Below are 57,227 nucleotides of genomic sequence, written 5' to 3' on the forward strand. Positions count from 1 at the left end.
GGCGAGGGCGGCGCGCGCCGGATCGGCATCGGGCGCGGTGTCGTCGAGCCAGCCCGCGCGGACGGCCTCGGCCGTCTCCTGTTCGACCTCCGCGCCCCTGTACGCGGCGCCGTCACCCGTGCGGACCGTGACCGAGTCCGGGTGGTGGTCGATCTCCTCGACGCGGCGGCCGGTCAGCCCGCGGCCGGGTGGCCGCTGGAAAATCAGCCCTTCTTGATCTCCCAGAAACGGAAGACCGTCGAGGCGTCGAGCGTCCACTCGAGGCCCGTGACGTTGCCGTGGGCGACGGCGTACTGCTTGCCCTGCCACAGCGGCAGGACGGGGATGTCCTCGGAGACGAGGTCCTGGAGCTGCGCGAAATTCGCCTCGGTCGCCGCGCGGTCCGCCATGGCCGAGGTGTCCGGGATGATCTTGCCGGTGATCTGCTTGTTCTCGTAGTTGTTGCCCAGGACGTTGTCGGGGCCGAAGAACGGCGCGGTGAAGTTGTCGGGGTCCGGGTAGTCCGGGATCCAGCCCTTCACATAGACGCCGTACTTGCCGGCCTTGACGTCCTTCTCGTACTGCTCGAACTCGACGGACTTGACGGTGGCCTCGAACAGCCCGCTGTCGTTGAGCTGCTTGGCGATCGCCTTCAGCTCCTGGTCGGTGGCGGGGCCGTAGCGGCTCGGCGTGGACCAGAGGGTGAGCTCCACCTTGTCCGTGATGCCCGCCGACCGCAGCGCCTTGCGGGCCTTGGCGGGCTGGGGGGTGCCGCCGTAGCGGTCGAAGAAGGCCGTGCTGTGGGTGCCGATACCGGCCGGGACGATCGAGTACAGCGGGGTCGCGGTGGCCTGGTAGACGTCGCGGACGAGGGCGTCCCGGTCGACGAGATACGCGAAGGCCTGGCGCACCGCAGGCTTGCCCGCGATCGGGTCCTTCATGTTGAAGACCAGGTGCTGGACCTCGGCGCTGGAACCCTCGACGACCTGGATCTGCTCGTCGTCGGCGGTGAGGGAGCCCTGGAGCGTGGCGATGTCCGGGGCGGTGAGTCCTCGGTACGCGACGTCGACGTCACCCTGCTTGAGGGCGGTGCCGAGCTGCTTCTGGTCGCCGTGGAAGAGGGTGAGCTTCACGCCGCCGTTCTTCACCTCGGCGGTGCCCTTGTACTCGGGGTTGACCGAGAAGACCGCCTCCGTGTCACTGAACGAGTCGAGCTTGTACGGGCCCGAGCCGACCGCCTTGCCGTCGGTGCGCAGCGAGCCGGCCTCGTACTCACGGTGGTCGACGATGGAGCCCGCACCCGAGGCGATCTTGCTGGGGAACGTGGCGTCGGGCACCTTCAGATGGAAGACGACGGTCAGCTCGTCGGGGGTCTCGATGCGGTCGATGGTGGACAGCAGCGGGACCGGGCCGGAATCGCTGTCGATCTTCAGCGCGCGCTCGAAGGAGAACTTGACGTCCTCCGACGTCAGCGCGTTGCCGTTGCTGAACTTCAGGCCCTCGCGCAGCGTGCAGCGGTAGACGGTGCTGCGCCCGCCGTCGAAGCCGCACTTCTCGGCGGCCTCGGGCTGCGGGTCCAACCCGCCCTTGGGGAAGCTCATCAGGGACTGGAAGACATTGTTGAACAGCAGCCACGAGCCGGGGTCGTAGCCGTCCGCCGGGTCTGTGGCCAGGACCTCGTCGGACATGCCGACGACCACCTTTGCGGCGTCACCCGACTCCCCGTCGCCCTTGTCCGCCCCACAGCCCGCCAGCAGAGCGGCGGAAAGCCCCGCGGCGAGTGGGACCGTCCATGTCTTGACTCTTGCCTTCACAGAACCTTGCCTCTTGCTCTCATGACAGGCCGCGACGTTCACGGCCGGGTACTGAAGGTCAGGCGGTGCCGCGGATCAGGCGGTACCGCGGGCCAGCTCCCACAACTGCAGGTCGGAGGAGGAGTTGAGGGTCCACTCGACGCCGGTGATGTCCGACCGGGCGGCGACGTACTGCTTGCCCTGCCACAGCGGCAGCACCGGCACATCGGTGGCGACGATGTCCTGCAGCTTGTTGAAGGGCTCGGACGCGGCGCTGCGGTCCGCCTGGCGTCGGGACTCGGGGATGAGCACGTTGCGGGCGACGGTGCTCACGTAGGGGGTGTTGAGGAAGTTGTCCTTGTCCAGGAACGGGGCGATGTAGTTGTCCGGGTCCGGGAAGTCCGGGAACCAGCCGAGGCCGTAGACGGCGTAGTCGCCGCGCTTCTGGGCGGGACGGTACTTCGACCACTCGGTGCCCTGGACGGTGACGTCGAAGAGCTTGGTGGCGTTGAGCTGGTCGCGCAACGCCGCGAACTCCTTGGCCGTACCGGGGCCGTAGTGGTCGGTGGTGTAGTGCAGGGTGAGCTTGACCGGGGTGTCGATCCCGGCGCCGCGGAGGATGCCGGCGGCCTTGCTGCGGTCCGGCTCGCCGTACTTGTCGAAGAACGAGTTGGTGTGCGCGGCGATGCTCGACGGGATCAGCGAGTAGAGCGGCTCGGCGGTCGCGCCGTACACCTTGCTCGCGATCTGGCCGCGGTCGATGACGGCCGCCATGGCCTGGCGGACCGCCTTGTCCTTCACGGACGGGTCCTTGGTGTTGAAGGCCAGGTAGCGGATCTCCAGGCCGGGCATCTCGCTGAGCTCGATGCCCTCCTTGGGGCTCTCCGTGAGGTCCTTGATCTGCTCGGGCGACATGGCGCGGGCCATCATGTCGATCGCGCCGGACTCCAGGGCCGAGCCCATGGTCTCGGCGTCCGGGAAGGAGCGCAGCTCGACCTTGCTGTTGCGCAGCTTCAGGTCGCCCTTGTAGTGGGGGTTCTTGGTGAACACGGCCTTGACGAGCTTGTCGCCTTCGGTCTCGGCCTTCAGGGTGTAGGGGCCGGAGCCGCTGGCCTCGAAGCCCTCGCGCAGCTTCTTGCCGTCGTACGCGTCGCGGCTGACGATGCCGGCCACGGGCGTCGAGAGCTTGTACGGGAACGTGGCGTCGGGCGTGGTGAGGTGGAAGACGAGCTCCTTGTCGTCCTTGACCTCGATGGTGTCGATGTTGGCCAGCAGACCGGCCGCACCGTTGTCCGACTTGATGTTCAGGACACGCTCGATGGAGAACTTCACGTCCTCGGCGGTCACGGGCTTGCCGTCGGAGAACTGCAGGCCGTCCCGGAGCGTGCAGCGGTAGCTCTCGCTCTCGGTGTCCGTGAAGGTGCAGCGGGACGCGGCCTCGGGCACGGGCTCGCCGCCGCCGCGCGGGACGTGCATCAGCGTCTGCTGGGTCTGGCGGAGGACGTTCCAGGCGCCGGTGTCGTACGCGTAGGCCGGGTCGAAGGGGGCAGGGGCGTCACTGTTGGCGACGAACTGGTCCGTGGTGCCCACGACAATGGCGTCGCCGCCGTCGGACCCACTGCCCGAAGTACCACAGGCGGCGAGTACGGGGGCGAGCAGGCCCGCCAGGGCCGGCAGCACCAGTGTCTTGCGGTTCATCGTGGACGTTTCTCCCTCATCCCTCACTGGGATACAGCGGTGTACGGGACACTCCGCCGCGGCCGCCCGGTCGGGGCGGTGCGATCGGACCGGGATTGCGAGCGATCGGGTCTGCGCCCCATGACGATGCGGTTGGCGTCCGGGGCACAAGGGGATGCGGCGAAGTTCTCACGTCGAGATTAGTGGGAGACGCCACGAGTCCTGGACCGGGCCCGAGTTGGGGCGTCATCGCACGGTGATCAGGAATGACGGCATATCGATACCCATGCGGCCGGATGATTCGTACACCGCCCCATCAATCCGGACACAAGGTCACGCCCGAAACGCCCCAGACCGGGCCCGGGCCGCATGAATCGCGAATTCGGACGTCACTTCGAGTGACGAACGTCACGCCCGAGCGGGGTTACGGAAAATACACGGCCCGATGCCCAGAGTTTCCGACAGATTTGAAGGACACACTGGGTGTGCGCCTTAGTTCATTCGGGTGATGAAGGTGTGCAGGAAGGACAGGTCGACTTCCTCGAGCGAGCCCACGACCACGCGGCCGTCACCGGGAGCGATCGGGGCGACGGACGGGACGGCGACGACCATGCAGCCGGCGGCCTCGGCCGAGGCGACACCGGTGGCGGTGTCCTCGATGACGGCGCAGCGCGGGGGCTCGGCGCCCAGGCCGCGGGCGGCGAACAGATACGGGTCCGGGTGCGGCTTGGTACGGGCCACCTCGTCGCCCGCGACCGTGAGCGCGAACCGGTCACGGCCCAGGGAGGCCAGCACGCGGTCGATGATGCGCCGGTGCGAGGCGGAGACCAGGGCGGTGGGGATGTTGTGCTCGGCAAGCTCGGCGAGCAGCCGCTCGGCGCCCGGCATCAGCGGCACACCGCGGGCGATCCGGTCCTCGAAGCGTTCGTTGAGGAGCACGGTGAGCTCCGCGAGGCTGATGTCCGCGCCGGTCGCCTTGATGAGATAGCCCGCGCTACGGGTCATCGGACCGCCGACCACCACGTCCCGCCATGCCTCGTCCAGGTCGTGCCCGAGGTCGGCGAAGACCTCCACCTCGGCGTCCCACCAGAACCCCTCGGTGTCCACCAGGGTGCCGTCCATGTCGAGGAAGACGGCTTGCAGGGCGGAGCCGCCCGCCGTACGGGCCAAGGACGCGGGGACCGTGCTGGTCATCGGCACACCTCCGGAAGGGACGAGAAGGCCGGTCGCCCTCCCGGTGAGGGAGGACGACCGGCCTGCACTGGACCGACCATTGTACGACTCACGCGGCCGAAATGCGCGAATCGCTTGTCCCACGTGTTGCCTACCGCGCGTTGCCGAATTTTCCGGGGCCGCCGTCCGGACCCCCGGCCCCCCGGGGCCGGTCCCGGGACCGGCCCCCGGCAGCGTGCTACCGGGCGTTGAAGTACTTCGCCTCGGGGTGGTGGATCACGATCGCGTCCGTGGACTGCTCGGGGTGGAGCTGGAACTCCTCGGAGAGCTTGACGCCGATCCGCTCGGGTTCGAGCAGCTCCGCGATCTTCGCGCGGTCCTCCAGATCCGGGCACGCACCGTAACCGAGGGAGAAGCGGGCTCCGCGGTACTTGAGCGCGAACATGTCCTCGATGTCCGCCGGGTCCTCGCCGCCGAAGCCGAGCTCGCTACGGACGCGGGCGTGCCAGTACTCGGCGAGCGCCTCGGCCAACTGGACGGACAGGCCGTGCAGTTCGAGGTAGTCGCGGTACGAGTCGGACTCGAAGAGCTTGGCCGTGGCCTCGCCGATCTTCGAGCCGACGGTGACGACCTGGAGGCCGACCACGTCGGTCTCGCCGGACTCCTCCGGGCGGAAGAAGTCGGCGAGGCACAGGCGCCGGCCGCGGCGCTGGCGCGGGAAGGTGAAGCGGGTGCGCTCGGAGCCGTCCTCGTTGAGGAGGATCAGGTCGTCGCCCTTGGACACGCAGGGGAAGTAGCCGTAGACGACGGCGGCCTCCAGCATGTTCCGGGTGTGCAGCTGGTCCAGCCAGCCGCGCAGCCGCGGGCGGCCCTCGGTCTCGGCGAGCTCCTCGTACGTCGGGCCGTCACCGGTGCGGGCCTGCTTGAGTCCCCACTGGCCCTTGAAGAGAGCGCCTTCGTCGAGCCAGGAGGCGTACTCCTTGAGCTGGATGCCCTTGACGACACGGGTGCCCCAGAAGGGCGGCTCGGGGACGCGGTTGTCGGTGGCGACGTCGGAACGTGCCGCGCCTTCCTCGACACGGTCCTCCGCGACGGCACTGGTCGTGGCCCGGACCCGGCGCTGCTTGAGCTCGGGGAGAACGGCGCCGGGGATGCCGCGCTTGACCGCGATCAGGGCGTCCATCAGGCGCAGGCCCTCGAACGCGTCGCGGGCGTAGCGCACCTCGCCCTCGTAGATCTCGTACAGGTCCTGTTCGACGTACGCACGCGTCAGCGCGGCCCCGCCGAGGATCACCGGGTACTCGGCCGCCAGCTTGCGCTGGTTCAGCTCCTCCAGGTTCTCCTTCATGATCACGGTGGACTTGACGAGGAGGCCGGACATGCCGATGACGTCCGCACGGTGCTCCTCGGCGGCCTCCAGGATCGCCGAGACGGGCTGCTTGATGCCCAGGTTGACCACGTTGTAGCCGTTGTTGGACAGGATGATGTCCACCAGGTTCTTGCCGATGTCGTGGACGTCGCCGCGGACGGTCGCGAGCACGATGGTGCCCTTGCCTTCCGCGTCCGACTTCTCCATGTGCGGCTCCAGATAGGCCACTGCGGACTTCATCACCTCGGCGGACTGGAGGACGAACGGCAGCTGCATCTGGCCGGAGCCGAACAGCTCGCCGACGACCTTCATGCCGTCCAGCAGGGTCTCGTTGACGATGTCGAGGGCGGGGCGGTCCTTGAGGGCCTCGTCGAGGTCGGCCTCCAGACCGTTCTTCTCGCCGTCGATGATGCGGCGCTTGAGACGCTCCTCCAGCGGCAGCGCGAGCAGCTCCTCGGCCTTGCCGGCCTTCATCGACTTGGTGTCCACGCCCTCGAAGAGCGCCATCAGCTTCTGCAGCGGGTCGTAGCCCTCGGAGCGCCGGTCGTAGATCAGATCGAGCGCCGTGGAGACCTGCTCCTCGTCGAAGCGGGCGATGGGAAGGATCTTGCTGGCGTGCACGATCGCCGAGTCCAGCCCGGCCTTGACGCACTCGTCCAGGAAGACCGAGTTGAGCAGGATGCGGGCGGCGGGGTTGAGGCCGAAGGAGATGTTCGACAGACCAAGAGTGGTCTGCACATCCGGGTGGCGGCGCTTGAGCTCGCGGATCGCCTCGATCGTCGCGATGCCGTCCTTGCGGGACTCCTCCTGCCCGGTGCAGATCGTGAACGTGAGCGCGTCGATCAGAATGTCCGACTCGCGGATGCCCCAGTTCGCCGTGAGGTCCGCGATCAGCCGCTCGGCGATCTCGACCTTCTTCGCGACCGTACGGGCCTGGCCCTCCTCGTCGATGGTGAGCGCGATCAACGCCGCACCGTGCTCCTGCGCCAGCCGGGTGACCTTCGCGAACCGCGACTGGGGACCGTCACCGTCCTCGTAGTTCACCGAGTTGATCACCGCGCGGCCACCCAGCTTCTCCAGCCCGGCCCGGATGACCTCCACCTCCGTGGAGTCCAGCACGATCGGCAGCGTCGAGGCGGTGGCGAACCGGCCCGCCAGCTCCTCCATGTCAGCGACACCGTCCCGGCCGACATAGTCGACACACAGGTCGAGCATGTGCGCGCCCTCACGGATCTGGTCCCGCGCCATCTCCACGCAGTCGTCCCACCGGCCGTCCAGCATCGCCTCACGGAACTTCTTCGACCCGTTCGCATTCGTCCGCTCACCGATCGCCAGGTACGACGTGTCCTGCCGGAACGGAACCGTCTGATACAGCGACGCGGCCCCCGGCTCCGGGCGCGGCTCACGCACGGTCGGAGCAAGGCCACGGACCCGTTCCACCACCTGCCGCAGATGCTCCGGCGTCGTACCACAGCAGCCACCCACCAGGGAGAGCCCGTACTCGCGCACGAACGTCTCCTGCGCGTCGGCGAGCTCGGGGGCGGTCAGCGGGTAGTGCGCCCCGTCCTTGCCCAGGACCGGCAGACCGGCATTCGGCATGCAGGACAGCGGGATACGGGAGTGGCGGGCGAGATAGCGCAGATGCTCGCTCATCTCGGCCGGGCCGGTCGCACAGTTCAGACCGATCATGTCGATGCCCAGCGGCTCCAGCGCCGTCAGCGCCGCACCGATCTCCGAGCCCAGCAGCATCGTGCCCGTGGTCTCGACGGTGACCGACACGATCAGCGGCAGGTCGCAGCCGATGGCCTCAAGAGCCCGGCGGGCACCGAGAACGGCGGCCTTGGTCTGGAGGAGGTCCTGGGTGGTCTCGACGAGGAGCGCGTCCGCGCCGCCCGCGATCATCCCCTCCGCGTTCTGCTGGTACGCGTCACGCAGCAGGGTGTACGGGGCATGGCCCAGCGTGGGCAGCTTCGTACCGGGCCCCATCGAGCCCAGCACCCACCGCTGCTGCCCCGAGGAGACCGTGTACTCGTCGGCGGCCTCACGGGCGATCCGGGCACCCGCCTCGGACAGCTCGTACACCCGCTCGGCGACGTCGTACTCCCCCAGGGCCGCGAAGTTCGCACCGAAGGTGTTCGTCTCGACGCAGTCGACGCCCACCGCGAAGTACGCCTCGTGCACCGAGCGCACGATGTCGGGGCGGGTCACGTTGAGGATCTCGTTGCAGCCCTCGAGGTGCTGGAAGTCGTCGAGGGTGGGGTCCTGTGCCTGGAGCATCGTGCCCATCGCCCCGTCGGCCACCACCACACGGGTGGCCAGGGCCTCGCGGAGGGCGGCGGCCCGGGTCCTGCTGTCGGCGGAAATCCGGCTGTCGGCGGAAGGGGTCGGCAACGAGGCCATGGAAGTGCTCCCTGGGATGCGACGGCTGTCGGCTTTGCGGCTCCCCTGCGGAAGGCGCACCCGGCCAGAGTAGCCGGGCGTACTGAGGTGCGGCGTCCCGTCCCAGCCGGTGGACGGCATGCTGTCTCCGGCGACTGGGTGATGACTCGATGATGTCTCGATCCGCTCGGTCTTGACACACTGTCCTGGCGGTAACAGGGATTCGACATGGGCCGATAATGTTCAGCATTGTCGAACGATGGTGAGAAGGGGCCGGCGATGGCGAAGAACATCCAGTCGCTTGAACGAGCGGCGGCGATGCTGCGACTGCTCGCGGGCGGTGAGCGCCGGCTCGGGCTGTCCGACATCGCTTCTTCGCTGGGCCTCGCCAAGGGGACGGCGCACGGCATTCTGCGCACACTGCAGGCGGAGGGCTTCGTCGAGCAGGACGCGGCGTCCGGCCGCTATCAGCTGGGGGCGGAGCTGCTGCGGCTCGGCAACAGCTATCTGGACGTGCACGAGCTGCGGGCCCGCGCCCTGGTCTGGACGGACGATCTGGCCCGCTCCAGCGGCGAGACCGTCCACCTGGGAGTGCTGCACCAGTACGGCGTGCTCATCGTCCACCACGTGTTCCGGCCGGACGACAGCCGACAGGTGCTGGAGATCGGGGCGATGCAGCCGCTGCACTCCACGGCGCTGGGGAAGGTGCTGTCGGCGTACGACCCGGTGGCGCACAGCGAGGCCCTGGAGCTCGACCGGAAGGCGTTCACCGCACGGACCGTCACCGACCTCAAGGGCTTCGAGGGGGTGCTCGACCTGACGCGGGCGCGGGGCTGGGCGGACGATGTCGAGGAGACCTGGGAGGGCGTCGCCGCGGTGGCCGCGCCCATTCACGACCGGCGCCGCATGCCGGTGGGCGCGGTGGCGATCACGGGCGCGGTGGAGCGGGTCTGCGACGGCCAGGAACTGCGCTCGGAGTTGGTGGCGGCGGTACGGGACTGCGCGCGCGCCGTCTCCCGCGACCTGGGTGCCGGGCGGTTCTGAACACCGGCGCCGGTCACGTCTCCAGCCTCAGCCGCACGTCCGACCGACGGACGTGCGGCTGACCTGCACCCATGCGGTGCCACCCCTGTCACGCCAGGCGATTCGAGCCGTTCAGGCGCATCATCGATAACGATCGGGTTATCGGCCACACAACCCTTGACGTCATGTTTACCAGGGGGCAAAACTGCCGTTCACCGGTCGGCATTGCCGAACACCTAACGGCAATAAGCGCTACAGTGTGGCAACGCCAAGGCCGGTATCGCTCTCACCCCCGAGGGCGCGGACCGCGGAGGGACCCGTCGGTTCGCCTTCCCCTGGACGAAGGACAAAGGAGTCGCGGGTGTCCAGCTCCGACATCTTCATCGGCGAGATCATTGGTACCGCCGTTCTCATCCTGCTCGGCGCCGGCGTTGTCGCCGCCGTCGTACTCAAGCGCTCCAAGGCGCAGGGCGCCGGCTGGGTCGCCATCGCCTTCGGGTGGGGCTTCGCGGTCATGACTGCGGTCTACATCGCGGGCCCCCTGTCCGGTGCGCACCTCAACCCGGCGGTCACGCTGGGTATCGCGATCACCAGCGGAGACTGGAGCACCGTTCCGGTCTACGTCGCGGGCCAGCTGATCGGCGCCATGCTCGGTGCCTTCCTGGCCTGGGTCGCGTACTACGGCCAGTTCAAGGCCCATCTGACGGATCCGGAGATCCTCGCCCAGCCTCCGCACGAGGAGGGCCTGGTCACCGAGCCCGCCGCCCCGAAGGCGGGCCCTGTGCTGGGCATCTTCTCCACCGGCCCGGAGGTTCGTAACGTCTGGCAGAACCTGGCCACCGAGATCATCGGTACGGTCGTGCTCGTCCTGGCCGTACTCACCATGGGCCTCAACGACAGCGGCAAGGGCCTCGGCACGCTCGGCGGACTGATCGTCGCCCTCGTCGTCGCCAGTATCGGCTTCTCGCTCGGCGGCCCCACCGGCTACGCCATCAACCCCGCCCGTGACCTCGGCCCGCGCATCGTGCACGCCCTGCTCCCGATGCCCAACAAGGGCGGCTCCGACTGGGGGTACTCCTGGATCCCCGTCGTGGGACCGCTGATCGGTGGCGCTATCGCCGCGGGTATCTACCAGATCGCGTTCGCCTGAGCCGTACGAGCCGTACGTCCTTCCCTCAGACTTACAGGAGCACACTGTGACCGACGCACACACCGCCGGCCCGTTCATCGCGGCCATCGACCAGGGCACCACCTCCTCCCGCTGCATCGTCTTCGACAAGGACGGCCGGATCGTCTCGGTCGACCAGAAGGAGCACGAGCAGATCTTCCCGAAGCCGGGCTGGGTGGAGCACAACGCCGCCGAGATCTGGACCAACGTCCAGGAAGTCGTCGCCGGCGCCCTCGAGAAGGGCGGCATCGCCGCCGCAGACGTCAAGGCCATCGGCATCACCAACCAGCGCGAGACCACGCTGCTGTGGGACAAGAACACCGGTGAGCCCGTCCACAACGCCCTCGTCTGGCAGGACACCCGCACCGACGCGCTCTGCAGGGAACTCGGCCGCAACGTAGGCCAGGACCGTTTCCGCCGCGAGACCGGTCTTCCGCTCGCGAGCTACTTCTCCGGCCCCAAGGTCCGCTGGCTGCTGGACAACGTCCCGGGCCTGCGCGAGCGCGCCGAGCGCGGCGAGATCCTCTTCGGGACCATGGACTCCTGGGTCATCTGGAACCTCACGGGCGGAGTCGACGGCGGTCACCACGTCACCGACGTCACCAACGCCTCCCGGACCATGCTGATGAACCTCCACACCATGGAGTGGGACGAGAAGATCGCCCAGTCCATGGAGGTCCCCATGGCCGTGCTGCCGGAGATCCGCTCCTCCGCCGAGGTGTACGGGCACGTCAAGGGCGGCGTCCTGGACGGCATCCCGGTCGCCTCCGCGCTCGGCGACCAGCAGGCCGCGCTGTTCGGCCAGACGTGTTTCGCCGAGGGCGAGGCGAAGTCCACGTACGGCACCGGCACCTTCCTGCTGATGAACACCGGCAACAAGATCATCAACTCTTACTCGGGCCTGATCACCACCGTCGGCTACAAGATCGGCGACCAGGAGCCGGTGTACTCCCTGGAGGGCTCCATCGCCGTCACCGGCGCGCTCGTCCAGTGGATGCGCGACCAGATGGGCCTGATCAACTCCGCCGCCGAGATCGAGACCCTCGCCTCGAGCGTCGAGGACAACGGCGGCGCCTACTTCGTCCCGGCCTTCTCCGGTCTCTTCGCCCCGTACTGGCGCTCCGACGCCCGCGGTGTGATCGCCGGACTCACCCGGTACGTGACCAAGGCGCACATCGCCCGCGCCGTTCTCGAGGCCACCGCCTGGCAGACCCGCGAGATCACCGACGCCATGACCAAGGACTCGGGTGTCGAACTGACCGCGCTCAAGGTCGACGGCGGAATGACCTCCAACAACCTGCTGATGCAGACCCTCGCGGACGTCCTGGACGCCCCCGTGGTGCGTCCGATGGTCGCCGAGACGACCTGCCTCGGCGCTGCCTACGCCGCCGGCCTGGCCGTCGGCTTCTGGCCGGACACCGACGCGCTCCGCGCCAACTGGCGCCGGGCCGCCGAATGGACCCCCCGTATGGACGCGGCCGAGCGCGACCGCGAATACAAGCTCTGGCTCAAGGCCGTCGAACGGACCATGGGCTGGATCGAGCACGAGAGCTGACGAGGAGCTATCGAAGATGACCACCCTGCAGAGCGTCCCCGCCCTGGGGACGCGCCCGGCCTCCGGTTCCCTGCCGAGCCGCGCCGAGACCCGGGAGCAGTTTGCCAAGGCGACATACGACCTCCTGGTGATCGGCGGCGGCATCCTGGGCATATCCACTGCCTGGCATGCCGCGCAGGCCGGGCTGCGGGTGGCGCTGGTGGACGCCGGCGACTTCGCCGGCGCCACCTCCTCCGCCTCCTCCAAGCTGCTCCACGGCGGTCTGCGCTATCTGCAGACCGGCGCGGTGAAGCTGGTCGCGGAGAACCACTTCGAGCGCCGTGCGGTCTCCCGTCAGGTGGCCCCCCACCTGTCCAACCCGCTCACCTTCTACCTGCCGGTCTACAAGGGCGGCCCGCACGGCGCCGCCAAGCTCGGCGCGGGCGTCTTCGCCTACTCGGCGCTCTCCGCGTTCGGTGACGGCGTCGGCCACGTCATCTCCGCCGCGAAGGCGCAGCGTGATGTGCCCGAGCTGCGTACGGAGAACCTCAAGGCCGTGGCCGTGTACGGCGACGACCAGATGAACGACGCCCGGATGGCGCTGATGACGGTCCGCGCGGCCGTCGACGCGGGTGCGGTCGTCCTCAACCACGCCGAGGTCACCGGGCTCCGCTTCACCCGGGGCCGGGTCACGGGCGCCGAGCTCAAGGACCGTACGGACGGTGCCGAGTTCGGCGTCACCGCCCGCCTGGTGCTGAACGCGACCGGTCCCTGGGTGGACCACCTGCGGAAGATGGAGGACCCGAACGCGGCGCCCTCCATCCGCCTCTCCAAGGGCGCGCACCTGGTGCTGAAGCGCACCTCGCCGTGGCGGGCGGCCCTCGCCACCCCGATCGACAAGTACCGCATCACCTTCGCCCTCCCCTGGGAGGACATGCTGCTGCTCGGTACGACCGACGAGGAGTACGAGGGCGATCCGGCGGATGTCGCGGTCAACGAGAAGGACGTGGCCCAGATACTCGACGAGGCCGCGTTCTCCATCCGTGACCAGCAGCTGTCCCGCGACCTGATCACCTACTCGTTCGCGGGTCTGCGGGTGCTGCCGGGCGGCCCCGGCGACACCTCGAAGGCCAAGCGCGAGACGGTCGTCACCGAGGGCCGCGGCGGCATGCTGTCGGTGGCCGGCGGCAAGTGGACGACCTTCCGCCACATCGGCCGTACGGTGATGAACAAGCTGGCCGAGCTGCCGGGCCGGCCGCTCGCCGACGACATGGAGCCGATCGCGCAGCTGCCGAAGAAGCTCCCGCTGCCCGGCATCGCCAACCCGCGCGCCGTCGCCCACCGCCTGCTGGTGGACGGCCCGGCGCCCGGCCCGCGCATGGCCGCCGACACCGCGCGCCACCTGGCCACGCACTACGGCTCGCTGTCCTTCGACATCGCGCGCCTGGCGAACGACAACCCGGGACTGGCCGAGCGCATCCACCCGGACGCACCCGAGATCTGGGCACAGGTCGTGTACGCGCGCGACCACGAGTGGGCCGAGACGGCGGACGACGTGCTGCGCCGCCGTACGACGCTGACGATACGGGGGCTCGCGACGGACGAGATCCGTGGCAAGGTCGAGAACCTGCTGGGCGAGAAGGCCTGACGGCAGGGCGTTTCTCCGTCGACGAGGGCGGCTCCTTGGGGAGCCGCCCTCGTTGTACGCTCAGACATCGGATGACTCGAGGGATGAGCGCGAGGGGGAACGTCATGGCTGTCACCGACGAGGCCATCGAGAAGATCAAGGGAATGATCGTCTCGGGTGCGTTGCAGCCCGGCGACCGGCTCCCCAAGGAGAGCGAACTCGCCGCCGAGCTGGGCCTGTCCCGGAACTCGCTGCGCGAGGCGGTGCGCGCGCTGTCGCTGATCCGCATTCTCGACGTACGGCAGGGCGACGGTACGTACGTCACGAGTCTGGACCCCCAGCTGCTGCTGGAGGCGCTGAGCTTCGTCGTGGACTTCCACCGGGACGACACGGTCCTGGAGTTCCTGGCCGTACGCCGCATCCTGGAGCCGGCCGCGACGGCGATGGCGGCGTCCCGGATCGGCGAGGCGGAGCTGGATGTGCTGAGTTCCCAGCTGGACGCGCTGGGGCCGGAGCCCTCGGTGGAGGAACTGGTCGCCGCGGACCTGGAGTTCCACCGGGGCATCGTCCAGTCATCCGGCAACTCCGTGCTCTGCTCACTGCTCGACGGCCTCTCCGGGCCGACCACGCGGGCCCGTGTGTGGCGCGGTCTCACCCAGGAGAACGCGGTCAGCCGCACGCTCCATGAGCACCGCGCGATCCTGGCGGCGCTCAGGGACCGGGACGCGGAGGCGGCGCGTTCGTGGGCGACGGTGCACATCGCGAGCGTGGAGCAGTGGCTGAGGTCGACGCTCTAGTGCTTTCCGGACGTTCTGGCGTCTGAGGCGCCAGGCGCCACGGGACGTCGGCGTAGTCCTCGGTGCCGACTACAGCGTTTTGAAGTCTCGCTGACCGCCGCTTGACGTGCTCGCACCCGTAACCCTTCTCGGCTCTGGAGGCCGGCAGAGGAGGCCGTGTACACGGGTCCGGGTTCGGACCCCGTGTACACGAAAAGCCCGAGGCTAGTCCTGCTTCTCGCCGCTCGCGAAGCGCGAGATGACCAGCGCGGCGATGATGATCGCGCCGTTGAGGAACTGGTTCCACAGCGCCGGCACCCCGCCCAGCGTCATCACGTTGACGACCAGCTGGAGCGTCAGCACACCCGTCAGCGCACCGAAGAGCGTCCCGCGGCCCCCCTTGAGGCTGATCCCGCCGATCACGGCCGCCGCGAAGACCTGGAAGATCCACCCGTTGCCCTGGGTGGCCGCCACCGACCCGTAATGGCCGGTGTACAGGATGCCCGCGAACGCCGCCAGCAGCCCGCCGATCGCGAGGACGGTCCAGGTGATGCGGTCGACGCGGATGCCGGCGGCCCGCGCCGCCTCCGCGTTCCCGCCGATCGCGTACAGCGCACGCCCGTGGCGCAGATACGCCAGGGCCACGCCGCCGATCGCGAAGAGCGCCAGGCAGATCCAGACGGCGGCGGGCGCGCCCAGCCAGTCGGTCTTGCCGAGGTAGCGGAAGGACTCCGGCACATCGGTGATCGACTTGCCCTCGGTGATGCCGATATGGAGTCCCCGCAGCATGGTCAGCATCCCGAGCGTGGCAATGAAGCCGTTGACCCGCAGTTTGAGCATCAGGAAGCCGTTGATCGCGCCGATGGCGAGCCCGGCCAGCAGGCAGACGGGAATGGCCGTCCAGACCGGGAGGAGTTCGAGGCCGGCGAAGCGGCCGCCCTCGGCCGGCAGGACCAGCCACATGGCGATGACCGGGGCGATGCCGATCGTCGACTCCAGTGACAGGTCCATCCGGCCGCAGATGAGGATGAGCGCCTGGCCGAGCACCAGCAGGCTCAGCTCGGACGACTGCTGGACGACGCTGATGAGGTTGTTGGAGGTGAGGAAGACCGGCGAGACGATGAAGCCGATCACCATCAGCACCAGGATCACCGGCACGAGCGAGAAGTCGCTCCACCGGATCAGCCGCAGCCGGTTCAGCGGCCTCTCGGCCGTGAGGTCCTCGGCCGCCACGGGCCGTATCGTGTCGGTCATTCCCGCTCCTCCCCCAAGGCCCCCACACCTTCCATGGCGGCGACCAGTTCGCGGTCGGTCCACCCGGTCCCGAAGCCGGCGACGATCCGTCCGTGGAAGAGGGCGAGCACCCGGTCGCACACCCGCAGATCGTCCAGCTCGTCCGAGATGATGACGGCCGCGCTGCCTTCGTCGGCCACCCTGCGGACCACGCCGAGCAGCGCGTCCTTCGACTTGACGTCCACCCCCGCGGTGGGCCGGACGGCGACCAGCGCGCTGGGCCTGCGGGCAAGGGCGCGGGCGACGACGACCTTCTGCTGGTTGCCTCCCGAGAGCCCGGACACGTTCTGCTGGGGGCCCTGGGTCTTGATGTCGAGTGATCTGATCACGGACTGGGCGAATTCCCTTGTACGAGAGGGCAGTACGGTCCCCCACGGGCCGAGCTGGTCGGCGACCGTGAGCGTGGCGTTCTCGGCGACGCTGCGGTCGGGGACGAGGCCCTGGATGTGCCGGTCCTCGGGGATGTAGCCGATCCCGGCGTCGAGTGCGTGCGGCACGCTGCCCGGGCGGACGGTTCTGCCGCGTACGGTGATCCGTCCCGCGGTCGCCTTGCGCAGCCCCGCCAGGGTCTCGCCGAGTGCCGTGTTGCCGCTGGCGGCGGCGCCCGCGAGCCCGAGCACCTCGCCCGCCCGCACCTCCAGGTCCAGCGGCTCGAACCGGCCGTCCAGGGCGAGCCCTTCGGTGCGCAGGACCGGTTCGGCGTCCCGTACGGTGTGCGCCGGGGCGTGCCAGGCGGAGGTGCCGCTGGTGGCCTCGCCGGTCATGGCGGCGACCAGGTCGTCCTTGGCGAGCTCGGCGACGGGCGCGGTGAGGACATGGCGGGCGTCGCGACAGACGGTGACGGCGGTGCACAGTTCGTACACCTCCTGCAGATGGTGGGAGATGAAGAGGAACGCCACTCCCTGGCCCTGCAGTTCGCGGAGTTTCGCGAACAGCCGCTGGATGCCCCGTGCGTCGAGCTGTGCGGTCGGCTCGTCGAGGATGATGAGCCTCGCGCCGAAGGACAGTGCCCGCGCGATCTCGACGAACTGCCGCTGCTCGACGGCGAGGTCCTTCACCCGTGCGGTGGGGTCGACGTTCACCCCGTACTCGGCGAGCAGCTCCGCGGCTCGCTGCCGGAGTCTGCGCCAGCTGATCGTGCGACGGCCGGCCTCGAAGCGGCCCAGGAAGAGGTTCTCGGCGACGGTCAGATCGGGGACCACCATGGACTTCTGGTAGACGCAGGCGACCTTGGACTGCCAGGCCGCCGTGTCGCCGAAGGCGGGGGCCGGCTCGCCGCCGAAGGTGACGGTGCCCGCGTCCGGTCGGTGCAGTCCGGTGAGGACGCTGACGAGCGTGGACTTGCCGGCGCCGTTGCGCCCGACGAGTGCGTGGGACTCGCCGGGCGCGACGGTGAGCCGCACCCCGTCGAGCGCGACGGTCGGGCCGAAGCGCTTGACGATGCCTTCCGCGTGCACTGCCGCCGTCGCCATGGCTACTTCTCCAGCTGGTTGGCCCAGAGCTTCGGGTCGTCCACGTTCTCCTTGGTCACGAGCGGCGCCGGGAGCTGGTCCTCGAAGCCGTTCGGGATCTTGATGATGGTGGAGTCGTGGTCGGTCGCGCCCTCCTTGAAGGTCTTCCCCTCCAGGGCGGCCTTGGCGTAGTGCAGCGCGTACTCGGCGTAGAGGTCGGCGGGCTGGGAGACGGTCGCGTCGATCTTCCCCTCCCGGATGGCGGCCAGTTCCTCGGGGATGCCGTCGTTGGAGACGATCGTGATGTGACCGGGCGTCCCGGGCGCCTTGAGCAGCTTCTTCTGCTCGAGGAGGGCGAGGGTGGGCTGCAGGAAGACGCCGCCGGCCTGCATGTAGATGCCGTTGATGTCCGGGTGGGCGGCGAGCGTGGACTGGAGCTTGGCCGATGCGACGTCACCCTTCCAGTCGGTGGCCAGCTCGAAGACCTGGATGCCGGGGAAGTTCTTGTCCATGCAGGACTTGAACGCCTCTGAGCGGTCCCGGCCGTTGATGGACGACAGGTCGCCCTGGAACTCGACGACCTTGCCCTTGCCCTTCAGCTGCTCGCCGAGGTACTGGCAGGCCTTCTCGCCGTACGCGCGGTTGTCGGCCCGTACGACCATGTAGACGCGGCCCTTGTCGGGGCGGGTGTCGACGGAGACGACCGGGATCTTCTTCTCCTCCAGGGTCTGCAGGGTCTCGGCTATCGCGCCGGTGTCCTGCGGGGCCATGACGACGGCCCTGGCTCCCTGGTCGGTGAAGACCTGAACGTTGGAGACCAGCTTTCCGATGTCGTTCTGCGAGTTGGTCAGCGAGAGCGCGTCGACCTCGCCGTCCTTGACGCCCTTCTCGATGTACTGCTGGTACGAGTTCCAGAAGTCGCTGTCGCTGCGCGGCAGATCGATACCCACCTTGCCGGCGGCGCCCGACCCGCCGCTCTGGTCCCGGTTGCAGCCCGCGAGGGCCGTGACGGCCAGAAGTACGGCGCAGGCCGCGGCACTTGTCGTACGCACTCTCATGGTCCCGTCCTTCTACGGTCTACTGGTGTTGGCGTTGTCGGTTCAGGTGGCGGGGCGCAGGCGCAGTCCCTGCATTCCGCCGTCGACCGCGAGTGCCGTGCCCGTGACGGCGGCCGCGGCGGGACTGGCGAGATAGACGACGGCGGCCGCGACCTCGGCGGCGGCGACGAGACGTCCGGTGGGCTGACGGGCTTCGAGTGCGGCCCGCTCGGCCGCGGGGTCGGCGGCCTGGTCGAGGAGTCGGCCGATCCACGGGGTGTCGGCCGTGCCCGGGTTGACGCAGTTGACGCGGATGCCCTCGCGGACGTGGTCGGCGGCCATGGCGAGGGTGAGGGAGAGGACGGCTCCCTTGGAGGCGCTGTAGAGGGCGCGCTGGGGCAGTCCCGCGGTGGCGGCGATCGAGCAGGTCTGGGTGATGGAGACATGGCCGGGGCGCTCGGTGGCGGCGGCCCGCAGATGGGGCAGGGCGTGCCGGGCGGTGCGGACCATGCCGAGGACGTTGATGTCGAGGACGCGGCGCCATTCGTCGTCGGGGTTGTCGGCGACGGTGCCGATGGCGCCGATGCCCGCGTTGGAGACGACGGTGTGGAGGGCGCCGTACTCCTGTGCAATGTCATCGATGGCCGTACGCACTGCCACGTCATCGGTGACGTCCGCCTTCAGCGCGAGTGTCCCTTCCGGCGCGCCCGCCGTGTCCCGGTCGAGGACGGCGACCCTGGCGCCCCTGGCGAGCAGCAGTTCGGCGGTCGCGGCTCCGATACCGGAGGCGCCGCCGGTGACCATGGCCACCATGCCCTCGAAGTCCTGCGCCAAGTCCCGTCTCGGTGTCATGAGTTGCCGACCTCCTGGGCGGATGCGCGGGCCCGCCAGACGGGCCCTTCCGGGTAGCGGTGCGCGGCGAGCGATTCGGGCCGCATACGGGAGGAGAAGCCGGGCGTCCGCGGTGCGACGTAGTGCCCGTTCTCGACGACGGCCGGGGCGGTGAAGTGTTCGTGGAGGTGGTCGACGTACTCGACGACCCGGTCCTCCTTGCTGCCGGAGACGGCGACGTAGTCGAACATCGCGAGGTGCTGCACCAGTTCGCACAGCCCTACCCCGCCCGCATGCGGGCAGACGGGTACGCCGTACTTGGCGGCGAGCAGCAGGATCGCGAGGTTCTCGTTGACGCCGGCGACACGAGCCGCGTCGATCTGGACGAAGTCGACGGCTCCGGCCTGGAGCAGCTGCTTGAAGACGACCCGGTTGGCGGCATGCTCGCCGGTGGCGACCTTGACGGGCTGCCCGGCGCGAACGGCCGCATGGCCGAGGACGTCGTCGGGGCTGGTGGGTTCCTCGATCCAGTGGGGCTCGTACGGCGCCAGGGCCTCCATCCAGCGCAGCGCGTCGGGGACGTCCCAGCGCTGGTTGGCGTCGACCGCGATGCGTACGGCGGGACCCACAGCGGCGCGTGCCAGTTTCAGGCGCCGTACGTCGTCGTCGAGGTCGGCGCCGACCTTCAGCTTGATCTGGCCGAATCCGTCGGCGACGGCCTGTCGGGCGAGCGTGACCAGCTTCGTGTCGGAGTAGCCGAGCCAGCCGGGCGACGTGGTGTACGCGGGATAGCCCTCGGCGCGCAGCCGTTCGGCCCGCCGTTGTCTGCCGGGCTCGGCGGCGCGCAGGATCGCGAGAGCCTCTTCCGGCGTCAGTACGTCGGTGAGATAGCGGAAGTCGACGAGGGAGACGAGCTCCTCCGGGGTCATCGCGGCGAGGTACTCCCACACGGGCTGTCCGGCCCGGGTCGCCGCGAGATCCCAGGCGGCGTTGATCACCGCCCCGGCCGCCATGTGCATCACGCCCTTCTCGGGGCCGAGCCAGCGCAGCTGCGAGTCATGGGTGAGGTCGAGGTGAAGTGCGGCGAGGGCGGCGGCCGTGAGGGGGGCGGGGCGCCCGACGACATAGGGCCGCAGCGCCTCGATGGCGGCGGCGATGACATCGTTGCCGCGGCCGATGGTGAAGCAGAAGCCGTGTCCTTCGGCCCCCGCGTCGGTGCGGATGACCACGTAGGCGGCCGAGTAGTCGGGGTCGGGGTTCATGGCGTCGGAGCCGTCGAGCTGTTCCGAGGTGGGGAAACGGACGTCGTGGACCTCGAACCCTGTGACGGTCTGACTCATGCACGCCCCCGCTGGAACATCGGACCTCTTCCGGTCATCCGATGTATAGCGCCGCCACCTGGGCAGCGTCCAGGGCCGGGACGGAAGAATCCCGATGACAGCTCGGATGAATCTCCGCCCGGATCCGGTATTCCCCTGACCTATGCCCCTGCCGTATCGAACTTCACCCAGCCGTGCACAGAGGCTCGGGCGGGCACCCGTGAAGCCGTAAGGTTGGTCCGTACGCAAGGGAACGCCGAAAGGAGGCACTGGGTGATCGAGCTCGAGGGGGTTCCCGAGCTGATCGACCCGGTCATGGTGGCCGCGTTCGAGGGCTGGAACGACGCCGGCGACGCCGCCTCCACCGCGGTCGCACACCTGGACCGGGAATGGAAGGGCGAGGTGGTCGCGGCGCTCGACGCCGAGGACTACTACGACTTCCAGGTCAACCGGCCCACGGTGTGGCTGGACGGCGGGGTACGGAAGATCACCTGGCCCACAACCCGGCTCTCCGTGGTCCGGGTCGGCGGCGAGAAGCCCCGCGATCTGGTGCTGGTCCGCGGGATCGAGCCGTCCATGCGCTGGCGCTCGTTCTGCAACGAGCTGCTGGGCTTCGCCCATGAGCTGGGCGTCGAGATGGTGGTGATCCTGGGCGCGCTCCTCGGCGACACCCCGCACACCCGTCCGGTGCCGGTCAGCGGGGTCACGTCGGACCCGGACCTGGCCAGGACGATGGACCTGGAGGAGACGCGGTACGAGGGCCCGACGGGCATCGTGGGCATCCTCCAGGAGGCGTGCACGCACGCCGGGGTGCCGGCCGTGTCGCTGTGGGCGGCGGTGCCGCACTACGTCTCGCAGCCGCCCAACCCGAAGGCGACGCTGGCCCTGCTGAACCGGCTGGAGGATCTCATCGACCTCCGTATCCCGCTCGGCGAACTGCCGGAGGACGCACGCGCCTGGCAGCTCGGCGTGGACCAACTGGCCTCCGAGGACAGCGAAGTGGCGGAGTACGTGCAGACGCTGGAGGAGGCACGGGACACCGCCGAGCTTCCGGAGGCGTCCGGTGAGGCCATCGCCCGCGAGTTCGAGCGGTATCTGCGGCGCCGGGACGGCGGTCCCGGCCCGGGGCAGGCGCAGGGCGGGCACGCGACGGAGAGCGGCGACGCGGGCTCGTATCTGCGGGACACGTCCAGCGGCCGTACGAAGCCGCCCAAGCCGCCGAAGCCGCAGCCGGGCAACGAGAGCGAGGACGAGAGCGGGAGCGATACGGGTCCGGACTCGGGCCCGGGCTCCTCGGACACGTCCGAGGACTGAGGAGCGATCAGCGGGAGCGGGGTGGTGCCGACCGGCACCACCCCGCTCCCCGTAAGGGCGTTACGAGCCGTCAGCCGCAGCGGAAACGGGCTGCCGCCCAGTCGCCGTGGTCACCGGACTTCGAGCCGTTGGTGTCGGTGATCCGCAGATGGACGTGGCGTGCGCCGGTCACATCCACCTCGGTCGGCACGGTGGCCGACGCGCCGGTGAGCTTCGGCGAGGTCCACAGCACCTTGCCGTCCGCCTCGACCGAGAAGGCCACCTCGCCGTAGCCGTTGATCTCGTCGTCGATGCCGATGTCGGCGGTGAACGCGGTGCAGCGGCCGCCGAGATAGACCTCGATGTCGGAGTCGGCGTGCGCTCCGATGCCCTTCTCATAGGTCTTTCCGGCGAGGGTGAGCGTATGTCCGTCGCTCGCACCCGACTCGCCGTTGCTGCGGTCGCGTTCGGGCGGCCCCCAGCCGTTCGTGGACTTCAGCCACACCAGATCGCTCGCCCAGGCGTCGACGGCCGGCGGCTCCGGCATCACGCCGACCGCGAACCGCTGCACGGCGGTACGGTCCTGGCCCGCCGACCGGTGCCGCACGGTCGCCGTGAGCGTCGCCTCGCCCGGCCGGGCCTCCTCGGCGGGGGTGACCGCGACCTCCACGCGACGCGTCGTGCCCGCCGGGATACGGTCCACGGTCGCCGCGGGCGTGACCTCCCAGCCCGCCGGGGCGGCCAGCGAGACGGAGACCCCGGTGGCGTCGTGGCTGCCCGCCGTCACATCGACCGCGACCTTTCCGGGCGCACCGGCGCCGAGTTCCTGTCCCGCCGGCGCGGTGACGACCGCGGTGGCGCCCGGCACGGCGCCGCCGACCGCCGCGGTGTCCGCCAGCTCAAGGGCGAAGCCGCGGTCGGTGCGCACTGCGGGGGTCTTGACCAGAACCACGCCGCCGCGGTCGTCGCGGTCGTAGAACCAGCCCTGCGTCGCCGCCTCGTACGCCGCCTTCGAGGTGAGCCGGGGCAGCTTGCGGTCGTCGAGCTCCACCGCGCTCGGCGCGTCCCCGGTGTGCAGGGTGAACCGGTACGGCCTGGCGGTCTGCTTGCCGGTGAAGGAGCCCTTGCTCGCGCCGATCCGTACGGTCACATCGCCCGCGCCGCGGCGCGGGGCCTCGACGTCGGCGCGCTGAGTGGCGTACTTGCCCGCGCGGTGCTCCCGCGTCACCCCGTCGTCCTCGTACAGCGTGAAGGACGAGTCGCCCTGCGGGTAGATGTCCCAGGCCAGCGGGGAGTCCGCGGTGCGGTCGGCGTAGGAGCGGATGCCGCCGGGCCACATGGGCACGGTGGCCCCGGCACGCACGAACAGCGGGAGGGTGTCGAGCGGGGCGCTGTAGTCGTCGACGGTGACCGGGCCCTCGTAGGCCCGCCCGCTCCAGTAGTCGATCCAGGTGCCCTTCGGCAGGTAGATGCCGTCGCGCTGCACGGCGTCCTGGTGGACGGGCGCGACGAGGAAGTCCTCGCCGCTCAGGAACTCGTACTTGGCCGCGTCCGTCGCCGCCTTGGGATCGTCGGGGTACTCCAGCACGAGCGGGCGGGCGAGGCCGACGCCGGTCTTGGTGGCCTCGTTCGCGTGCGTGTAGATGTACGGCAGCAGGGCCTCGTGGAGCTTGAGGTAGTCCCGGTTGATGGAGGTGTAGGGCTCGCCGTAGCGGAAGGGCTGCTTGTCGCTGGCGGCCCAGCCGTCCATGGTCATCGTGACCGGGAGGAACATCTTCCACTGCAGGTCGCGCGTGTACGTCTTGGGGCTGCCGCCGAAGATGCCGTCCACGTCGCCGGTCGTGTAGGCGAGGCCGGACATGGATGCGCCCGCGTAGGTCGGGATCTGCCAGCGGATGTACTCCCAGGTGCCGGACTGGTCGCCGGACCACTGGACGCCGCAGCGCTGGGCACCGGACCAGCTCTCGGGCGCCCAGGTGAAGCCGCGGGCGGTGCTGTTCGCCTCGATTCCGGCGTACGCGTCCTTGCAGCCGTCGAGGGCGAACTTGTAGCCCGCGCCGACCCAGGCGACATCGAGCTTCGCGACCCGCTGGCCGGCCTTGACCTGGTCGGCGAGCTTGTCGAGGCCGTCCTCGGTCCACAGCCCGAGCTGCGTCTTGCGCTGCTGGAGGCCCTGCGCGGTCTCGGCGAGGTTCTCGTAGCCGCAGCCGTAGCCGTCGTTGACCAGCATCCAGCCGTTGGGCATGTCGTTCTCGACGTAGCCGTCGGCGACCTTGAGGGCGTCGAGGGTGTGCCGTTCGCCGCGGTTGGCGTTGTGCAGGTAGCAGTCGGCGTCGCCGATCTCCAGGCCGTAGACGGGCGGCATGAAGGGCTTGCCGGTCAGCCGGGTGTACTGCCCGATGACGTCCTTGGCGCTCGGCCCGGCGAAGTAGTAGGCGTCGAAGCGCTGTTCCTTCGCGGTGGTGGTGACGGGCTCGCCGAAGACGTACGTGTTGGGGGCGTACGTGTTGCGGTAGACGCCGTAGCCGGCCGAGGAGAGGTAGAACGGGACGGAGTTGGGGTGGCCGCCGTCGTTCCAGTTGTAGTCGACGCCGACCTCGACGGTCTTGCCGCGGTGGGAGGTGTTGCCGCGGCCGTTCTGCATTCCGGCGCCGTAGAACTGCTCGGCGCCGCCGCGCGCGAGCGTCTGGGTCATCCGGTCCTGACTCCAGGTCAGCCCCTGGGTCTCGGACCAGAGTCGGGTGCCGTCGGCCCGGTACAGGGCGAAGCGGAGCGGGGACTTGTAGGCGTGCAGTGTCACCTTTGACGTGCTGAGCTCGTAGCGGTCGCCCTGGTCCTTCCAGCGGGTGGCGGGCGGAGTGCCCTGCGGGAGGACGATGTCGGTGCCCGTCGGGTCGGTGAAGGCACCGTCGGGGGCGAGTTCGATGCGGAAGGTCTCCTGGGAGACGAAGCTGACGCGGGCCTCGGCCTTCCCGGCGGTGAGGCGGTAGACGGGTCCTTCGGCGGTGAAGCCGGTGACGTCCCCGACGGTGGTGGGGGACGGTTCGGCCTGGGCGCTTCCCGGCCCCGCGAGCACCGAGAGGAAACCGAGCAAGGCCCCGGCCACCGCCGCTCTGACGCATCTGATGCGCTTTGATGATTGCATAGAGCGTATTTAGCGCAGAAACGAGCACGAGGCCATGGGCAAAACGGAACCGCCCCCGGACTCCGGAAGGAAGTCCAGGGGCGGTGTCGCGGATACGTGCCGCAGACTGCGGTTTTACAGAGCCACGCCCAACAGCGCGTCCACACCACGCGACACGAGACCGGGCGCACCCTCGTCCGTGCCGCCTTCGGTGCGCTGGAGCTCGGCCCAGCGGTCGACGGCGGCGAGCGCGGCGGGGGCGTCCAGGTCGTTCGCGAGGGCCTCGCGGATCTCCTCGACGAGCGCGTCGGCGGACGGCCCGTCGGGGCGCGACACTGCGGCGCGCCAGCGGCCGAGGCGGGCCTCGGCGTCCTGGAGCACCTCGTCGGTCCACTCCCAGTCGGCGCGGTAGTGGTGGGACAGCAGCGCGAGCCGGATGGCGGCGGGGTCGACGCCCTCGCGGCGCAGCGTGGAGACGAAGACCAGGTTGCCCTTGGACTTCGACATCTTCTCGCCGTGCAGGGCGACCATGCCCGCGTGCACATACGCCTTGGCGAACGGGTGCTCGCCGGTGAGGACCTGGGCGTGCGAGGCGCCCATCTCGTGGTGCGGGAAGGCGAGATCGGAGCCGCCGCCCTGCACGTCGAAACCCATGCCGAGGTGGTCGAGGGCGATGGCGACGCACTCGATGTGCCAGCCGGGCCGGCCCCGGCCGAGGCTGCCGCCGTCCCAACTGGGCTCGCTCTCGCGGGCGGCCAGCCAGAGCATGGGGTCGAGCGGGTTCTTCTTGCCGGGCCGCTCGGGGTCGCCGCCGCGCTCGGCGGAGAGGGCCCGCATCACTTCGGCGTCGTAGTTCGACACTTCGCCGAAGTGCGGATCGGCTTCCACGGAGAAGTAGACGTCGCCGTCGAGTTCGTACGCGGCACCGGCGTCGCGCAGCCGCTCGACGAGGGGAACGATCCCGGGTATGGCCTCGACGGCACCGATGTAGTGCTTCGGGGGCAGCATCCGCAGGGCGGTCATGTCCTCGCGGAACAGCGCGGTCTCGCGCTCGGCCAGCCCGACCCAGTCCTCGCCGTCGCGCTGCGCGCGTTCGAGGAGGGGATCGTCGACGTCCGTGACGTTCTGGACGTAATGAACCTGCCGCTTGGTGTCGAGCCACACGCGCTGGACGAGGTCGAACGCGTTGTAGGTCGCCGCGTGACCCAGGTGGGTCGCGTCGTACGGGGTGATTCCGCAGACGTAGATACGGGCGACGGGACCGGGGTCGAGGGTGACGGGACCCCCGGTCGCGGTGTCGTGGATCCGGAGGTCGCGGCCCATGCCGGGCAGGGCGGGGACCTCAGAAGCGGGCCAGGCATACATGCCATGAGCGTAACCGGACGCGGGTTCCGGATACGAACCGGATGCCGCCTCTTGGCCGGTTCGGCACTCTTGCGCGGATCGGTGACCTGGGGGTATGGAAGGTGGCCTGCAGAGCTCCCGCAGAGCCGTGGAGCGGGTCCTACACCGGAGGCCACGGGATCGCGGGCCACTCCCCCGAGGGTTCCGGGTGGCGGGTGGAGGCCAGGAGGCCGGCCACGCGGGAGCGTACGGCGGCCACCTCCGCCGGGGTGAGGAGTTCCCCGAGGCGCGTAGCCAGGGCGGCGCCCTCGGCGAGGGAGGCCATCAGGGTGCCGAGCACCTCGACCGCCTCCCTCGTCAGGGGCTCGCCCGCCCACCCCCAGAGCAGGGTGCGGAGCTTGTCGTCGACGTTGAAGGTGACGCCGTGGTCGATCGCGTACAGCCGCCCGTCCGCCGTCGGCAGCAGATGCCCGCCTTTGCGGTCCCCGTTGTTGATCACCGCGTCCAGGACGGCCAGCCTCCGCAGCCGTGGATCGTCGGCGTGCACGAGGAGCGCCGTCCGCCCCTCCCCCACGTCCGCGAAGCCGACCGCCCTCCAGCCGTCGCCCGCCTCCTCGTCCTCGACGAGAGCGAGCAGCCCGGCGGACGGGTCCCCCTCGATCCAGAGCTGGACCATGCCCTCGCCGTACGGCCCGTCGCGCAGCACCGTCGGGGGTACGAGCCCCCAGCCCGTCGCCTCGGAGACCTCGTACGCCGCCACCTCGCGGCGCGCCAGGTTGCCGTCGGGGAAGTCCCAGAGCGGGCGCTCGCCCGCGATCGGCTTGTACACGCAGTGCGCTTCCCCGCCGTCGTACGAGACGGAGCAGTACAGCACCGCGTTGGACGCCTCGCGGATCCGCCCCTTCACGGTCAGCTCACCCTTGGTGAGCAATTCGACAGCCGTCGCGTGAGCGTTCGTGGGCGAGTGAGCGTTCGTGTGCGCGTTCGGGTTCGCGTTTGTCGTCACGCTCCGCGACGGTATCCGTTCTGGCGCGGACATACATGTCCCTCCGGGTCGAGCGGCAGGCTGCACAGCGGACACGGCGGCCGCCCCGCGTTCACCACGTCCAGGGCGCGCTTGGCGAAGGCCCTCGCCTGCGCCCCGGTCAGCCGGACGCGCAGCATCGGCGGACCGTTCTCCTCGTCCTGCAGCAGCCGTTCCTCGGCCTCCGCGAGGTCCTCCTCGGAGTCCACGTCCAGCTCGACGAGCGCCTGCGCCTCGACGATCATGCGCTGTTCCTCGCCGTCCCAGGCCAGCGCCATCGTGCCGACCCGGAACTCCTCCTCGACCGGAACGTCCAGCGGCGCCGTGTCGGTGACGTCCGCGGGCGCCATGGCCGGCACCGGGGCGTTGCCCCCGGTGCGCCGCACCACCTCGTCGAGCAGCTCGTCCATCCGCTCCGCGAGCGCGGCGACCTGGGTCTTCTCCAGGGCGACGCTGGTCACGCGCCCGCCTGCGGAAGCCTGCAGAAAGAACGTACGACGTCCAGGCAGCCCGACCGTACCGGCCACGAACCGCTCCGGAGGGTCGTAGAGGAACACCTGACGGGACACGTCCTGTCTCCCTTGAGAGTCAGCGGGCTTTCGGCCCGTCCACCCTACTGCGCGATCCGATCACGGTGCGCCCGCACCGCCCCCGACCACCGCGGTACCGTCCGGGCCCTCCTCCTGCGGTTTGCGCGGCTTGAGCACCCCGAAGTCCCCTGTGTCGCCCAGCCGCAGCAGAAAGGGCCGCACCCGGGTGTAGCGGACCGCCGTCACCGAACAGGGTTCGACGTGGATCCGCTGGAAGAGATCGAGATGCATCCCGAGCGCGTCCGCCACCAGCGACTTGATGATGTCGCCGTGCGAGCACATCAGGTAGACCGCGTCCTCGCCGTGCTCCTCCTCGATCCGCGCGTTCCAGTCGCGCACGGCATCGACCGCCCTCGCCTGCATGGCGCGCATCGACTCGCCGCCGGGGAACGCCGCCGCGGAGGGGTGCCGCTGCACGACCTCCATCAGCGGCTCGTCGGCGAGTTCGGCGAGCTTGCGGCCCGACCATTCGCCGTAGTGGCATTCACCGATCCGTTCGTCGGTGTGCAGCGGCAGCCCCGGACGCTCGTCGAGCAGCGGCTGCAGGGTCTCCAGACATCGCTGGAGCGGACTGGTGACGACCGCGGCGAGCTCCACCCCGGCGAGCCGCCCGGGCAGCGCCGCGGCCTGCACGGCGCCGCGCTCGTCGAGGGCGACCCCGGGTGTCCAGCCGGCGAGCACCCCGGCAGTGTTGGCGGTGGAGCGTCCGTGGCGTACGAGGATCAGCGTGGCCATGGCGGCCAGCCTAAGGCGCGTACGCCGCCTGCGTGTGGGCGGAGCCCGGGCAGGGAAGAATGCGCGCCGTGATCGTCGATTACGCCATCTACCGGGAGGGCCGCCGCACCAAGGGCCCCGACGACTTCTCCGATGCGCTCGACGAGGCCCGCGCGACCGGGGACGCCTTCCTGTGGATCGGGCTGTACGAGCCGACCGAGGACGAGTTCGACCTCGTCAGCACCGAGTTCGGGCTGCATCCGCTGGCCGTCGAGGACGCGCTCACCGCCCACCAGCGGCCCAAGCTCGAGGTGTACGAGGACTCGCTCTTCGTGGTCCTCAAGCCGGTGAAGTACGACGCGGAGAGCGACACCGTCTCCGCCGACGAGGTGATGGTCTTCATCGGTGACTCGTTCGTGGTGACGGTCCGGCACGGGGAGAGCGCGCCGCTGCATGCCGTACGGCTGCGGCTCGAGGCCGATCCGCACGTCCTGAGGCACGGTCCGACGGCGGTGCTGTACGCCGTCAGTGATGCCATCGTCGACCACTACGTCGATGTCGCCGGCGAGCTCCAGACGGACCTGGAGGAGTTGGAGGCGGCTGTCTTCGAGCCCACCGGGGGCGACGCCCGCGCTGCATCTTCCCGGGGGACGGCCCCCGGACCTCCGGTCGCGGCCAAGATCTACAACTTCAAGCGCCAGCTGCTGGAGTTCCGCCGGGCCACCGTGCCGCTCGGGTCCCCGGTGACCCGGCTGGCGAGCGCCTCCGTGCCCTTCGTGCACGAGCACTCGCAGCCGTTCTTCCGCGACGTCAGCGACCATCTGACCCGCGTCAACGAGCAGGTGGAAGGGCTGGACAGGCTGCTCTCGGACATCCTCTCCGCGCATCTCGCGCAGATGGGCGTACGGCAGAACGACGACGTGCGGAAGATCTCGGCGTGGGCGGCGATGATCGCGGTGCCCACGATGGTGGCCGGGATCTACGGCATGAACTTCGAGCACATGCCCGAGCTGCGGTGGTGGTGGGCGTATCCGTCGGTGATCCTGCTCATGGCCGGGGTGGTGCTCGGGCTGCACCGGATGTTCAAGCGACGCGGCTGGCTGTGACCGGGGCAGCGCTGCGTCACGTCAGACGACGACGGCCGTCGTCGCCGGGCCTCCGAGGGCGTCGCGCCGCTCGGGCATCGTCAGGCTGACCATGCGCCGCCAGCCCCCGGCGCGCTCGTACGCGTACATCGCCCGGATGCCGGCCGCCAGCGCCGCCGACTTGGGCTTCGGCCACTTCAGGATCCTGCCCATGTGAGACATGACGGCGAGGCTGACGTCCCGGTAGACGGTGATCTCGGTGAGGGCGCACTCGCGGAGGGTGCGCTGGATGGTGCGGCCGCGGCCCGCGTACGCGAGGCGGAGCAACTCCTCGTGGCAGTACGACAGGTGGTTCTCCTCGTCGTGGCAGATCTGCTTGATGGCCTTGCCGACCTCGGGGTGCTCACCGAAGTTCTTGACCAGCATGTCCATCTGGTCGGCGGCGCGCTGCTCGGTGACGCGGCTGTGCGAGAGGTAGACGACGATGTCGTTCTCGGTGAGCCGCTCGTCGCGGCGGAGCTTGTCGTGGGCGAGGCCGATGCCGTGCTTCTCCAACAGCATCGTGTAGTCGGTCCCGGGCGGTACGTCGACCGGGTCCAGGCCGCGTTTCTTCAGCAGGGCGTTGAAGATCCGGCCGTGTTTGTCCTCGTCGGATCCGTGCCGGGTGATCTTCGGGGCGAGGTCGCGCATCGTCCCGGGCACCAGGGCCGCGATCCGGGCGTTCTCCCAGCCGCCCTGGGTCTCGCCGCTCGCGGCGATCGAACAGAACAGCTGGTAGGAATCGTCGTTGTCGAGGATTTCCTGGAACAGGCTTCGGGCCGAGAGCATCACTGCCACCTCCGGTCAGGTGTCCGCAAAGAACGAGTCAAATGCGGACAGACCGGACCGGCAACAGGTGCGCGACCCGACTCCGCCGAAAGGCCGAAAAAGGTCGGCGCGCGGCAGGCACTGCGCAGCGCTTCCGGGCCGCCGCCTGTGGCGGGCTGGCACCACGCGGTCCGCCCACGCGGATCGAGGTGGGGGTTTCCCCACGACCGCCAGGGGCGTGGGGGGAGCGGGCTCTGGGCGGAGCCCCCGGAAACAGGGGCCGGGGCGGAGCCCCCCACGCGACGCGGTGCGTGACCCACGGCCGTGTGGCGCGTTAGGTGTCGTGACGGCCGTGGCGGGGATGACCCCGAGCCCCCACCACGGCCGCAGGCCTGCCCGGGGCAGATGTCCCCGGTCAGGCGAGCCCGGAGCGCTCCAGGGCGTCCGTGCCGGCCCGCAGGGCCGCGAGGCGCTCGTCGAGCGTGAAGCCGGCCGGGGCGAGCGTGAGGGTCGTGACCCCCGCTGCCGCGTACGCCTGCATCCGCTCGGCGATCCGGTCGACGGAACCGAGCAGCGTCGTCGAGTCGATCAGCGAGTGCGGCACGGCCGCCGCGGCGCCGTCCTTGTCCCCGGACAGGTACTTGTCCTGGATCTCCGCGGCTTCCTTCTCGTAGCCCATGCGCTGGGCGAGCTGGTTGTAGAAGTTCTGCTTGCGGCTGCCCATGCCGCCGACGTACAGCGCGGTGTACGGGCGGAACATGTCGGCCAGAGCGTTGACGTCGTCGCCGACGGCCAGCGGGACGGTGGGGCAGACGTCGAAGCCCTCCATGGTCTTCCCGGCCTTCTCGCGGCCCGCGCGGAGGTGGCGGATCGCGGTGTCCTCCAGGTGGTCCGCGGAGGGGAAGATCAGCAGGGCGCCATCGGCGATCTCGCCGGTCTGCTCCAGGTTCTTGGGGCCGATGGCGGCGATGTACAGCGGGATGTGCTCGCGCTGGGGGTGGACGGTGAGCTTGATCGGCTTTCCGGGGCCGCCGGGCAGCGGAAGGGTCCAGTGCTCGCCCTCGTACGAGAGGCGCTCGCGGGTCATCGCCCTGCGGACGATCTCGACGTACTCACGGGTGCGGGAGAGGGGCTTGTCGAACTTGACGCCGTACCAGCCCTCGGAGACCTGCGGGCCCGACACGCCGAGGCCGAGGCGGAAGCGGCCGCCGGAGAGCGAGTCGAGGGTGGCCGCGGTCATCGCGGTCATGGCGGGCTGCCGGGCGGGGATCTGGAGGATCGCCGAGCCGACGTCGATGCTCTCCGTCTGGGCGGCGACCCAGGCGAGAACGGTCGGGGCGTCCGAGCCGTACGCCTCGGCGGCCCAGCAGACGTCGTAGCCGAGGCGGTCCGCCTCCTGGGCGACGGCGAGATTGTCGCTGTCCATCCCCGCGCCCCAGTAGCCGAGATTGATGCCGAGCCGCATACCGCTCCCCTTACCGATGAGTAACGTCCTTGTCGCGGGACTTTAGCGCGGGTGCACGGGATCCGTCAGGGGCGAGTTGTCCACAGGGTCGCTCCGGGTGGGGCCGTGGCCAGTAATCTCGCCGCCATGGAGCAGAGGCATCTCGGCCGCACCGGCCTGCGCGTGTCCCGGATCGGGCTCGGCACCCTCACGTGGGGGCGGGACACCGACGAGCACGACGCCGCCGACCAGTTGAAGGTCTTCTGGGAGGCCGGTGGCACGCTGGTCGACACCGCTGATGTGTACGGCGGCGGGGAGGCCGAGTATCTGCTGGGGCGGCTCGTGGAGCGGCTCGTTCCGCGGCGCGATCTGGTCATCGCGACGAAGGCGGGAAGCGTGCTCGAGGCGGACCGCCGCTTCGACGGCTCGCGCGGCCACCTGCTCACGGCGCTGGACGCATCCCTCGACCGGCTCGGGACCGACTATGTCGACCTCTGGCAGATCCACGCCTTCGACCCGCTGACGCCGCTGGAGGAGACGCTCCAGGCGCTGGATCTGGCGGTGAGCAGCGGGCGTGCGCGGTACGCGGGCGTGTCGAACTTCTGCGGCTGGCAGCTGGCGAAGGCGGCGACCTGGCAGCTGGCCGCCCCGGGCATACGGACGCGCCTGGCGAGCACGCAGATGGAGTACTCGCTGCTGCAGCGCGGCGTCGAACGCGAGGTGCTGCCCGCGGCGCTGGACCTCGGCGTGGGGCTGCTCCCTTCCTCGCCCCTGGGCCGCGGCGTGCTCACCGGCAAGTACCGGACGGCGACGCCGGGGGACTCGCGCGGGGCGTCGGAGCTGATGGCCGCGTTCGTCGAACCGTATCTGGACGAGGCGGCGAGCCGGATCGTGGACGCGGTGGCAACCGCGGCGGACGGATTGGCGACGACGCCGCTGGAGGTGGCGCTGGCGTGGGTCCGCGACCGCCCGGGTGTGGTGGCCCCGATCGTCGGCGCGCGCACCGCGCAGCAGCTCACGGCGGCGTTGTCAGTGGAGAGCCTTAGTCTTCCTGACGAGATCTGCCAGGCGCTCGACGATGTGTCGGCGCCCGTGCACCGCTATCCCGACCAGGACTGGAGCACGCTGTGACTGCGCTTCCCGGGGCGACCCCCGGATCCCCGGCCGACGTCCCCGCCGAGGACGTGGAGGACGCTGCCTCCGCGCCCGCGCCCTCGGACGGTGCGCCCGAGACGGGCGAGGGCTCGAGCCCTGACGAAGCCGGCTCCCGCGCGTCCGAAGGGGACGAATCCGAAGGGGTCGAAGGGGACGGCGAGGCCGGCGACGGCAGCAAGGTGTCCGAGGCGGAGGCCGAGCTGGCGGCGCAGCGGGAGCTGAGGGCGCGGATCGAGAAGCGGAAGGCGGAGAAGGGCGGGCCGATCGAGGCCGGCACGAAGCTGAGCGGCACGGCCGCCGATCTGCTGGCAGCCGTGCGGGCCGTGGAGAGCGGCGAGAAGTCGGGGAGCGGGTTCTTCGAGGCGCCCACCGCGCCTCGGCGGCCCGCGGCGTCGTCCGTGCCGCCGCCGGCGCGGCCGAAGGTGCCGGAGCCGGAGCCCGCCCCGCAGCACGCCGACCCCGGCGCTGTGGCCGCCGTGCTGGAGGTCCTGGTGGCGGGCGGGGCGCCGGACGGACTCGCGGCGCGAGTCGCCGGAGTGCTCGGGGAGCAGGCCGCACAGGCGCTGCGCGAGGACCCGTGGCGGTTGCTGGGCGTGCCGGGCGTGCGGCCGGAACAGGCCGACGGGTTCGCCCGGGCGCTGCTCGGCGAGGAGTGCGGGCCGGGCGACGAACGACGGGCCGCGGCGCTGGTGACGTGGCTGCTGGAGCAGGCCGCGCTGCAGGGACACACGGCGCTGGAGTCGTCGGTCGTGCGCGAGGCTCTCGACGGGCGTTCGGTGCCCGAGCCCGATGAGGCGCTCGAGCACGCGATCTCCGAGGGGGCCGTCCTGGTGTTCCAGGACGGGCTGGAGGAGAGCACCGGAGAACAGCGCCAGGAGCAGGAGCAGGCGGCCGTCCCCGTCCTGCTGGGGCTCGACCGGTACGCGCTCGCGGAGGAGAGCCTCGCGGACGGTCTGGCCCGGCTGGTGAGAACCGGCCCCGGCGACACCTGGGACGGGCCCGATCTGGTCAGGGCCGTCGGCGGACACGGACTCGTGCTGCACACCGGTGGTGAGGCGGCGCGCGCCGAGCCGGTGGCCGTGGTCGAGGCCGCCCGCGCGCTCGGTCTGCGCGCGGTGATCGCGACCCACAGTGAGAACGGCCGTCGCCGGCTCGGCGCCGACGCGGTCACGGTGCACGGGCTGGTCTCCGGCACGCAGGGCCCCGGCCGTGACGAGGACGGTGCACTGGCCCTCGATCTGCTCGCGGTCCTCGACGCTCCGCAGCTGGATGTCGAGACCGCCGCGATGCTCGTGGAGTCGATGCCGGACGGCAGCCGGCTGCTGCTCAGCGGCGATCCCGGGGTGCTGTGGTCGGCGGGTGCGGGGCGGGTGTTCGCCGATGTGCTGGCGGCTCGCGTGTGCCCGCAGATCGCGTCCCGCACGCCCGACCCGGGCCCGATCGGGGAACTGGTCTCCGGTATCGGCATCGGCGAGCTGAACCAGGTGGAGGCGCCCGGCAAGGAGGTCGTGATCGTCCCCGTCCGTGACGCGGGCGAGGCCGTGCACCGTACGGTCCAGCTGGTCGCGGACTCGGTACCGCGGGCGATCGGCGTGCCGTCCGGCCAGACCCAGGTGATCACGGTCGGCCACGGCGGCTCCGCGGGGACCCGCGCGCTCAACGCGGCGCTCAAGCAGCGGCTCAACCCCGGCCCCGGTCGCTTCGGCGGCTTCGACCCCGGCGACCGGGTCGCGTACGTCCCGTCGGCCGGGCGGACCGTCTCCGGCACGGTGGTCGGGGCCGACGCGGAGGGCCTGCGGCTCGACTGCGACGGCACGCCCGTCGTCGTATCGAAGGAGCGGGTCGACTCCGCGGTCCGGCACGGCTGGGCGCTCACCGCGCACCAGGCGGCCGGGATGCGCTGGCCCGCGGTGGTCGTCGTCCTGCCGGGCGACGCGGCGCAGGGCCTGAGCCGCCCCTGGGTCTACACGGCCTTCAGCCGCGGCGAGCGCCATCTGTCCGTCGTCCACGGCGTGGAGCAGGCCCTCCCGCGCGCGGTGGCGGAAGTCCCGGCCGCGCCGCGCACGACCCGGCTGCGGGTCCTGCTCGAGGCTCTCCTCGCGCCCCGGGCGAGTGAACCGTCGCCGGGACGCGGGCCGCAGTAGCAGCCCGCCCGGCAGCGGGCTCGGGGGGCGTGAGCCCCCCGGGCCATCACCTGTCGGCCGTGTCGAGGTTGTCCAGGTCCTCGTCCACCTCGTCCTCGTCGAAGACCGAGCTGACGTCGAAGCGGCACACGACCCGCTCCGGATCGGCCTGGTCGAACGGGGTGCTCAGCCACTCCCCGGGCTCGGGCAGCTCGTCCGCCGCGGACACCCACAGGGTGGAGTCGCCCTCCTCGAGGCCGAACTCCTTGTGCCGGGAGGCGATCTCGTCCGGTTCGTACTCGCCGAAGAGCACCCCCAGCGCGGCGTGCACGCTCGTGCCGACCACCGCCGCTGCCGCCTGGTCCGCGGTCTCGTCCCGGTCCACATCGGCGATGCGCTGGGCCTGGGCGAGCAACCGCTGCGGTTCGACCACGGCATAGTCACGGCGGATGAGGACGCTCAGGGCGTTCGGCTCGTCGGGACCGGCATAGGGCGGAAGGGAATCGTCCGCTCCGGGGATCTCGAAGGGCGTGACCTCGTCGTACCGGTCGTAGAGACGCTCGTCGTACGCCTCGGCCGCGGCGGCGAGGGCGTTGAACGCGTCGTAGACCGCCGGGTCGTCCTCTCCCGTGCGGCGCTCGACCGCTTCGAGGTGACGGTCCAGCGCGGCTTTGACCGCCTCGGCGGCGGCGCGAACCTCGGCAGCCGTGGGCTGCGCAGGAGCGGATGCATCAGACATAGTGCAGACGCTATCCGTACTGGGCCTCTGCCCGCACAATAGATGCGATGCCGGAATACGAATTTGTCGACGTGTACGTGCCACGCGGGGTCTCCCGCAAGGAAGCGACCCGTCTGCTGACCGACCATGCCGAGTACGGACACTGGGAGTTGGACCGACTGAGTCTTCGCCGGGACGGCAGCCGCAAGGTGCGGCTGCGCCGGCGCATCATTCGTCAGGTTCGCGCCACGTGGTGAGTTCCTGTTGCGCGAAGGACGGAACGGGCCCGTTGTCGCGGGCCCGTTCCGTTGCGTGACGACGCAATCACGCGGAGGCGCGGGCCCTTCGGTAGAGGACCGCACCGCCGAGCAGCAGGCCGGCACTCGCGGGGATCAGGAACCCGAGCTGACCGGCACCGGTCTGCGCGAGCTCGTCCGTGCCCCTGGGCGGAGTGACGGTGTTGGTGTCCGGGGTGTTCGGGGTGCTCGGGACCGACGGCTCGATCGGCGTCCCCGGCTCACCAGGGGTACCGGGCTCACCAGGTTCCCCGGGCTCTCCCGGCTCACCGGGTTCCCCAGGCTCTCCCGGCTCTCCCGGCTCACCGGGCTCACCGGGCTCACCGGGCTCACCGGGCTCACCCGGGTTGTTCCCCTCCGGCCCGTTGGCGCAGTCGTTGCCGAACGCACCGTTGCCGAGACCGCCGATCGTCACACTGTTCCCGCACGCGTTGACGGGTACGTCGACGGGCACCTGGACCGTGTTGCCGGAGCCGACCCCCGGGGACTTCGTCGTACCGCCGTCGGCGTGGGCACCCCCGCCGTGGTTCGGGGTGGACGTGTTCGCGCAGCCGTTTCCGAACGTGGGGTTCAGCACCCCGATGACGTTCACGGTGTTGCCGCAGACGTTGACCGGGACATGAACCGGAACCTGGACCGTGTTCCCGGAGAGCACACCCGGGGAATTCGAGGCGCCGCCCTGGGCATCCGCACCCCCGTGCGCGTGGGCGTAGCCGCCGCCGAGGACGAGCATGCCGCCCGCGGCCGCCACGGTGATCAGGCCTTTTCGCGTGACCTGTCGCATAGCTGGTTTCCTGCCTTCTGACTTCCGGAATGCTCCCGGGCGCCGTCGCCCGGGAGCGGAATGTCAGCGGCCCCGGAGTGTATGGCGCACACTCCGGGGCCACTGGACTCAGCCCCTCATGGGTTGAGGCACAACGTCACGCGTTCTGGCAGTAGTTGCCGAAAGCGGGGTTCAGCAGGCCGATCACGGAGACCGTGTTGCCGCAGACGTTCACCGGAACGTGGATGGGCGCCTGAATGACGTTGCCCGAGAGCACACCAGGGGAGTGCACGGCGGCACCCTGCGCACCCGAGTCGGCGACGGCCATCCCCGCACCCGCGAGAACCAGACCACCGGTGGCAGCCGCAGCAGCGACGACCTTCTTGATCATTATTCCTCCTAGTAGGCAATGCGATCCCAGCCGCGGACCGCACACCCTGTAACGAGGAGGGAGTAATGGAGCTACTAGCTTATGTTCCCATTCACTCTTTTCAGTCAAATACGCACGCGCGGACGATTGTTGGAGTTTCGTTTCAGCAGATCGAGCGGTTCCGCGGACAGCAGGTTCAGCTCGCGTCGAGGAAGCGGTCCAGCACCCGTACGCCGAACTTCAGACCGTCGACCGGAACCCGCTCGTCGACCCCGTGGAACATTCCGGCGAAGTCGAGCTCCGGTGGCAGCTGCAGCGGTGCGAAACCGAAGCAGCGGATGCCGAGATCGTCGAAGGACTTGGCGTCGGTGCCGCCGGAGAGCATGTACGGGACGGCCCGCGCGATCGGGTCCTCGGCCCTCAGCGCCGACTGCATCGCGTCCACGAGATCGCCGTCGAAGCTGGTCTCCAGCGCCTTGTCGCCGTGGACGTCCTCGCGTTTCACCCGCGGCCCGAGGATCCGGTCGAGATCGGCCAGGAACTCCTCCTCGTACCCCGGCAGGAAGCGCCCGTCGACATGGGCGGTGGCCTGGCCCGGGATCACGTTCACCTTGTAGCCGGCACCGAGCATCGTGGGAGCCGCCGAATTCCGCAGCGTCGCCCCGACCATCTTGGCGATGCCGCCGAGCTTGGCGAGCGTCGCCTCCATGTCCTCCGGGTCGAGCGGGGTGCCGAGCGCGTCGGACAGCTCGTCCAGGAAGGACCGTACGGTCTTGGTCACCCGCACCGGCCAGGTGTGCCGCCCGAGCCGGCCGACGGCCTCGCACAGCTCGGTGATCGCGTTGTCGTTGTTGGTCATGGAGCCGTGCCCGGCGGTGCCCTCGACGGTGAGCCGCATCCAGTGCATGCCCTTCTGGGCCGTCTCGACGAGGTAGAGCCGCAGATTCTCGTTCACGGTGAAGGAGAAGCCGCCGACCTCGCCAATCGCCTCCGTGACGCCCTCGAAGAGGTCCGGGTGCTTGTCGACGAGATACCGCGCCCCGTACGTGCCGCCGGCCTCCTCGTCCGCGAGGAAGGCGAGGACCACGTCGCGCGGGGGCTTGCGGCCGCTGCGCAGCCGGTCCCGTACGACCGCGAGGGTCATGGCGTCCATGTCCTTCATGTCCACCGCCCCCCGGCCCCAGACGCAGCCGTCGGCGACCTCCCCGGAGAACGGGTGGTGGGTCCAATCGTCGGCATTGGCCGGTACGACGTCGGTGTGGCCGTGGATGAGCAGCGCCGGCCGGGACGGGTCCTCGCCCTCGATCCGTGCCACGGTGGAGGTCCGGCCCTTGTGGGACTCGATGATCTTCGGCTCCAGGCCGACCTCGGCGAGCTTCTCCGCCACGTACTCGGCGGCCGCCCGCTCCCCCGGTCCCGAGTGGTCGCCGTAGTTGCTGGTGTCGATCCTGATCAGATCGCGGCAGAGATCGACGACCTCGTCCTCGCCGGAGATCGTCCGGCCGGTGTCCGACTGGCTCACGCTGTTTCCTCCCACTGGCGCTCTGGTGGTCACCCACATCCTCCCGCGCCCCTGCCCGCACCCCAAGGGCGCCCGGGCCCCGACACATGCCCGTCACACGTCACACGGCGCTCGTCACCCGTCACCCGTCATCGTCGGAGCGGGAAGGGGGCCGGGGGCGTGATCGAGCACCTCCGAATGTTTGCTATGGTTTTCCACGTCGGAACGGCCCAGGGCCGGAAGACAGACACCTGGTCCGGGTGGCGGAATGGCAGACGCGCTAGCTTGAGGTGCTAGTGCCCTTTATCGGGCGTGGGGGTTCAAGTCCCCCCTCGGACACCACCAGAGAACCCCAGCTGAGCTGGGGTTTTTTGCTTTGCCGGAGTGTGCGGGGACGAGGTGCGGGAGCTGTGGGACGACGCAGAGGACGGGCAGCGCCCGTGGCGCCGCTGCCGCAGCGTGACGGTATCGATCCGGTGCGCGTACGGCTGCCCGCCGATCCGGACGGCACCTGGCGGACCGTACGGGACCACCTCGTCGAACGGTTCGGCGAGGCGGTCGGGGCGGAGCGGGTGGAGGCGATGCTGCGGGACGGCCGTTTCGCCGGGACGGACGGGCCGGTCGCCGCGGACGAGCCGTACGTACCGGGGCGGTATCTCTGGTTCCACCGGGACTTCGCTCCCGAGGAGCGCGTGCCGTTCGAGGTGGGGATCGTGTACCGGGACGAACGCCTGGTGGTCGCCGACAAGCCGCACTTCCTCGCCACGACACCGCGCGGCAGGCACATCACCGAGACCGCGCTGGCCCGGCTGCGCCGCGAGCTGGGGCTCCCTGAGCTGCAGCCCGCACACCGGCTCGACCGGCTGACCGCCGGGCTCGCCCTGTTCGTCGTCCGGCCCGAGGACCGTGGCGCGTATCAGACGCTGTTCCGGGACCGGCGCGTCCGCAAGGAGTACGAGGCGGTGGCGCCGTACGACCCGGAGGTCGCGCTCCCCGTCACCGTGCGGAGCCGGATCGAGAAGGAGCGCGGGGTGCTCGCGGCCCGGGAGGTGCCGGGTGAGCCGAACAGCGAGAGCCGGATCGAGCTGCTGGCCCACCGCGGGCCATTCGGCCGGTACCGGCTGCTGCCGGCCACCGGCCGGACCCATCAGCTGCGGGTGCACATGAACAGCCTCGGGCTGCCGATCCTCGACGACCCGGTGTACCCCGTGGTCCGCGAGGACGGTCCCGAGGACCACGCACGGCCGCTGCAACTGCTCGCGAGGGCGCTCGAGTTCACCGATCCGCTCACCGGTCGGGAGTGCCGCTTCGAGAGCCGGTTGCGCCTTTCGGCCTGGTGATCACCGAACGGTCACCGATCACGGCCTGTTCGCTCCTGCTCACTCCTGCTCATTGCCGATCACCGATCAGAACACCACCACCGAGCGCAGGACGTCGCCCTCGTGCATGCGGGCGAAGGCCTTCTCGATGTCGCCGAGGCCGATGGTCTCCGTGACGAAGGCGCCGAGGTCGATGCGGCCCTGCTGGTGGAGGTCGATGAGCATGGGGAAGTCGCGGGACGGCAGGCAGTCGCCGTACCAGGACGACTTGAGCGCTCCGCCGCGGCCGAAGACGTCGAGGAGAGGGAGCTCAAGGGTCATCTCGGGGGTCGGGACGCCGACGAGCACGACGGTGCCGGCCAGGTCGCGGGCGTAGAAGGCCTGCTTGTACGTGTCCGGGCGGCCGACGGCCTCGATGACGACGTCCGCGCCGAAACCGCCGGTGAGTTCGCGGATGGCCTCGACGGGGTCGGTCGTGCGGGAGTTCACGGTGTGCGTCGCGCCCATGGTGCGGGCGGTCTCCAGCTTGCGGTCGTCGATGTCGACGGCGATGATCCGGGCTGCTCCGGCGAGCCGGGAACCGACGATCGCCGCGTCCCCGACGCCCCCGCAGCCGATGACGGCGACGGAGTCGCCACGGCCCACGTTCCCGGTGTTGACCGCGGCGCCGAGACCCGCCATGACGCCGCAGCCCAGCAGGCCGGCCACGGCCGGGGAGACGGCCGGATCGACCTTGGTGCACTGGCCCGCGGCGACCAGGGTCTTCTCGGCGAAGGCGCCGATGCCGAGGGCCGGGGAGAGTTCCGTACCGTCGCCCGACGTCATCTTCTGCCGGGCGTTGTGGGTGTCGAAGCAGTACCAGGGCCTGCCGCGCAGACAGGCCCGGCAGCGGCCGCAGACCGCGCGCCAGTTGAGGACGACGAAGTCGCCGGGGGCGACATCGGCGACGTCCGGGCCGGTCGCCTCCACGATGCCCGCGGCCTCGTGGCCCAGGAGGAAGGGGAAGTCGTCGCTGATTCCGCCCTGCTTGTAGTGGAGGTCGGTGTGGCAGACCCCGCACGCCTGGACCCTGACCACCGCCTCGCCGGGTCCGGGATCGGGGACGGTGATCTCCACGACCTGGACGGGCTCGTTCCTGCCGGGGGCGATGACCCCCTGGACCTGCTGCGCCATCGCAGTTCTCCCCTTCGTCGGGACAGGTGCGTACGTACCGCGGGTGTACCCCATGTGTACGGCACCACGATGCCCGGACCGCGGGGAATGGGCGAGGCCCCCCGCCGGATCTCTCCGGCGGGGGGCCTCGTCGTACAGCGGGTGCGGACGTCAGGCGTCCTGGCGCCCCGCGGTGATGGTGCTGACCCGCTTGCGGACCAGGTACCAGCCACCGACCAGGGCGAGCGCGATCAGCGGAAGGCAGTTCACGGTGGTGCGGCTGATGCCGCCGTCCATCCACATCAGGACCAGGACGGAGGCCAGGAAGACCAGCGTGACGATCTGGGTGTACGGAGCCCACGGCAGCTGGTAGCCCGGGCGGGTGACCCGGCCGTCCTTGGAGCGGTGCCAGAAGAGCAGCGAGCAGACCATGATCATGCCCCAGGTGCCGACGATGCCGATGGAGGCGAAGTTCAGCACCAGCTCGAAGGCGTCACCCGGCATGACGTAGTTCAGGAAGACGCCGACGACACCGAAGCCCGCGGTGAGCAGGATGCCGCCGTAGGGCACGCCGCCCTTGTTCATCACGCCGGTGAACTTGGGCGCGGAGCCGGACATCGACATGGAGCGCAGGATGCGGCCGGTGGAGTACAGGCCGGAGTTCAGGCTGGAGAGCGCGGCCGTGAGCACGACCAGGTTCATGACGCCTGCCGCACCCGGGATGCCGAGCTTGTCGAAGAGCGTGACGAAGGGGCTCTGGTCGCCGGAGTAGGCGGTGTACGGCAGCAGCAGGGCGAGCAGCACCACGGAGCCGACGTAGAAGAGGCCGACGCGCCACATGATCGAGTTGATCGCCTTCGGCATGATCTTCTCGGGGTTCTCGGTCTCACCAGCGGCGACACCGCAGAGCTCGACGGAGGCGTAGGCGAAGACGACACCCTGGATCAGCAGCAGCATCGGCATGACGCCCATCGGGAAGATGCCGCCGTTGTCGGTGATGGTGTGCAGGCCCGGGGTGTGGCCGCCGACCTCGTGCTGGGTGACGACGAGGAAGATGCCGACGAGCATGAAGATCACCAGTGCGGCGACCTTGATGATCGCGAACCAGAACTCCATCTCACCGAAGTACTTCACCGAGATGAGGTTGGCCGTGAGGACCACGGCCAGCGCGATGAGGGCGAGCACCCATTGCGGGACGTCGCTGAACATGGCCCAGAAGTGCGCGTAGGTCGCGGCCGCCGTGATGTCGGCGATGGCGGTCGTCGACCAGTTGAGGAAGTACAGCCAGCCGGCCGTGTAGGCACCCTTCTCGCCCATGAACTCGCGGGCGTACGAGACGAAGGCACCGGAGGAGGGCCGGTAGAGCACCAGCTCACCGAGCGCGCGCACGACGAAGAACGCGAAGACACCACAGACCGCGTACGCGATGAAGAGCGAGGGACCGGCGTTGGCCATGCGGCCGCCGGCTCCGAGGAACAGGCCCGTACCGATGGCGCCGCCGATGGCGATCATGTTGATGTGCCGCGACTTGAGGTCCTTGCGGTACCCGGCGTCACCGGCGTCCACGTGGGGGGTGCCCGTGGCCGGAGACCCGGCGACAGACGTATCGGCCGCAGTCAGGGTGCGGTCGCTCATAGAGATGTTCGCCTTCGTGAGGGGGTGTGCGGTAGCCGGCCGGACGCCGGCGGCCTTCCCGTGGTGAGGAAGGTGGTCACCACGGCTCGGCCTGCGGGCGCAGAGCGCCCGAGCGCTCATAGTCACGGCAACCCTGGGATTTTGGCAGTGGTCCACCTCACTCAGACATAGATCTGAGGTATTTCAGAGGTTGCGACAAGGGGAAGCAAGGCTGCCATGTCTTGAAAGTCACTCAGGGTTGCCCATGGCCGCTCGGGCCTGCTCAGGGCGCGAGAACGTCGAGCTCCTGGAGCGCGCCCACGGCGATCTCCCTCGTCAGCCGCTCGGCCCGGTCGGCGTCGCCTTCGCGAACGGCTTCGGCGACCTGGACATGGAGGGTGACGGCGGCCGGGTCGGGGTCCTCGAACATCACCTGGTGGTGCGTGCGGCCGGTGAGGACCTCGGCGACGACATCGCCGAGCCGGGCGAACATCTCGTTGCCCGAGGCATTGAGCACGATCCGGTGGAAGGCGATGTCGTGCTTCAGATAGCCCTCCAGCTGGTGGCCGCGGGAGGTGGCGACCATGCCGAGGGCGCATTCGGTCAGCGCGGCGCACTGCTCGGGGGTCGCATTGCGGGCGGCGAGCCCGGCGGCCACCGGCTCGATCGCGGAGCGCAGCACGGTCAGCGAACGCAGCTGGCGGGGTCGGTCGGCGCCGGCCAGCCGCCAGCGGATGACGCGCGGGTCGTAGACGTTCCACTCCGCGGTCGGGCGTACGGTCACGCCGACGCGGCGCCGGGACTCGACGAGGTGCATCGACTCCAGGACGCGGACCACCTCGCGGACGACGGTGCGCGAGACGTCGAAGCGCTCGGCCAGCTCATCCGTGCGCAGGACACTGCCCGGCGGGCATTCGCCCGCGGTGATCGCCAGGCCGAGGCTGTCGAGGACGTGTGTGTGCAGCCCGTGGCCCTCTGTGCTCATGGAGCAAGGGTACGGGGCACGGTTGGGGAACAAAAAGTATGACGTTTATGTCTCGGACTCTTGAATACGTCGTACCTAATGCGTTTCAGTAGCGCGACGGCACGACGTCGGACCGATGTCGACGGCGTCGGACCGAGGTCGATGAGGACAGCGAGGCACCAATGAGCACCCCCCACGTGGTTGTCGTGATGGGCGTGGCAGGGACCGGCAAGACAACGATCGGCCCCCTGCTCGCGGACGCGCTGGGCGTCCCGTACGCCGAGGGCGACGACTTCCATCCCCCGGCCAACATCGCCAAGATGACCGCCGGTGTCCCGCTGGACGACGCGGACCGTGAGCCCTGGCTCGACGCGATCGGGCAGTGGGCGCACGGCCGGGCGGGGCTCGGCGGTGTGGTCTCCAGCTCCGCGCTCAAGCGGATCTACCGGGACCGCCTGCGGGCGGCCGCCCCGGACGCCGTCTTCCTCCACCTGACCGGCGACCGTGCCCTGATCGAGCAACGGATGACCGAGCGCAAGGGGCACTTCATGCCCACCGCGCTGCTCGACTCGCAGTTCGCCACCCTGCAGCCGCTGCAGGAGGACGAGCCCGGCGTCGCCGTCGACGTCACCGGCTCCCCCGAAGAAATCACCGAGCGGGCCGTCACCGCACTGCGCCGGCTCGACAACCACCCGCTCGAAAACTAAGGAATCACCGTGACCAGTCTCAGCGTCGAGATGCTGGCAGCGGACGCCACCGAACCGATCACCTCGGCAGGCAACGCGCAGCTGGGCATCGCCGTCCTCGCGGGCATCGCCCTCATCGTCGTGCTCATCACCAAGTTCAAGCTCCATGCCTTTCTGGCACTGACGATCGGCTCGCTCGCGCTGGGCGCCTTCGCCGGAGCCCCGCTCGACAAGACCATCGAGTCCTTCACGAAGGGCCTCGGCGCCACCGTCGCGAGCGTCGGCGTGCTCATCGCACTCGGCGCGATCCTCGGCAAGCTGCTCGCCGACTCCGGCGGTGCGGACCAGATCGTCGACACGATCCTCGCGAAGGCGAGCGGACGGGCCATGCCCTGGGCGATGGTGCTCATCGCGTCGATCATCGGCCTGCCGCTGTTCTTCGAGGTCGGCATCGTCCTGCTGATCCCCGTCGTGCTGATGGTCGCCAAGCGGGGCAACTACTCGCTGATGCGGATCGGCATCCCGGCCCTCGCCGGACTGTCCGTGATGCACGGCCTCATTCCGCCGCACCCCGGCCCGCTCGTCGCGATCGACGCCATCGGCGCCAACCTGGGCGTCACGCTGGCCCTCGGCCTCGTCGTCGCCATACCCACGGTGATCATCGCCGGCCCGGTGTTCTCCAAGTACGCCGCCCGCTGGGTCGACATCCCGGCGCCGGACGGAATGGTCCCTGAACGGTCCTCCGACGACCTGGAGAAGAGGCCGAGCTTCGCCGCCACCGTCTCCACCGTGCTGCTCCCGGTCGTCCTGATGATGGCGAAGGCGCTCGTCGACATCGTCGTCGACAACCCCGAGAACCACGTCCAGCGGGTCACCGATGTCATCGGCTCGCCGCTGATCGCCCTGCTCACAGCCGTGATCGTGGGCATGTTCACGCTGGGCCGCGCCGCCGGCTTCAGCAAGGGCCGGATCGCCTCGACCGTCGAGAAGTCCCTCGCCCCGATCGCGGGCGTGCTCCTGATCGTGGGCGCGGGCGGCGGCTTCAAGACGACGCTGATCGACATCGGCGTCGGCCAGATGATCCTGGACTTCTCCAAGAACTGGGCCATCCCGACGCTGCTGCTGGCCTGGCTGATCGCGGTGGCGATCCGGCTGGCGACCGGCTCGGCGACCGTGGCGACGATCTCCGCGGCCGGTCTCGTCGCCCCGCTCGCCGCCGACATGGGCACCACCGAGTCCGCTCTGCTGGTGCTGGCGATCGGTGCCGGTTCGCTCTTCTTCAGCCACGTCAACGACGCGGGGTTCTGGCTGGTGAAGGAGTACTTCGGGATGAACGTCGGTCAGACGATCAAGACCTGGTCGGTGATGGAGACCATCATCTCGGTGGTCGGCATCGTCTGCGTCCTGCTGCTGTCCCTCGTGCTGTAGCGGTCAGTCGTCATCCGGGTCCCACAGCGGGTGTTCCCGACGGGCCCACGGGCGCTCGACCGACCCGGTGCGCATGCCACGGCGTGCCTCCGGGTCGGCGAGCGCCATTCCCATGTGGCCGATGAGCACGAGGCCGATGGTGAGCGCCAGCCAGTCGTGCACGAAGGTCGCGCTCGTACGCCACACCAGCGGGGCGAGGTGCGTGAACCACATCAGCAGCCCCGTGCCGAGCATCACCAGCGCCGCCCCCGCGATCCACGCCGCGTAGATCTTCTGTCCGGCGTTGAACTTTCCCGCCGGGCGCGACGACGGCCGGTGGTCCCGGCGCCGTACCGCCCGCAGCCACTGCCGGTCGTGCGGCCCGAAGCGGTTGAGCCGTCCCAGATCCGCCCGGAAGGCGCGCGAGGCCAGACCCAGCAGGAACGGCACGGGCAGTAGCAGCCCCGACCACTCGTGCACGGTGACGACGAGATGGCGGCGGCCGACGAGTTCGGCGATTTCGGGTACGTAGAGGGCGGCCGCGGTCGCCACGCAGAGCAGCATCAGGGCAGCCGTGGTGCGGTGGACCCAGCGCTCGGCGCGGCTGAACCTCCGTACCCGGACCGGCCGTTCAGACGGTGGGTGTGTCGTCGCGGCCGTTGGACCGGCCGACCCAGGCGTCGACGTCATAGCCTCGCTCCTCCCAGTACCCGGGCTGCACTTCGGAGGTCAGGGAGATTCCGGAGAGCCATTTCGCGGACTTGTAGAAGTACATGGGCGCGACGTAGAGGCGCACCGGGCCGCCGTGTGCGTGGCTGAGCGGCTTGTCCTGCATGCTCAGGCAGACCAGCACGTCGGAGCGGCGGGCCTGGTCGAGCGTGAGGCTCTCGCTGTACGTGCCGTCGAAGCAGGTGAAGCGGATGGCGCGGGCTTCCGGGCGCACCCCTGCCGCGTCGAGCAGGGCCGACAGCTTCACTCCCTCGAATGCGGTGTCGGGGACGCGCCAGCCGGTGACGCACTGGACGTCGCGCACGACGCGGGTCTGCGGCAGTGCCCGCAGCGCCTCCAGGGTGTACGACGTCGGCCGCTCGACCAGTCCGCCGACGGTGAGGCGGTAGTTCGTGGCGTTCTTCTGCGGTACGGAAGCGGCGACCGAGTAGTAGCGGAAGCCGCCGCCGTTGGGGAGCAGCCCGGTGAGCTTGGTGGGGTCCTTGTCGGCGACCGAGCCGAGGAAGGCCTCGAAGCCGCGCTGGAGATAGGGGGCGGTGGCCACTCCGGCGGCGCCGAGGCCAAGGACGGAGAGAACGACGCGTCGCCCGACGGGCGCGCCTTCCGAGTCCGGAGACGGGGGTGGGGTCGGGTCCTTCACATGACGATTCGAACACCCGCGGCCGCCGGATGCCAGGGGCCACGGGTGTTCGTCAGACTTCCGTCAGACTTCGGTCATCCGTGCGTGCCGGCCGAGTCGGCGGACCCGACGGGCTCGGCGGACCCGGCGGACTCGGCGGCCCGCTCGAGCTGGAACGCCTCGTTGCCCAGGCCGATGCGGGCGTGCACCTCGGGGCGCGCGGACCTGAGCACCGCTCCGTACAACAGCCCGCCGACCAGCGCGACGCCGATGACGACCGGCAGGATCCAGTTGAGCGCGGAGCCGGGCCCCGCACCGATCAGGACGTCGAAGTCCTTGACCGTGTACACGGCGATGGCGATGAGGGCGAGGCCCGCGAGGGCGGAGGCGATGAGCCGCCAGGCCTGCACACCGGCCGCGCCACGGCGTACGAAGAAGGCGATCACCGCGAAGGAGGCGGCGGCCATCAGCAGGATGACGCCGAGCGCGCCGATGTTGCCCATCCAGGTGAAGAGGCGCAGCACGGGGGTGGTGGGGTCGCCCGTCGGCAGGTGATCGGTGACCGCGAAGGCCACGACGACCAGGACGGAGACGGCGGACTGGAGCACGGAGCCGGTGGCGGGTGCGCCGCTGGACCTGTTCGTACGGCCGAAGGCGGCCGGCAGCAGCCCTTCGCGGCCCATGGCGAACGCATACCTGGCGACCACGTTGTGGAAGCTGAGCAGCGCCGCGAACATGCCGGTGACGAAGAGGACGTGCAGGACGTCCGTGAACGTGCCGCCGAGCCGGGCCTGGGTGAGCGAGAAGAGCAGTCCGGGTCCCTGCTCGGCCGCTTCGCCGGAGATCGCGCCGGGTCCGGCGGCGACGGTGAGCGCCCAGGCGCTGAGCGCGAGGAACAGCGCGGCATACCCGACGGCGAGGAACATCACGCGCGAGACGACGACGTGGGGGCGGCTGGTCTCCTCCGCGTACACCGGTGACTGCTCGAAGCCGACGAACGCGGCGATGCAGAAGCAGAGGGCGGTGCCGAGGCCCGCGCCGGTGAGGGTGTCCGGGTTGAAGGCGCTGAACGAGAGGCCTTCGCGGCCGGGCTCGGCGATGGCGGCGATGTCGAAGATGACGACGAGCGTGCACTCGACGACCAGGAGGACGCCGAGCACCTTGGCGTTGAGGTCGATCTTCAGCCAGCCCAGTACGGCGACGATCGCGGCGGCGGCGAGTGCGGGTACCCACCAGGCGACGGTCAGATGGAGATAGGTGGCGAGCAGACCGGAGATCTCGAAGCCGAGGATGCCGTAGATACCGACCTGCATCGCGCTGTACGCGACGAGGGCGACGTACGAGGCCCCGGCTCCCGCGGTGGGGCCGAGGCCGCGGGCTATGTACGCGTAGAAGGCGCCGGCGTTGTGGACGTGGCGGCTCATCTCGGCGTAGCCGACGCTGAACAGCATCAGGACGACACCGAGGACGACGTAGAGCAGGGGCTGGCCGACGATGCCCATCACACCGAACACGGTGGGCATGACTCCGGCGACGACCATCAGCGGGGCGCTGGCGGCGAGCACGGACAGGAGCAGGCCGGCGGTGCCCAGGCGGTCGGCGCGCAGGGCGCGTTCCACTCCTTTGTAGGTGCTGATCTCGCTCTCGGCGGTGGCGGTTCTGGTGGCGCTCGTACTCGAACTGCCCGGCGACATGGCGGGGTGTGTCCTCTCGGATCAGACGGTGCCGAGCGCGGCGCTGCGCGCGGCATGGAACGCGTCGTGCGGGTCCCGGTCCGGGTACGACCAGGGGGCCGGTGTGGAGTGCGGGCCGATGCGGTGGAAGAGCGCGGCGGCTTCGGCGGGCCTGCCCTCGCAGTACTTCGCGTGGGCGAGGAAGTTGAGGTCGATGCGGTTGCGGGGGTGGTCGTCGCGCTCCCACTCAAGCCACCAGTCGAAGGCGGCCTTCATGACCTGCCGGGCGCGGCGGCCGGTCCAGTGTCCGGAGGCGAGCGGGTCGGCGGGCTCGCTCCCGGCGGCCGCCAGCACCCGGTAGCGCTCCGCGTGCGCGACGACGGGCAGGACGGCGAGCGGGGAGTCGGCGGGCGCCTGTTCGGCGGCCCAGGCGGCGAAGTCGTACACCTCGTGCAGCGGGTCCTGCCCGGCGCCGGGCTGACGCTCGGCGAGTCTGGCGGCCATCAGGTGGTGGGCGTGGTGATGCTCAGGGTGCCGGAAGCGCACCTCGTCGAAGAGACGGGCGACCTCCTCCTCGGTGCCGAGGGTGCGGGCGAGGATCAGCAGGGCGAGCCACGGGGTCGGGTCCTCGGGGGCGAGCTCCGCGGCGGCCCGGCAGGCCGAACGGGCCGCCTCCGGGCGCTCCTTGCCGCGCAGCGCCCCGCAGACGTGCGCGCAGGCAAGGAGCGCGGTGGCGTCGGGGCTGCCGGGGTCGGCGAGGAGCCAGTCCCGGGCCCAGGCGGCGGTCGACGGGGGTTCACCGAGCACGACGAGCCGGTGCCCGCGGCGGTCCCAGTCGTCCGCCGTGGCGGTGAGCATCGACCGCGCCGCGGTCCATCTGCCCTGCGCCAACTGGGCGCGTACGGTGATGAGTTCGGCGTCGTCGAGCGCCGGGTCGAAAGCCTGCCCGGAGCGCGCGGCGCGACGTCGGGCGCGGCCGAGCGGGGGCGGAGGTGGGGGCATCCGCGAGGCTTCCTTACTACTGCGGGGTGAGCGCGGGATGTGAGCGAACGGTCGCGCACAGCAAAGCGGTAGGGAAGGCTCCGAGTCAAGGCCGGTCCGGCGGGGTCAACTCCCGTGGTTGGGGCGGCTGATGGGGGCAGACGGACGGGGCGCCCGCGTGTCCGTCCTCGAACGCGGACAGGCTTTGACGTGTGCCCGGCGCGGGCAGGTGGGCCGGAGAGTCCGTCCTCGAACGCCGGACAGGCTTGGCGTGTGCCGTGCCGCGCCGCGCCGCGCCCGTCAGGAGACCGCCTTGGCCGCTGCCCGGCCCGCCGCGCGCCCGGAGAAGATGCAGCCTCCGAGGAAGGTGCCTTCGAGGGAGCGGTAGCCGTGGACACCGCCCCCACCGAAGCCGGCCGCTTCGCCCGCCGCGTACATCCCCGGCAGCGGCTCGCCGTCCGCCGTGAGGACGCGTGAGGAGAGGTCGGTCTCCAGGCCGCCGAGGGACTTGCGGGTCAGGATGTTGAGGCGCACGGCGATGAGGGGCCCGGCCTTGGGGTCGAGGATGCGGTGCGGCGATGCCGTGCGGATGAGCTTGTCCCCGAGGTACTTGCGGGCGCCGCGGATCGCCGTGACCTGGAGGTCCTTGGTGAAGGGGTTGGCGATCTCCCGGTCGCGCGCGGTGATTTCGCGGCGCAGCGCGTCCTCGTCGATGAGCGGCTCCTTGGTGAGCGCGTTCATGCCGCGCACCAGTGCGCCGAGGTCCTTCTCGACGACGAAGTCCACCCCGTTGTCCATGAACGCCTTCACCGGGCCCGGCACGTCGGCCCGCGCCCGCCCGATGACGTCGCGCACCGACTTGCCGGTCAGGTCCGGGTTCTGCTCGGAGCCGGAGAGCGCGAACTCCTTGCCGATGATGCGCTGGTCGAGCACGAACCAGGTGTAGTCGTAGCCGGACTTCGTGATGTGCTCGAGCGTCCCGAGCGTGTCGAAGCCGGGGAAGAGCGGTACGGGCAGCCGGCGCCCCCGCGCGTCCAGCCAGAGCGAAGAGGGACCCGGCAGGATGCGGATGCCGTGCCGGGCCCAGATGGGGTTCCAGTTCTCGATGCCCTCGGTGTAGTGCCACATGCGGTCGCGGTTGATGTGGTGCGCGCCGGCCGCCTCCGCGATGCCGAGCATCAGCCCGTCGACATGCGCGGGAACACCGGAGAGCATCTTCTCGGGCGGCGTGCCGAGCCGCTCCGGCCACTGGGCGCGTACGAGGTCGTGGTTCCCGCCGATGCCGCCCGAGGTGACGATCACCGCCTGGGCGCGTAGCTCGAAGGAGCCCGCGACCTCCCGGCTGCTCGCCTTCCCCCGCTCGACCTCGGAGGGCTCCAGGACTTCGCCGGTCACGGTGTCGACAGCTCCGGCGGTCCGTCCGAGGCCGGTCACCCGGTGCCGGAACCGCAGGTCGACGAGGCCGCGCGCGACGCCCTCCCTGACGCGCCGTTCGAACGGTGCGACGATCCCCGGCCCGGTCCCCCATGTGATGTGGAAGCGCGGCACCGAATTGCCGTGCCCGTTCGCGTCGTACCCGCCGCGCTCCGCCCAGCCGACGACGGGGAAGAAGCGGACGCCCTGCGCATGCAGCCAGGACCGCTTCTCACCGGCGGCGAAGTCGACGTACGCCTCGGCCCAGCGGCGCGGCCAGTGGTCCTCGTCGCGGTCGAAGCCGGCCGTGCCGAACCAGTCCTGCAGCGCCAGCTCACGGCTGTCCTTGATGCGCATACGGCGCTGCTCGGGCGAGTCGACGAAGAAGAGGCCGCCGAAGGACCAGTGGGCCTGCCCGCCGATCGACTGCTCGGGCTCCTGGTCGAGCAGGATCACGCGGCGGCCCGCGTCGACGAGTTCGGCGGTGGCCACGAGCCCGGCGAGCCCTGCTCCGATCACGATGACATCAGCGTCGTACGCCATGGGTGGTGTCCCTCTCGGAGCGGCGGCCCGGTTCGGCGGCCTCGGTGGCTTCGGTGCCTCGGTGGTCTGCAGTGGCTCCGATCTTCTGTACGCGGCAGTAACACGTCAACCGTTCGGACGAACCGACCAGCAGCGAGCCGCGGGCGCCCGACCCCTCGGGGCCGGTGATTTCATGGCCGTATGAGTGCTGCTCCGAGTCCCGCTGACGAGATTCTCGACATCGTCGACGAGAACGACGAGGTCATCGGGCAGGCCCCGCGCGGTGAGGCGTACGCGCGCGGCCTGCGCCACCGCTGCGTGTTCATCCAGGCGCGCGACGCCGAGGGCCGGATCTTCGTCCATCGCCGCACACCGACGAAGCTCGTCTTCCCCTCCCTGTACGACATGTTCGTCGGCGGGGTCGTCGGCGCGGGCGAGTCGTACGACGACGCCGCGCTGCGCGAGGCCGAGGAGGAGCTGGGCGTGTCCGGGCTCCCCCGGCCCGTCCCGCTCTTCAAGTTCCTCTACGACGCGCCGGCGACGGATCCGGGACAGATCTGGCAGACCTGGTGGTCGGCCGTGTACGAGGTCCGCTGCGACCTGCCGGTGAACCCGCAGGCCGAGGAGGTCGCCTGGCACGCCTTCGTGCCCGAGGAGGAACTGGAGGCGCGCCTCGGAGAGTGGGACTGGGTCCCGGACGGCCTCGTCGCGTACGAGCGGCTCCGCGCCTACCGGGCGTCCTCGGCCCCGCCCGGCTGAGCCCGCCCGGCAAGGGCGTCGGCGGGCGCCTGGGCCTGGGCGTCGGTGATGCCCTGGGCGAGCGGGATCGGCTGTCCGCCGGCACCGACAGCGCCGCAGGTAGGGTGCGACGCGTGAGCGATTTCGTACAGACCCTGCGGCTCTGGTTGGCACCGCAGCGGATCCGGGAGGAGGGCGAGACCCCCGACTACCGTTTCTCGCTCGCCAATGAGCGCACCTTTCTGGCCTGGCTCCGTACCGCGCTCGCGCTGATCGCCGGCGGCTTCGCCGTCGACCAGTTCCTGCCCGATCTGCGTTGGGGCGTCCGCGTGGGTCTGTCGCTCGCGCTGATCGGGACCGGCGTGCTGTGTGCCCTGCGGGCCGTCAATCACTGGGTGCGGTGCGAGCGGGCCATGCGGCGCGGTGAGGATCTGCCCGTGTCGCGCTTTCCGACGGTGCTGGCGCTGGTCGTGGGCGCCGTGTCGGTCGCCATGGTGGTGGTCGTGGCCTGGGGCCGCGGGTGAGCACGGCGGAGGCCCGGGATCCCGGACTGCAGCCGGAACGGACCCGGCTGGCGTGGCGGCGTACGACGCTGGCGTTCACGGTGGTCGCGGTGCTCGCGGGGCGGCAGGTCGTGCACCACGAGGACGTCACCGCGGGCGATGTGGTCGCCCTGGCGCTGAGCGTGCTGGTGTGGCTGGGGTTTCTGTCCGTGGCGCACCTGCGCATCGGTGCGATGAGTGCCGGGCGGCCGCCGGGCGTGATGCCGCTGGGTCAGGCCATCGCCGCTACTCTGTGCACGCTCGCGCTGGCCGCGTTCGCCGTCGCGATCGTGTGGTGACATGTGCGGTGCCACGTGTGGTGAGGCGTGTGGTGCCACGTGTGGTGACGCGCGGATCCCGGGGGCAGGTGCTCAGCTCTCCCAGTCGACGGTGACGACGATCTTTCCGTGGGTGTGACCCTCCTGGCTGAGCCGCTGGGCGTCCGCGGCCTTCTCGAGCGGGAAGCTGCGGGCCACGTGGACCTCGATGACCTCCTCCTCGGCGAGCTCGCTCAGCCGGTAGAGATCGGCGGTGTTGGGCCGTACGAAGACATAGCGCCCGCCGAGCGTGGTGACCGCCGGGTCGGCGATGGAGGCGAGCCGGCCGCCCGTGGCCAGCAGCTCCGGGGAGAGCGCGAGCGTGTCGCCGCCGATCGTGTCGAAGATCGCCTGAACACCGTCGGGCGCGAGGGCCCGTACCCGCTCGACGAGCCCCTCACCGTACGTCACAGGCTCCGCGCCCAGGTCGCGCAGATGCTCGTGTGACGGTTCGCTCGCGGTGCCGATCACGCGGGCGCCGAAGTGGTGGGCGAGCTGTACGGCCATGGATCCGACCCCGCCGGCCGCGGCGTGCACGAGGATCGTGTCGCCCTGCCTGACGCCCAGCGCCTGCGTGAGCACCTGGTACGCCGTGAGTCCGGCCAGCGGCATCCCTGCCGCCTCCTCGAAGCTCAGGTTGCGGGGCTTGCGGGCGAGGGTACGGACCGGGGCCGCGACGTACTCGGCGAAGGTGCCGCGGGACAGGAAGTCCTCGCGGACGTAGCCCATGACCTCGTCCCCGACGGCGAACTCGGGCACGGACAGCCCTGGCTGGACGACGACCCCGGACACGTCCCAGCCGGGGATCACGGGAAAGACGGTGTCGACGAGCCCGTCCATATGGCCCTCGCGGCACTTCCAGTCGACCGGGTTGACGGCCGCCGCCCGCACCTTGACCAGGACGTGGTCCGGGCCGACCTTCGGCTCCGGGAGTTCGCCGTACTCCAGGACCTCGGGACCGCCGTAGCGGCGGTAGCTGATCGCCTTCATGCTCCGACCCTCCGGCGCGCCCGGGGCTCGCGCAAGCCGGACGGGCCGCCCCGGGGGACGCGGAGTGTCCGCCGTCGGCCGGAGGAGTGCGGGGAGACCTTTACCGTGGCACGCCGGGGAAACCATGAGGAAACGGTTATTCCGGACTAGCGTGAGCGGGGTCGGAACCACCCTGGACACACTGGACACCCTGGACACCTCGAAGGTGAGCGACATGACCGTTCTCCACCAGGAGCACCCCACCCACGAGCACACCCACGGACCGGCCTGCGGGCACACCGAGATCGTGCACGGCGACCACATCGACTACGCGCACGACGGCCATCTGCACCGCTCGCACCAGGGTCACTGGGACGAGTGCGAGCCGGGCGGCCATGTCACCCACGGCGAGCACAGCCATCAGCACGGCGAGGGCTGCGGGCACACCGCGGTCACCCACGGGGACCACGTCGACTACGTCCATGACGGTCACCGCCACGCCGCGCACGACGGGCACTGGGACGACCACTGACCGCCCTTCCCCCCGGGGCGGCCGACTGGCAGTCTTCCCCCGTCAGTTCGACCACTCTCCCGGGGGGACCGCGGTGCCTGCCACCGATCCGTACACCGTCCAGCTCGCGCCCACCGTGCACGCGTATGTGCAGCCCGACGGCGGCTGGTGTCTGAACAACGCCGGATTCGTCAGTGACGGGGAGTCCACGCTCCTCGTCGACACCGCCGCCACCGAGCGACGCGCCCGGCTGCTGCGCGAGACGCTGCTCGCGACCGGCGCTCCGCTGCCGCGGACGCTGGTCAACACGCATCACCACGGGGACCACACCTACGGCAACGCGGTCTTCGCACCGGAGGCGACCGTCGTCGGCCATGAGGCGTGCCGACAGGAGGTGCTGGCCGCCGGGCACCAGCTCCATCTCATCTGGCCGGAGACCGACTTCGGCGACATCGCGATCACCGCGCCGGACATGACGTACAGCGAGCGCCTCACGCTCCGGGCGGGCGGGACGGAGGTCCGGCTGATTCACCCGGGCGTGGCGCACACGGTGGGCGACACGATCGTGCATCTCCCGGAGCACGGGATCGTCTTCACCGGCGACCTGATCTTCAACGGCGGTACGCCGTTCATCCCGATGGGCTCGCTGGCCGGGTCGCTGCGCGCGCTGGAACTGCTGCGCTCGCTGGACGCCGGGACCGTCGTCCCGGGCCACGGCCCCGTCGGCGACCCGTCGGCGTACGACGCGACCGAGCGCTATCTGCGGTACGTCGCCGAACTCGCCGAGACCGGCCGCGCGAAGGGGCTGACGCCTCTGGAGACGGCCAGGGGCGCGGACCTCGGGGAGTTCGCCGAACTGCGGGAGAGCGAGCGGCTGGTGGCCAACCTGCACCGCGCGTACGCCGAGCTGGACGGGTGTGCGGAGGGCTCGCCGCTGGACCTGGTCACGGTCGTCGGGGACATGACGGTGATGAACGGGGGCATGCCGGTGGCGTGCCACGCGTGACGCTCCCCCACCCCGCCCCTTCCCGAACCGGGGGCTCCGCCCCCGGGCCCCGTTCTCGGGGGGCACGCCCCCGAATCCCTGCCCCCTACGCCCTGGCGGACCTGGGGGACCCGATCACGGGGGCCCGCCCCAGGCCCCCTTTCCGGGGCTCCGCCCCACACCCCGTTCTTGGTGCCTGCGCCCCCGAAACCCCCGGCGCCTCGATCCGCCCACGCCTGTGTGCGTGGGGCCACCTCACTACTGGCTGCGCCCCGCCCCCTTCTAGGGCTCCGCCCGGACCCCGACCGGGGGGAGCCCTCTGTCCGTCCCCCGGACGCCGGTGTGGGGCACTCCCAGCGGGGCCTCTGTGCAGCCCGTCCGGCATGTGAGGACGGGCACACCGGCCGGCCGGGCGGTACCTCCGGCGCACCAAGCGCGTCCGCGCTTGAGGACGGACACCCGGGCCACTGGGCGGCAGCGCCCGCCCCGTCGCCCCGCACGCAGGGCGGCGCGAACGGGGCTCCGGGGGCAGGGCCCGGCGAGGCCCACCGCTACCAGCGGGGTACCGGCGGGGTGCGCCACCCCGGGTCGGATACGCGCATCGCCGCCGCGTCGTCGCGTTCGCGCATCGTGCCGTCGTCTTCCAGCCAGCGCCGGTGCAGCGCGGCCAGCCGCTCCCGGTCGAGTTCGACGCCGAGGCCCGGCGCGTCGGAGACGGTCAGCCGGCCGCGCTCGAAGGTGTGGCGGGTGGTGATGACGTCCTCGGTCTGCCAGGGGTAGTGGCTGTCGCAGGCGTGCTGCAGGCCCGGGACCGTCGCGGCGACATGCGTCATCGCGGCGAGGCTGATCCCCAGATGCGTGTTGGAGTGCATCGAGAGACCGACACCGTACGTCCGGCAGATCGCGGCCAGTTCGCGGGTTCTGTGCAGTCCGCCCCAGTAGTGGTGGTCGGAGAGCACGATCTGCACGGCGTCGCGCGCGAAGGCGTCGGGGATCTCGGGGAAGGTCGTCACGCACATGTTGGTCGCCAGCGGCACATCGGTGCCCGCCGCGACCTCGGCCATGCGGTCCGTGCCGCTCGCCGGGTCCTCCAGGTACTCGAGGACGTCCCGCAGCTGTGCGGCGACGTACAGCGAAGTCTTCACGGACCAGGCGCCGTTGGGGTCGAGGCGCAGCGGCCGGCCGGGGAAGGCCTCGGCGAGTGCCCGGACCGCCGCGATCTCCTCGTCGGGCTCGAAAACGCCCCCCTTGAGCTTGAAGGACGTGAAGCCGTGCTCGCGCTCGAAGCGCCGGGCCTGTGCGACGA

Annotated in this window: 49 protein-coding genes and 1 tRNA gene (1 of these 50 running past the window's edge); 19 read left to right on the forward strand and 31 right to left on the reverse strand. The window is 70.5% G+C overall.

Going from position 1 to position 57,227, the window contains the following annotated elements; all coding sequences use genetic code 11:
• The 5 genes from ACWCXB_RS13075 to metH form a co-directional block, all read right to left on the reverse strand.
• The coding region (locus tag ACWCXB_RS13075) for a hypothetical protein (RefSeq protein WP_450722097.1) at positions 1-258 on the reverse strand (258 nt) is incomplete at its 3' end.
• Complete coding sequence (locus ACWCXB_RS13080; RefSeq protein ID WP_450722099.1) at positions 204-1,793, reverse strand: ABC transporter substrate-binding protein; 1,590 nt, start codon at positions 1,791-1,793, stop codon at positions 204-206. The genes ACWCXB_RS13075 and ACWCXB_RS13080, both read right to left, overlap by 55 nt.
• A 75-nt stretch (positions 1,794-1,868) precedes the next feature.
• Positions 1,869-3,470 carry an ABC transporter substrate-binding protein gene (locus ACWCXB_RS13085; protein WP_450722101.1) on the reverse strand — a complete coding sequence of 534 codons (1,602 nt, stop codon included), beginning with the start codon at positions 3,468-3,470 and terminating at the stop codon, positions 1,869-1,871.
• Between the two features lie 471 nt (positions 3,471-3,941).
• Positions 3,942-4,643: an HAD family hydrolase gene (locus tag ACWCXB_RS13090; protein WP_450722103.1), complete on the reverse strand. Its 702-nt coding sequence runs from the start codon at positions 4,641-4,643 to the stop codon at positions 3,942-3,944.
• Positions 4,644-4,860: 217 nt separating this feature from the next.
• Positions 4,861-8,391 carry a methionine synthase gene (gene metH / locus ACWCXB_RS13095; protein WP_450722105.1) on the reverse strand — a complete coding sequence of 1,177 codons (3,531 nt, stop codon included), beginning with the start codon at positions 8,389-8,391 and terminating at the stop codon, positions 4,861-4,863.
• A 258-nt stretch (positions 8,392-8,649) separates the two neighbouring features.
• On the opposite strand from metH, the gene ACWCXB_RS13100 reads away from it, so the two are divergent.
• From ACWCXB_RS13100 to ACWCXB_RS13120, 5 genes are all read left to right on the forward strand, one after another.
• Complete coding sequence (locus ACWCXB_RS13100; RefSeq protein ID WP_450722107.1) at positions 8,650-9,414, forward strand: IclR family transcriptional regulator; 765 nt, start codon at positions 8,650-8,652, stop codon at positions 9,412-9,414.
• A gap of 340 nt (positions 9,415-9,754) precedes the next feature.
• Positions 9,755-10,543 (forward strand): MIP/aquaporin family protein, encoded by a 789-nt coding sequence (locus ACWCXB_RS13105; RefSeq protein WP_450722109.1) that lies wholly within the window; start codon positions 9,755-9,757, stop codon positions 10,541-10,543.
• Positions 10,544-10,589: 46 nt separating this feature from the next.
• A complete protein-coding gene (gene glpK / locus ACWCXB_RS13110) occupies positions 10,590-12,116 on the forward strand; it encodes a glycerol kinase GlpK (RefSeq protein WP_450722111.1) in 1,527 nt (508 codons plus the stop codon).
• A gap of 16 nt (positions 12,117-12,132) precedes the next feature.
• Positions 12,133-13,743: an FAD-dependent oxidoreductase gene (locus ACWCXB_RS13115; protein ID WP_450722113.1), complete on the forward strand. Its 1,611-nt coding sequence runs from the start codon at positions 12,133-12,135 to the stop codon at positions 13,741-13,743.
• Between the two features lie 104 nt (positions 13,744-13,847).
• Entirely contained in the window at positions 13,848-14,519 is a 672-nt protein-coding gene (locus ACWCXB_RS13120; RefSeq protein ID WP_450722115.1) for a FadR/GntR family transcriptional regulator, read from the forward strand.
• A 204-nt stretch (positions 14,520-14,723) separates the two neighbouring features.
• On the opposite strand, the gene ACWCXB_RS13125 is transcribed toward ACWCXB_RS13120, so the two are convergent.
• The 5 genes from ACWCXB_RS13125 to ACWCXB_RS13145 are packed head-to-tail and all read right to left on the reverse strand — an operon-like array spanning position 14,724 to position 20,450.
• Positions 14,724-15,752: an ABC transporter permease gene (locus tag ACWCXB_RS13125; protein WP_450722117.1), complete on the reverse strand. Its 1,029-nt coding sequence runs from the start codon at positions 15,750-15,752 to the stop codon at positions 14,724-14,726.
• The gene (locus ACWCXB_RS13130; protein ID WP_450722119.1) at positions 15,749-17,263 is read right to left on the reverse strand and encodes a sugar ABC transporter ATP-binding protein; all 1,515 of its coding nucleotides are present in this window, start codon (positions 17,261-17,263) and stop codon (positions 15,749-15,751) included. The genes ACWCXB_RS13125 and ACWCXB_RS13130 overlap by 4 nt, the downstream gene beginning before the upstream one ends.
• A 2-nt stretch (positions 17,264-17,265) precedes the next feature.
• Positions 17,266-18,300, reverse strand: a complete 1,035-nt coding sequence (locus ACWCXB_RS13135; protein ID WP_450722121.1) for a sugar ABC transporter substrate-binding protein — start codon at positions 18,298-18,300, stop codon at positions 17,266-17,268.
• A gap of 42 nt (positions 18,301-18,342) precedes the next feature.
• Entirely contained in the window at positions 18,343-19,131 is a 789-nt protein-coding gene (locus tag ACWCXB_RS13140) for an SDR family NAD(P)-dependent oxidoreductase (protein WP_450722123.1), read from the reverse strand.
• Entirely contained in the window at positions 19,128-20,450 is a 1,323-nt protein-coding gene (locus tag ACWCXB_RS13145) for an enolase C-terminal domain-like protein (RefSeq protein WP_450722125.1), read from the reverse strand. Before ACWCXB_RS13145 ends, ACWCXB_RS13140 begins: the two co-directional genes overlap by 4 nt.
• 252 nt (positions 20,451-20,702) lie before the next feature.
• Between ACWCXB_RS13145 and ACWCXB_RS13150 the strand changes: the two genes are divergently transcribed.
• Positions 20,703-21,743, forward strand: a complete 1,041-nt coding sequence (locus ACWCXB_RS13150; protein WP_450722127.1) for a PAC2 family protein — start codon at positions 20,703-20,705, stop codon at positions 21,741-21,743.
• 70 nt (positions 21,744-21,813) lie between these two features.
• Here ACWCXB_RS13150 and ACWCXB_RS13155 read toward each other — a convergent pair whose 3' ends face one another.
• The 5 genes from ACWCXB_RS13155 to ACWCXB_RS13175 all read right to left on the reverse strand — a co-directional run bounded on the left by ACWCXB_RS13155 (position 21,814) and on the right by ACWCXB_RS13175 (position 28,539).
• Positions 21,814-24,867, reverse strand: a complete 3,054-nt coding sequence (locus ACWCXB_RS13155; RefSeq protein ID WP_450722129.1) for an NPCBM/NEW2 domain-containing protein — start codon at positions 24,865-24,867, stop codon at positions 21,814-21,816.
• Between the two features lie 114 nt (positions 24,868-24,981).
• The gene (gene mshC, locus ACWCXB_RS13160) at positions 24,982-26,211 is read right to left on the reverse strand and encodes a cysteine--1-D-myo-inosityl 2-amino-2-deoxy-alpha-D-glucopyranoside ligase (protein WP_450722131.1); all 1,230 of its coding nucleotides are present in this window, start codon (positions 26,209-26,211) and stop codon (positions 24,982-24,984) included.
• A 139-nt stretch (positions 26,212-26,350) separates the two neighbouring features.
• Positions 26,351-27,229 carry an SCO1664 family protein gene (locus ACWCXB_RS13165; RefSeq protein WP_450722133.1) on the reverse strand — a complete coding sequence of 293 codons (879 nt, stop codon included), beginning with the start codon at positions 27,227-27,229 and terminating at the stop codon, positions 26,351-26,353.
• Entirely contained in the window at positions 27,193-27,783 is a 591-nt protein-coding gene (locus ACWCXB_RS13170) for a DUF3090 domain-containing protein (RefSeq protein WP_450722135.1), read from the reverse strand. The genes ACWCXB_RS13165 and ACWCXB_RS13170 overlap by 37 nt, the downstream gene beginning before the upstream one ends.
• 60 nt (positions 27,784-27,843) lie before the next feature.
• Positions 27,844-28,539, reverse strand: a complete 696-nt coding sequence (locus tag ACWCXB_RS13175; protein WP_450722137.1) for a histidine phosphatase family protein — start codon at positions 28,537-28,539, stop codon at positions 27,844-27,846.
• A gap of 59 nt (positions 28,540-28,598) precedes the next feature.
• On the opposite strand from ACWCXB_RS13175, the gene corA reads away from it, so the two are divergent.
• A complete protein-coding gene (gene corA, locus ACWCXB_RS13180) occupies positions 28,599-29,624 on the forward strand; it encodes a magnesium/cobalt transporter CorA (protein ID WP_450722139.1) in 1,026 nt (341 codons plus the stop codon).
• A 21-nt stretch (positions 29,625-29,645) separates the two neighbouring features.
• Here corA and ACWCXB_RS13185 read toward each other — a convergent pair whose 3' ends face one another.
• Together ACWCXB_RS13185 and ACWCXB_RS13190 are read right to left on the reverse strand one after the other, a co-directional pair.
• Positions 29,646-30,431: a ferritin-like domain-containing protein gene (locus tag ACWCXB_RS13185; RefSeq protein ID WP_450722141.1), complete on the reverse strand. Its 786-nt coding sequence runs from the start codon at positions 30,429-30,431 to the stop codon at positions 29,646-29,648.
• Between the two features lie 394 nt (positions 30,432-30,825).
• Positions 30,826-31,875, reverse strand: a complete 1,050-nt coding sequence (locus ACWCXB_RS13190; protein WP_450722143.1) for an LLM class F420-dependent oxidoreductase — start codon at positions 31,873-31,875, stop codon at positions 30,826-30,828.
• Positions 31,876-32,001: 126 nt separating this feature from the next.
• Here ACWCXB_RS13190 and ACWCXB_RS13195 point away from each other — a divergent pair, with 126 nt between their 5' ends.
• Together ACWCXB_RS13195 and ACWCXB_RS13200 are read left to right on the forward strand one after the other, a co-directional pair.
• A complete protein-coding gene (locus ACWCXB_RS13195) occupies positions 32,002-32,985 on the forward strand; it encodes an aldo/keto reductase (protein ID WP_450722145.1) in 984 nt (327 codons plus the stop codon).
• The gene (locus ACWCXB_RS13200) at positions 32,970-35,153 is read left to right on the forward strand and encodes a helix-hairpin-helix domain-containing protein (RefSeq protein ID WP_450722400.1); all 2,184 of its coding nucleotides are present in this window, start codon (positions 32,970-32,972) and stop codon (positions 35,151-35,153) included. Before ACWCXB_RS13195 ends, ACWCXB_RS13200 begins: the two co-directional genes overlap by 16 nt.
• 46 nt (positions 35,154-35,199) lie before the next feature.
• Here the strand turns inward: ACWCXB_RS13200 and ACWCXB_RS13205 are convergent, their stop codons facing one another.
• A complete protein-coding gene (locus ACWCXB_RS13205; RefSeq protein ID WP_450722147.1) occupies positions 35,200-35,871 on the reverse strand; it encodes a hypothetical protein in 672 nt (223 codons plus the stop codon).
• 47 nt (positions 35,872-35,918) lie between these two features.
• Here ACWCXB_RS13205 and ACWCXB_RS13210 point away from each other — a divergent pair, with 47 nt between their 5' ends.
• Entirely contained in the window at positions 35,919-36,107 is a 189-nt protein-coding gene (locus ACWCXB_RS13210; protein ID WP_175410115.1) for a DUF5703 family protein, read from the forward strand.
• A 67-nt stretch (positions 36,108-36,174) separates the two neighbouring features.
• Here the strand turns inward: ACWCXB_RS13210 and ACWCXB_RS13215 are convergent, their stop codons facing one another.
• The 3 genes from ACWCXB_RS13215 to ACWCXB_RS13225 form a co-directional block, all read right to left on the reverse strand.
• Positions 36,175-36,930: a chaplin gene (locus tag ACWCXB_RS13215; protein ID WP_450722149.1), complete on the reverse strand. Its 756-nt coding sequence runs from the start codon at positions 36,928-36,930 to the stop codon at positions 36,175-36,177.
• 136 nt (positions 36,931-37,066) lie between these two features.
• Positions 37,067-37,300, reverse strand: coding sequence for a chaplin ChpH (gene chpH / locus ACWCXB_RS13220; protein ID WP_450722151.1), 234 nt, complete (start codon positions 37,298-37,300; stop codon positions 37,067-37,069).
• Between the two features lie 175 nt (positions 37,301-37,475).
• Positions 37,476-38,801, reverse strand: a complete 1,326-nt coding sequence (locus ACWCXB_RS13225; protein WP_450722153.1) for a M20/M25/M40 family metallo-hydrolase — start codon at positions 38,799-38,801, stop codon at positions 37,476-37,478.
• A 233-nt stretch (positions 38,802-39,034) separates the two neighbouring features.
• Between ACWCXB_RS13225 and ACWCXB_RS13230 the strand changes: the two genes are divergently transcribed.
• Both ACWCXB_RS13230 and ACWCXB_RS13235 read left to right on the forward strand, forming a co-directional pair.
• A tRNA-Leu gene (locus ACWCXB_RS13230) sits at positions 39,035-39,122 on the forward strand.
• Between the two features lie 68 nt (positions 39,123-39,190).
• Positions 39,191-40,120 carry a pseudouridine synthase gene (locus ACWCXB_RS13235; protein WP_450722155.1) on the forward strand — a complete coding sequence of 310 codons (930 nt, stop codon included), beginning with the start codon at positions 39,191-39,193 and terminating at the stop codon, positions 40,118-40,120.
• Between the two features lie 66 nt (positions 40,121-40,186).
• On the opposite strand, the gene ACWCXB_RS13240 is transcribed toward ACWCXB_RS13235, so the two are convergent.
• From ACWCXB_RS13240 to ACWCXB_RS13250, 3 genes are all read right to left on the reverse strand, one after another.
• Complete coding sequence (locus ACWCXB_RS13240; RefSeq protein WP_450722157.1) at positions 40,187-41,272, reverse strand: S-(hydroxymethyl)mycothiol dehydrogenase; 1,086 nt, start codon at positions 41,270-41,272, stop codon at positions 40,187-40,189.
• A 150-nt stretch (positions 41,273-41,422) separates the two neighbouring features.
• On the reverse strand, positions 41,423-42,886 hold the full coding sequence (locus tag ACWCXB_RS13245) for an amino acid permease (RefSeq protein WP_450722159.1): 1,464 nt from the start codon (positions 42,884-42,886) through the stop codon (positions 41,423-41,425).
• Between the two features lie 262 nt (positions 42,887-43,148).
• Positions 43,149-43,850: a FadR/GntR family transcriptional regulator gene (locus tag ACWCXB_RS13250; RefSeq protein ID WP_450722161.1), complete on the reverse strand. Its 702-nt coding sequence runs from the start codon at positions 43,848-43,850 to the stop codon at positions 43,149-43,151.
• Positions 43,851-44,011: 161 nt separating this feature from the next.
• On the opposite strand from ACWCXB_RS13250, the gene ACWCXB_RS13255 reads away from it, so the two are divergent.
• Both ACWCXB_RS13255 and ACWCXB_RS13260 read left to right on the forward strand, forming a co-directional pair.
• Positions 44,012-44,536, forward strand: coding sequence for a gluconokinase (locus tag ACWCXB_RS13255; RefSeq protein ID WP_450722163.1), 525 nt, complete (start codon positions 44,012-44,014; stop codon positions 44,534-44,536).
• A gap of 9 nt (positions 44,537-44,545) precedes the next feature.
• Positions 44,546-45,943 carry a GntT/GntP/DsdX family permease gene (locus ACWCXB_RS13260; protein ID WP_450722165.1) on the forward strand — a complete coding sequence of 466 codons (1,398 nt, stop codon included), beginning with the start codon at positions 44,546-44,548 and terminating at the stop codon, positions 45,941-45,943.
• Between the two features lie 3 nt (positions 45,944-45,946).
• On the opposite strand, the gene ACWCXB_RS13265 is transcribed toward ACWCXB_RS13260, so the two are convergent.
• The 5 genes from ACWCXB_RS13265 to ACWCXB_RS13285 form a co-directional block, all read right to left on the reverse strand.
• Positions 45,947-46,612 carry a cytochrome b/b6 domain-containing protein gene (locus ACWCXB_RS13265; RefSeq protein ID WP_450722167.1) on the reverse strand — a complete coding sequence of 222 codons (666 nt, stop codon included), beginning with the start codon at positions 46,610-46,612 and terminating at the stop codon, positions 45,947-45,949.
• Positions 46,554-47,291, reverse strand: coding sequence for a molybdopterin-dependent oxidoreductase (locus ACWCXB_RS13270; RefSeq protein WP_450722169.1), 738 nt, complete (start codon positions 47,289-47,291; stop codon positions 46,554-46,556). Before ACWCXB_RS13270 ends, ACWCXB_RS13265 begins: the two co-directional genes overlap by 59 nt.
• 74 nt (positions 47,292-47,365) lie before the next feature.
• Entirely contained in the window at positions 47,366-48,964 is a 1,599-nt protein-coding gene (locus ACWCXB_RS13275) for an APC family permease (RefSeq protein ID WP_450722171.1), read from the reverse strand.
• A 21-nt stretch (positions 48,965-48,985) separates the two neighbouring features.
• A complete protein-coding gene (locus tag ACWCXB_RS13280; protein WP_450722173.1) occupies positions 48,986-49,945 on the reverse strand; it encodes a hypothetical protein in 960 nt (319 codons plus the stop codon).
• A gap of 279 nt (positions 49,946-50,224) precedes the next feature.
• Positions 50,225-51,880, reverse strand: coding sequence for an FAD-binding dehydrogenase (locus ACWCXB_RS13285; protein ID WP_450722175.1), 1,656 nt, complete (start codon positions 51,878-51,880; stop codon positions 50,225-50,227).
• Between the two features lie 180 nt (positions 51,881-52,060).
• Between ACWCXB_RS13285 and ACWCXB_RS13290 the strand changes: the two genes are divergently transcribed.
• From ACWCXB_RS13290 to ACWCXB_RS13300, 3 genes are all read left to right on the forward strand, one after another.
• A complete protein-coding gene (locus ACWCXB_RS13290; protein ID WP_450722177.1) occupies positions 52,061-52,618 on the forward strand; it encodes an NUDIX hydrolase in 558 nt (185 codons plus the stop codon).
• Positions 52,619-52,731: 113 nt separating this feature from the next.
• Positions 52,732-53,121, forward strand: a complete 390-nt coding sequence (locus ACWCXB_RS13295) for a YidH family protein (RefSeq protein WP_450722179.1) — start codon at positions 52,732-52,734, stop codon at positions 53,119-53,121.
• Entirely contained in the window at positions 53,118-53,438 is a 321-nt protein-coding gene (locus ACWCXB_RS13300; protein ID WP_450722181.1) for a DUF202 domain-containing protein, read from the forward strand. The genes ACWCXB_RS13295 and ACWCXB_RS13300 overlap by 4 nt, the downstream gene beginning before the upstream one ends.
• Before the next feature lie 72 nt (positions 53,439-53,510).
• Here ACWCXB_RS13300 and ACWCXB_RS13305 read toward each other — a convergent pair whose 3' ends face one another.
• Positions 53,511-54,446 carry an NADP-dependent oxidoreductase gene (locus tag ACWCXB_RS13305; protein ID WP_450722183.1) on the reverse strand — a complete coding sequence of 312 codons (936 nt, stop codon included), beginning with the start codon at positions 54,444-54,446 and terminating at the stop codon, positions 53,511-53,513.
• Between the two features lie 214 nt (positions 54,447-54,660).
• On the opposite strand from ACWCXB_RS13305, the gene ACWCXB_RS13310 reads away from it, so the two are divergent.
• Complete coding sequence (locus tag ACWCXB_RS13310) at positions 54,661-54,957, forward strand: hypothetical protein (protein WP_450722402.1); 297 nt, start codon at positions 54,661-54,663, stop codon at positions 54,955-54,957.
• A 73-nt stretch (positions 54,958-55,030) separates the two neighbouring features.
• On the forward strand, positions 55,031-55,942 hold the full coding sequence (locus tag ACWCXB_RS13315; protein WP_450722185.1) for an MBL fold metallo-hydrolase: 912 nt from the start codon (positions 55,031-55,033) through the stop codon (positions 55,940-55,942).
• A gap of 530 nt (positions 55,943-56,472) precedes the next feature.
• Here ACWCXB_RS13315 and ACWCXB_RS13320 read toward each other — a convergent pair.
• A protein-coding gene (locus ACWCXB_RS13320; protein ID WP_450722187.1) for a glucarate dehydratase family protein crosses the window boundary here: on the reverse strand, positions 56,473-57,227 show its 3' portion. The gene runs 535 nt beyond the window's last position; the window shows 755 of its 1,290 coding nt (coding positions 536-1,290); the start codon falls outside the window, past its right edge; the stop codon is at positions 56,473-56,475.

The sequence above is a fragment of the Streptomyces sp. NPDC001514 genome, assembly GCF_053597075.1.

Bases quoted from the DNA above. Each gene is read 5' to 3' on its own strand.
- ACWCXB_RS13085 (WP_450722101.1), bottom strand. From the start codon at position 3,470: ATGAACCGCAAGACACTGGTGCTGCCGGCCCTGGCGGGCCTGCTCGCC.
- ACWCXB_RS13090 (WP_450722103.1), bottom strand. From the start codon at position 4,643: ATGACCAGCACGGTCCCCGCGTCCTTGGCCCGTACGGCGGGCGGCTCC.
- metH (WP_450722105.1), bottom strand. From the start codon at position 8,391: ATGGCCTCGTTGCCGACCCCTTCCGCCGACAGCCGGATTTCCGCCGAC.
- ACWCXB_RS13100 (WP_450722107.1), top strand. From the start codon at position 8,650: ATGGCGAAGAACATCCAGTCGCTTGAACGAGCGGCGGCGATGCTGCGA.
- ACWCXB_RS13115 (WP_450722113.1), top strand. From the start codon at position 12,133: ATGACCACCCTGCAGAGCGTCCCCGCCCTGGGGACGCGCCCGGCCTCC.
- ACWCXB_RS13120 (WP_450722115.1), top strand. From the start codon at position 13,848: ATGGCTGTCACCGACGAGGCCATCGAGAAGATCAAGGGAATGATCGTC.
- ACWCXB_RS13125 (WP_450722117.1), bottom strand. From the start codon at position 15,752: ATGACCGACACGATACGGCCCGTGGCGGCCGAGGACCTCACGGCCGAG.
- ACWCXB_RS13130 (WP_450722119.1), bottom strand. From the start codon at position 17,263: ATGGCGACGGCGGCAGTGCACGCGGAAGGCATCGTCAAGCGCTTCGGC.
- ACWCXB_RS13135 (WP_450722121.1), bottom strand. From the start codon at position 18,300: ATGAGAGTGCGTACGACAAGTGCCGCGGCCTGCGCCGTACTTCTGGCC.
- ACWCXB_RS13140 (WP_450722123.1), bottom strand. From the start codon at position 19,131: ATGACACCGAGACGGGACTTGGCGCAGGACTTCGAGGGCATGGTGGCC.
- ACWCXB_RS13145 (WP_450722125.1), bottom strand. From the start codon at position 20,450: ATGAGTCAGACCGTCACAGGGTTCGAGGTCCACGACGTCCGTTTCCCC.
- ACWCXB_RS13155 (WP_450722129.1), bottom strand. From the start codon at position 24,867: ATGCAATCATCAAAGCGCATCAGATGCGTCAGAGCGGCGGTGGCCGGG.
- mshC (WP_450722131.1), bottom strand. From the start codon at position 26,211: ATGTATGCCTGGCCCGCTTCTGAGGTCCCCGCCCTGCCCGGCATGGGC.
- ACWCXB_RS13165 (WP_450722133.1), bottom strand. From the start codon at position 27,229: ATGTCCGCGCCAGAACGGATACCGTCGCGGAGCGTGACGACAAACGCG.
- ACWCXB_RS13175 (WP_450722137.1), bottom strand. From the start codon at position 28,539: ATGGCCACGCTGATCCTCGTACGCCACGGACGCTCCACCGCCAACACT.
- corA (WP_450722139.1), top strand. From the start codon at position 28,599: ATGCGCGCCGTGATCGTCGATTACGCCATCTACCGGGAGGGCCGCCGC.
- ACWCXB_RS13185 (WP_450722141.1), bottom strand. From the start codon at position 30,431: ATGCTCTCGGCCCGAAGCCTGTTCCAGGAAATCCTCGACAACGACGAT.
- ACWCXB_RS13190 (WP_450722143.1), bottom strand. From the start codon at position 31,875: ATGCGGCTCGGCATCAATCTCGGCTACTGGGGCGCGGGGATGGACAGC.
- ACWCXB_RS13195 (WP_450722145.1), top strand. From the start codon at position 32,002: ATGGAGCAGAGGCATCTCGGCCGCACCGGCCTGCGCGTGTCCCGGATC.
- ACWCXB_RS13205 (WP_450722147.1), bottom strand. From the start codon at position 35,871: ATGTCTGATGCATCCGCTCCTGCGCAGCCCACGGCTGCCGAGGTTCGC.
- ACWCXB_RS13210 (WP_175410115.1), top strand. From the start codon at position 35,919: ATGCCGGAATACGAATTTGTCGACGTGTACGTGCCACGCGGGGTCTCC.
- ACWCXB_RS13215 (WP_450722149.1), bottom strand. From the start codon at position 36,930: ATGCGACAGGTCACGCGAAAAGGCCTGATCACCGTGGCGGCCGCGGGC.
- chpH (WP_450722151.1), bottom strand. From the start codon at position 37,300: ATGATCAAGAAGGTCGTCGCTGCTGCGGCTGCCACCGGTGGTCTGGTT.
- ACWCXB_RS13240 (WP_450722157.1), bottom strand. From the start codon at position 41,272: ATGGCGCAGCAGGTCCAGGGGGTCATCGCCCCCGGCAGGAACGAGCCC.
- ACWCXB_RS13245 (WP_450722159.1), bottom strand. From the start codon at position 42,886: ATGAGCGACCGCACCCTGACTGCGGCCGATACGTCTGTCGCCGGGTCT.
- ACWCXB_RS13250 (WP_450722161.1), bottom strand. From the start codon at position 43,850: ATGAGCACAGAGGGCCACGGGCTGCACACACACGTCCTCGACAGCCTC.
- ACWCXB_RS13255 (WP_450722163.1), top strand. From the start codon at position 44,012: ATGAGCACCCCCCACGTGGTTGTCGTGATGGGCGTGGCAGGGACCGGC.
- ACWCXB_RS13265 (WP_450722167.1), bottom strand. From the start codon at position 46,612: ATGACGTCGACGCCTGGGTCGGCCGGTCCAACGGCCGCGACGACACAC.
- ACWCXB_RS13275 (WP_450722171.1), bottom strand. From the start codon at position 48,964: ATGTCGCCGGGCAGTTCGAGTACGAGCGCCACCAGAACCGCCACCGCC.
- ACWCXB_RS13280 (WP_450722173.1), bottom strand. From the start codon at position 49,945: ATGCCCCCACCTCCGCCCCCGCTCGGCCGCGCCCGACGTCGCGCCGCG.
- ACWCXB_RS13285 (WP_450722175.1), bottom strand. From the start codon at position 51,880: ATGGCGTACGACGCTGATGTCATCGTGATCGGAGCAGGGCTCGCCGGG.
- ACWCXB_RS13290 (WP_450722177.1), top strand. From the start codon at position 52,061: ATGAGTGCTGCTCCGAGTCCCGCTGACGAGATTCTCGACATCGTCGAC.
- ACWCXB_RS13305 (WP_450722183.1), bottom strand. From the start codon at position 54,446: ATGAAGGCGATCAGCTACCGCCGCTACGGCGGTCCCGAGGTCCTGGAG.
- ACWCXB_RS13310 (WP_450722402.1), top strand. From the start codon at position 54,661: ATGACCGTTCTCCACCAGGAGCACCCCACCCACGAGCACACCCACGGA.